At 44.9% G+C, this 57671-nt stretch carries 56 protein-coding genes (1 of these 56 only partly in view); 28 read left to right on the plus strand and 28 right to left on the minus strand.

Annotated features, from left to right (window positions below; all coding sequences use genetic code 11):
• On the plus strand, positions 1-913 hold the 3' portion of the coding sequence (locus K0625_RS12745) for a transposase (protein ID WP_220110043.1). It extends 65 nt beyond the left edge of the window; the window shows 913 of its 978 coding nt (coding positions 66-978); the start codon falls outside the window, past its left edge; its stop codon occupies positions 911-913.
• A 376-nt stretch (positions 914-1289) separates the two neighbouring features.
• Here the strand turns inward: K0625_RS12745 and K0625_RS12750 are convergent, their stop codons facing one another.
• The 5 genes from K0625_RS12750 to K0625_RS12770 all read right to left on the minus strand — a co-directional run bounded on the left by K0625_RS12750 (position 1290) and on the right by K0625_RS12770 (position 5960).
• On the minus strand, positions 1290-1637 hold the full coding sequence (locus tag K0625_RS12750; protein WP_220110044.1) for a hypothetical protein: 348 nt from the start codon (positions 1635-1637) through the stop codon (positions 1290-1292).
• A gap of 13 nt (positions 1638-1650) precedes the next feature.
• Positions 1651-2214: a lipid-binding SYLF domain-containing protein gene (locus K0625_RS12755; RefSeq protein WP_220110045.1), complete on the minus strand. Its 564-nt coding sequence runs from the start codon at positions 2212-2214 to the stop codon at positions 1651-1653.
• A gap of 111 nt (positions 2215-2325) precedes the next feature.
• A complete protein-coding gene (locus K0625_RS12760) occupies positions 2326-4374 on the minus strand; it encodes a S9 family peptidase (protein ID WP_438944502.1) in 2049 nt (682 codons plus the stop codon).
• Between the two features lie 139 nt (positions 4375-4513).
• Entirely contained in the window at positions 4514-5419 is a 906-nt protein-coding gene (locus K0625_RS12765) for a hypothetical protein (RefSeq protein ID WP_220110047.1), read from the minus strand.
• A gap of 157 nt (positions 5420-5576) precedes the next feature.
• Positions 5577-5960, minus strand: a complete 384-nt coding sequence (locus K0625_RS12770; RefSeq protein WP_220110048.1) for a nitrous oxide-stimulated promoter family protein — start codon at positions 5958-5960, stop codon at positions 5577-5579.
• Between the two features lie 474 nt (positions 5961-6434).
• Here K0625_RS12770 and K0625_RS12775 point away from each other — a divergent pair, with 474 nt between their 5' ends.
• The 6 genes from K0625_RS12775 to K0625_RS12800 all read left to right on the plus strand — a co-directional run bounded on the left by K0625_RS12775 (position 6435) and on the right by K0625_RS12800 (position 10634).
• On the plus strand, positions 6435-7274 hold the full coding sequence (locus K0625_RS12775; RefSeq protein ID WP_220110049.1) for a hypothetical protein: 840 nt from the start codon (positions 6435-6437) through the stop codon (positions 7272-7274).
• A 92-nt stretch (positions 7275-7366) separates the two neighbouring features.
• The gene (locus tag K0625_RS12780) at positions 7367-7666 is read left to right on the plus strand and encodes a hypothetical protein (protein ID WP_220110050.1); all 300 of its coding nucleotides are present in this window, start codon (positions 7367-7369) and stop codon (positions 7664-7666) included.
• Between the two features lie 58 nt (positions 7667-7724).
• Positions 7725-8018: a DUF3630 family protein gene (locus tag K0625_RS12785; protein WP_220110051.1), complete on the plus strand. Its 294-nt coding sequence runs from the start codon at positions 7725-7727 to the stop codon at positions 8016-8018.
• Positions 8015-9019, plus strand: coding sequence for a serine/threonine protein kinase (locus K0625_RS12790; RefSeq protein ID WP_220110052.1), 1005 nt, complete (start codon positions 8015-8017; stop codon positions 9017-9019). The genes K0625_RS12785 and K0625_RS12790 overlap by 4 nt, the downstream gene beginning before the upstream one ends.
• 148 nt (positions 9020-9167) lie before the next feature.
• A complete protein-coding gene (locus tag K0625_RS12795) occupies positions 9168-9779 on the plus strand; it encodes a thiol:disulfide interchange protein DsbA/DsbL (RefSeq protein WP_220110053.1) in 612 nt (203 codons plus the stop codon).
• A gap of 642 nt (positions 9780-10421) precedes the next feature.
• Entirely contained in the window at positions 10422-10634 is a 213-nt protein-coding gene (locus K0625_RS12800; RefSeq protein WP_012323049.1) for a DUF1107 domain-containing protein, read from the plus strand.
• A 30-nt stretch (positions 10635-10664) separates the two neighbouring features.
• On the opposite strand, the gene K0625_RS12805 is transcribed toward K0625_RS12800, so the two are convergent.
• Positions 10665-10868, minus strand: coding sequence for a cell division protein ZapB (locus K0625_RS12805; protein ID WP_012323050.1), 204 nt, complete (start codon positions 10866-10868; stop codon positions 10665-10667).
• A 276-nt stretch (positions 10869-11144) separates the two neighbouring features.
• Between K0625_RS12805 and K0625_RS12810 the strand changes: the two genes are divergently transcribed.
• Positions 11145-11933, plus strand: coding sequence for a DUF1223 domain-containing protein (locus K0625_RS12810; RefSeq protein WP_232847077.1), 789 nt, complete (start codon positions 11145-11147; stop codon positions 11931-11933).
• 45 nt (positions 11934-11978) lie between these two features.
• Here the strand turns inward: K0625_RS12810 and K0625_RS12815 are convergent, their stop codons facing one another.
• The gene (locus K0625_RS12815) at positions 11979-12554 is read right to left on the minus strand and encodes an outer membrane beta-barrel protein (protein ID WP_220110054.1); all 576 of its coding nucleotides are present in this window, start codon (positions 12552-12554) and stop codon (positions 11979-11981) included.
• Positions 12555-12824: 270 nt separating this feature from the next.
• Positions 12825-13451, minus strand: coding sequence for an outer membrane beta-barrel protein (locus K0625_RS12820; protein WP_220110055.1), 627 nt, complete (start codon positions 13449-13451; stop codon positions 12825-12827).
• A gap of 400 nt (positions 13452-13851) precedes the next feature.
• Here K0625_RS12820 and K0625_RS12825 point away from each other — a divergent pair, with 400 nt between their 5' ends.
• A complete protein-coding gene (locus tag K0625_RS12825) occupies positions 13852-14940 on the plus strand; it encodes a branched-chain amino acid aminotransferase (protein WP_220110056.1) in 1089 nt (362 codons plus the stop codon).
• 63 nt (positions 14941-15003) lie between these two features.
• On the opposite strand, the gene K0625_RS12830 is transcribed toward K0625_RS12825, so the two are convergent.
• From K0625_RS12830 to K0625_RS12845, 4 genes are all read right to left on the minus strand, one after another.
• Entirely contained in the window at positions 15004-15354 is a 351-nt protein-coding gene (locus tag K0625_RS12830) for a hypothetical protein (protein WP_220110057.1), read from the minus strand.
• A gap of 267 nt (positions 15355-15621) precedes the next feature.
• A complete protein-coding gene (gene yihG / locus K0625_RS12835; protein ID WP_220110058.1) occupies positions 15622-16545 on the minus strand; it encodes a 1-acylglycerol-3-phosphate O-acyltransferase, YihG family in 924 nt (307 codons plus the stop codon).
• Between the two features lie 7 nt (positions 16546-16552).
• The gene (gene yihG, locus K0625_RS12840) at positions 16553-17458 is read right to left on the minus strand and encodes a 1-acylglycerol-3-phosphate O-acyltransferase, YihG family (RefSeq protein ID WP_220110059.1); all 906 of its coding nucleotides are present in this window, start codon (positions 17456-17458) and stop codon (positions 16553-16555) included.
• A 117-nt stretch (positions 17459-17575) separates the two neighbouring features.
• On the minus strand, positions 17576-19099 hold the full coding sequence (locus K0625_RS12845) for a YifB family Mg chelatase-like AAA ATPase (protein ID WP_220110060.1): 1524 nt from the start codon (positions 19097-19099) through the stop codon (positions 17576-17578).
• A gap of 261 nt (positions 19100-19360) precedes the next feature.
• Here K0625_RS12845 and K0625_RS12850 point away from each other — a divergent pair, with 261 nt between their 5' ends.
• Together K0625_RS12850 and K0625_RS12855 are read left to right on the plus strand one after the other, a co-directional pair.
• The gene (locus tag K0625_RS12850) at positions 19361-20317 is read left to right on the plus strand and encodes a glucosaminidase domain-containing protein (RefSeq protein WP_220110061.1); all 957 of its coding nucleotides are present in this window, start codon (positions 19361-19363) and stop codon (positions 20315-20317) included.
• A gap of 205 nt (positions 20318-20522) precedes the next feature.
• Complete coding sequence (locus tag K0625_RS12855) at positions 20523-22952, plus strand: PKD domain-containing protein (RefSeq protein ID WP_220110062.1); 2430 nt, start codon at positions 20523-20525, stop codon at positions 22950-22952.
• A gap of 222 nt (positions 22953-23174) precedes the next feature.
• Here K0625_RS12855 and K0625_RS12860 read toward each other — a convergent pair whose 3' ends face one another.
• The gene (locus K0625_RS12860) at positions 23175-23834 is read right to left on the minus strand and encodes a glutathione S-transferase family protein (protein ID WP_220110063.1); all 660 of its coding nucleotides are present in this window, start codon (positions 23832-23834) and stop codon (positions 23175-23177) included.
• A gap of 112 nt (positions 23835-23946) precedes the next feature.
• Between K0625_RS12860 and K0625_RS12865 the strand changes: the two genes are divergently transcribed.
• Positions 23947-24792, plus strand: a complete 846-nt coding sequence (locus K0625_RS12865) for a LysR substrate-binding domain-containing protein (protein ID WP_220110064.1) — start codon at positions 23947-23949, stop codon at positions 24790-24792.
• Between the two features lie 50 nt (positions 24793-24842).
• Here the strand turns inward: K0625_RS12865 and K0625_RS12870 are convergent, their stop codons facing one another.
• The gene (locus tag K0625_RS12870) at positions 24843-26390 is read right to left on the minus strand and encodes a thioredoxin domain-containing protein (protein ID WP_220110065.1); all 1548 of its coding nucleotides are present in this window, start codon (positions 26388-26390) and stop codon (positions 24843-24845) included.
• Between the two features lie 86 nt (positions 26391-26476).
• Complete coding sequence (locus K0625_RS12875; RefSeq protein ID WP_220110066.1) at positions 26477-28138, minus strand: pre-peptidase C-terminal domain-containing protein; 1662 nt, start codon at positions 28136-28138, stop codon at positions 26477-26479.
• 255 nt (positions 28139-28393) lie between these two features.
• Between K0625_RS12875 and K0625_RS12880 the strand changes: the two genes are divergently transcribed.
• The gene (locus tag K0625_RS12880; protein ID WP_220110067.1) at positions 28394-29419 is read left to right on the plus strand and encodes an AraC family transcriptional regulator; all 1026 of its coding nucleotides are present in this window, start codon (positions 28394-28396) and stop codon (positions 29417-29419) included.
• A 10-nt stretch (positions 29420-29429) separates the two neighbouring features.
• Here the strand turns inward: K0625_RS12880 and cyoE are convergent, their stop codons facing one another.
• The 6 genes from cyoE to K0625_RS12910 form a co-directional block, all read right to left on the minus strand.
• A complete protein-coding gene (gene cyoE / locus K0625_RS12885; protein WP_220110068.1) occupies positions 29430-30362 on the minus strand; it encodes a heme o synthase in 933 nt (310 codons plus the stop codon).
• A 10-nt stretch (positions 30363-30372) separates the two neighbouring features.
• Positions 30373-30708, minus strand: coding sequence for a cytochrome o ubiquinol oxidase subunit IV (gene cyoD / locus K0625_RS12890; protein WP_220110069.1), 336 nt, complete (start codon positions 30706-30708; stop codon positions 30373-30375).
• Complete coding sequence (cyoC, locus tag K0625_RS12895) at positions 30708-31340, minus strand: cytochrome o ubiquinol oxidase subunit III (RefSeq protein ID WP_220110070.1); 633 nt, start codon at positions 31338-31340, stop codon at positions 30708-30710. Before cyoC ends, cyoD begins: the two co-directional genes overlap by 1 nt.
• Positions 31337-33322, minus strand: coding sequence for a cytochrome o ubiquinol oxidase subunit I (gene cyoB / locus K0625_RS12900; RefSeq protein WP_220110071.1), 1986 nt, complete (start codon positions 33320-33322; stop codon positions 31337-31339). Before cyoB ends, cyoC begins: the two co-directional genes overlap by 4 nt.
• A 2-nt stretch (positions 33323-33324) precedes the next feature.
• Positions 33325-34251, minus strand: a complete 927-nt coding sequence (gene cyoA, locus K0625_RS12905; RefSeq protein WP_220110072.1) for a ubiquinol oxidase subunit II — start codon at positions 34249-34251, stop codon at positions 33325-33327.
• A 178-nt stretch (positions 34252-34429) separates the two neighbouring features.
• Positions 34430-34819 carry a hypothetical protein gene (locus K0625_RS12910; protein ID WP_220110073.1) on the minus strand — a complete coding sequence of 130 codons (390 nt, stop codon included), beginning with the start codon at positions 34817-34819 and terminating at the stop codon, positions 34430-34432.
• Positions 34820-35275: 456 nt separating this feature from the next.
• Between K0625_RS12910 and K0625_RS12915 the strand changes: the two genes are divergently transcribed.
• The 5 genes from K0625_RS12915 (at position 35276) to cysE (ending at position 37410) form a co-directional block, all read left to right on the plus strand.
• Positions 35276-35602, plus strand: coding sequence for a carboxymuconolactone decarboxylase family protein (locus K0625_RS12915; RefSeq protein WP_220110074.1), 327 nt, complete (start codon positions 35276-35278; stop codon positions 35600-35602).
• Entirely contained in the window at positions 35565-35810 is a 246-nt protein-coding gene (locus K0625_RS12920) for a carboxymuconolactone decarboxylase family protein (RefSeq protein ID WP_220110075.1), read from the plus strand. The genes K0625_RS12915 and K0625_RS12920 overlap by 38 nt, the downstream gene beginning before the upstream one ends.
• Positions 35811-35916: 106 nt before the next feature.
• Positions 35917-36171: a DUF2024 family protein gene (locus tag K0625_RS12925; protein WP_220110076.1), complete on the plus strand. Its 255-nt coding sequence runs from the start codon at positions 35917-35919 to the stop codon at positions 36169-36171.
• Positions 36172-36195: 24 nt separating this feature from the next.
• Entirely contained in the window at positions 36196-36441 is a 246-nt protein-coding gene (locus K0625_RS12930) for a Rho-binding antiterminator (RefSeq protein WP_220110077.1), read from the plus strand.
• A gap of 168 nt (positions 36442-36609) precedes the next feature.
• Entirely contained in the window at positions 36610-37410 is an 801-nt protein-coding gene (gene cysE, locus K0625_RS12935) for a serine O-acetyltransferase (RefSeq protein WP_220110078.1), read from the plus strand.
• A gap of 3 nt (positions 37411-37413) precedes the next feature.
• On the opposite strand, the gene K0625_RS12940 is transcribed toward cysE, so the two are convergent.
• Together K0625_RS12940 and ilvY are read right to left on the minus strand one after the other, a co-directional pair.
• Positions 37414-38217 (minus strand): diguanylate cyclase, encoded by an 804-nt coding sequence (locus tag K0625_RS12940; RefSeq protein WP_220110079.1) that lies wholly within the window; start codon positions 38215-38217, stop codon positions 37414-37416.
• Between the two features lie 177 nt (positions 38218-38394).
• A complete protein-coding gene (gene ilvY, locus K0625_RS12945) occupies positions 38395-39267 on the minus strand; it encodes an HTH-type transcriptional activator IlvY (protein WP_220110080.1) in 873 nt (290 codons plus the stop codon).
• 178 nt (positions 39268-39445) lie between these two features.
• On the opposite strand from ilvY, the gene ilvC reads away from it, so the two are divergent.
• The 8 genes from ilvC (at position 39446) to K0625_RS12985 (ending at position 49728) form a co-directional block, all read left to right on the plus strand.
• Positions 39446-40927, plus strand: coding sequence for a ketol-acid reductoisomerase (gene ilvC, locus K0625_RS12950; protein ID WP_220110081.1), 1482 nt, complete (start codon positions 39446-39448; stop codon positions 40925-40927).
• Between the two features lie 279 nt (positions 40928-41206).
• Entirely contained in the window at positions 41207-41302 is a 96-nt protein-coding gene (locus K0625_RS12955; protein ID WP_041417466.1) for a hypothetical protein, read from the plus strand.
• Positions 41303-41472: 170 nt separating this feature from the next.
• Positions 41473-43128 carry an acetolactate synthase 2 catalytic subunit gene (gene ilvG, locus K0625_RS12960; RefSeq protein WP_220110118.1) on the plus strand — a complete coding sequence of 552 codons (1656 nt, stop codon included), beginning with the start codon at positions 41473-41475 and terminating at the stop codon, positions 43126-43128.
• Between the two features lie 57 nt (positions 43129-43185).
• Positions 43186-43440, plus strand: coding sequence for an acetolactate synthase 2 small subunit (gene ilvM, locus K0625_RS12965; protein ID WP_012323090.1), 255 nt, complete (start codon positions 43186-43188; stop codon positions 43438-43440).
• Between the two features lie 91 nt (positions 43441-43531).
• Positions 43532-44455: a branched-chain amino acid transaminase gene (locus K0625_RS12970; protein ID WP_220110082.1), complete on the plus strand. Its 924-nt coding sequence runs from the start codon at positions 43532-43534 to the stop codon at positions 44453-44455.
• Between the two features lie 444 nt (positions 44456-44899).
• Positions 44900-46750, plus strand: a complete 1851-nt coding sequence (gene ilvD, locus K0625_RS12975) for a dihydroxy-acid dehydratase (RefSeq protein ID WP_220110083.1) — start codon at positions 44900-44902, stop codon at positions 46748-46750.
• 1 nt (position 46751) lies between these two features.
• Positions 46752-48302 carry a threonine ammonia-lyase, biosynthetic gene (ilvA, locus tag K0625_RS12980; RefSeq protein ID WP_220110119.1) on the plus strand — a complete coding sequence of 517 codons (1551 nt, stop codon included), beginning with the start codon at positions 46752-46754 and terminating at the stop codon, positions 48300-48302.
• A gap of 283 nt (positions 48303-48585) precedes the next feature.
• Positions 48586-49728: a pyridoxal-phosphate-dependent aminotransferase family protein gene (locus K0625_RS12985; RefSeq protein ID WP_220110084.1), complete on the plus strand. Its 1143-nt coding sequence runs from the start codon at positions 48586-48588 to the stop codon at positions 49726-49728.
• A gap of 82 nt (positions 49729-49810) precedes the next feature.
• On the opposite strand, the gene K0625_RS12990 is transcribed toward K0625_RS12985, so the two are convergent.
• A complete protein-coding gene (locus tag K0625_RS12990) occupies positions 49811-50929 on the minus strand; it encodes an MBL fold metallo-hydrolase (protein WP_220110085.1) in 1119 nt (372 codons plus the stop codon).
• A gap of 131 nt (positions 50930-51060) precedes the next feature.
• Between K0625_RS12990 and K0625_RS12995 the strand changes: the two genes are divergently transcribed.
• Positions 51061-51666 carry a TetR/AcrR family transcriptional regulator gene (locus K0625_RS12995; RefSeq protein ID WP_220110086.1) on the plus strand — a complete coding sequence of 202 codons (606 nt, stop codon included), beginning with the start codon at positions 51061-51063 and terminating at the stop codon, positions 51664-51666.
• Between the two features lie 446 nt (positions 51667-52112).
• Here K0625_RS12995 and K0625_RS13000 read toward each other — a convergent pair whose 3' ends face one another.
• Positions 52113-54113 carry a TonB-dependent copper receptor gene (locus K0625_RS13000; protein ID WP_220110087.1) on the minus strand — a complete coding sequence of 667 codons (2001 nt, stop codon included), beginning with the start codon at positions 54111-54113 and terminating at the stop codon, positions 52113-52115.
• 333 nt (positions 54114-54446) lie between these two features.
• Between K0625_RS13000 and K0625_RS13005 the strand changes: the two genes are divergently transcribed.
• Positions 54447-55100: a 2OG-Fe(II) oxygenase gene (locus tag K0625_RS13005; protein WP_220110088.1), complete on the plus strand. Its 654-nt coding sequence runs from the start codon at positions 54447-54449 to the stop codon at positions 55098-55100.
• A 254-nt stretch (positions 55101-55354) separates the two neighbouring features.
• On the opposite strand, the gene K0625_RS13010 is transcribed toward K0625_RS13005, so the two are convergent.
• The 3 genes from K0625_RS13010 to K0625_RS13020 form a co-directional block, all read right to left on the minus strand.
• Positions 55355-55585 (minus strand): hypothetical protein, encoded by a 231-nt coding sequence (locus K0625_RS13010; protein WP_220110089.1) that lies wholly within the window; start codon positions 55583-55585, stop codon positions 55355-55357.
• A 148-nt stretch (positions 55586-55733) separates the two neighbouring features.
• A complete protein-coding gene (locus tag K0625_RS13015) occupies positions 55734-56024 on the minus strand; it encodes a type II toxin-antitoxin system RelE family toxin (RefSeq protein ID WP_220110090.1) in 291 nt (96 codons plus the stop codon).
• Positions 56014-56262 carry a type II toxin-antitoxin system Phd/YefM family antitoxin gene (locus K0625_RS13020; RefSeq protein WP_220110091.1) on the minus strand — a complete coding sequence of 83 codons (249 nt, stop codon included), beginning with the start codon at positions 56260-56262 and terminating at the stop codon, positions 56014-56016. The genes K0625_RS13015 and K0625_RS13020 overlap by 11 nt, the downstream gene beginning before the upstream one ends.
• Positions 56263-57671: the final 1409 nt, after the last annotated feature.

Consider the following 57671-nt stretch of genomic DNA (forward strand, 5'->3'; position numbering starts at 1 on the left):
AGTGACTAGACGTGCCATGCTGCTAGGGGATGATAAATTCACAGGTAAAAACTATGACCACAGGCGTGATTGGGTCGAATCCCAGTTACTGAAATTAGCGGGGGTGTTTGCAATTGATGTTGCTGCGTATGCCGTGATGAGCAATCATCTACATGTCGTGCTTTATATTGACATTGAAACAGTGAATAGATGGTCAGATAGAACGGTAGTTGAGCAGTGGCATAAGCTGTTTAATGGTACTGAAATTACACAAAATTTTGCTAAGGGTGAAGTGATAGAAGAGCACCAAGTGGCTAAATTAAAATACCTTGTTGCCACTTACCGCTCAAGATTGTGTGATATTAGTTGGTTTATGCGCTGCCTTAATGAGCCGATAGCAAGAAAAGCCAATATCGAAGATAACTGCACAGGCCATTTCTGGGAAGGTCGCTTTAAAAGCCAAGCCCTGCTTGATGAAGCCGCTGTATTAGCTTGCATGGCTTATGTCGAACTCAATCCGATTAGAGCCAAAATGGTTGATACACTTGAGAATTCAGACCACACCAGTATACAACTTAGAGTTAATGCTGCGTTGAAAGGTGAGCAACCCACTAAGTTACTCCCTTTTATTGGAGATGAGCGGCTCAATCAGACCAAGGGAATAAATTTCGCACTGAAGGATTATCTAGAGTTAGTTGATGAAACGGGTAGAGTTATCCGTGATGATAAGCGCGGCTCAATATCTAAAAGTTGCACAAAGATACTGACGAGATTAAATATTTCATCAGACAACTGGATAAAACTGACCTCAGAGTTTGGGGAACTGTTTCATGGCCCAGTAGGGGAAACACAATCGTTAACACGCTATTGTGAGCATCTTCAAAAACGTCGACGGCATTTCTCAAAAAGTTGTCTGCACTTTCAAGCTGATTAATCTATTTAAATAACCTCAGCAGCTAAAGAGTCCATGGCAAATAGCATGGATGAATTCTCCACATTTAAAATTCATCATTCCAGCACTAAAATCACTATTTTCAGTCATATACCAGCTTAAGAATCTACTTCATAGAGTTAGAGAAGCTTTTGTGTCGTAAGAATATTGAACATCGACAGTAGAGCCGTTATGTTGTTGATTAATAATGGCTGGCTAGATTTATCTTCCGCACACTCAGTGAGCCGCAAGCTATAGATAAAACTGAAATATTGGTATGCAGAATACTGGCAAGTATCAAATCAGCCCACTGAAACGAAGCTAGAAAGATACCTTCAACTTGTTATCCGACAAGTTATCTCACCTTGTTCGCGCCAAACTATTCACCTTTACCCCAATAGAGATAAAGATACTCGGTGGGCATTTTGAAGATGACGCCATCTGGACTGAGCCCTGATTTTCGGTACACCCAGTTGCCATTTTGGTCCTCAAATGTACCTATATAGGCCTCGTCAACTGGAGCTAAATTATAGCTGATCCCATCGTCCCGATTGATACTGATGTAGCCTTGTCGCTGCGAGAAGGTACAAGGGGTAGAAGTGAGCAGCTCCCCTTGGGGTTTATCATAAATATCACAGCGCGATTGCATTGTATCTGCTTGTGATGGCGTTGCTGTAACACTGAGTAATACCGCAAACCCTGAGAGATAGATATGACTTAGCTTCATTGAACTCCCTCTCTTATTTCTCTTCAAAGGTAAATGATTGTCCAGCTAGAGCAGCTTCAAACATTAAGCCACCTTTAGCCATGGTGTAGACTGCCATTCCATTGATGTATGCTGCCTTTGCCGCCTTTCCTCCGGCACCGCTCGAGTTACCAGTAGTGCCAGCTTGGGCGTTAGCGCCTATATTGATGGCGACAGCAGATGCTTGAGCACCAAACTCGAAACTGCCACTGGTAAACTCTTCATAGGCTTTGGCATTCTTAAAGAAGATGATTTCACTGTATGCTTGTCCGCCAATCTGAAAGCCTAGGGAGATCTGTGTCAGACTGGTGTCGCCTGTGTAGCTTTGATTACGAAATACCTGCCCTTTACCATAGGCTGCGCCTATTCCTAGGCCACCTTTGCCAACGGTTGGAAAAATGGCATAACCATAGGCGTTATCGAAAAACTTGTGTGTGTCGCTGGCCTGTTTGAATTTGGCTATCGTGTCTGAGTACTCATTATCGGCAAGGGCGGCCTGAGTAAACATAAGGCTGGCTGCCAGAGAGAGTGTTGAGATAAGACGTATAAGCTTTTTCATAATGGACTCCGGTTTTACACGTTAACTGTATATGAGCATACTTATCAAAAATGCAAAAAGCGCTTTTTACGGCGCTTTTTTACAAAGTTGTCAGCTTAGGTTCAGTTACCCTTAACCTGAGATTTTTTCACCTAGCACATAGTGGTTGAACCATTTTTGATCCCACTCCATCTTTGCTTTTCTGTGCTGATACTTACTTAAGCCATGCCCCTCGCCTGGATAAACCACTAGCTCTACAGGTACATTGAGATAGTGTTTTAGGGAGCGATATAGGCCTTGAGCATGGCCTAGTGGAACACGCTGATCGTTTTCACCGATATGGATTAAGGTTGGTGTTTTTATCTTATCTGCGTAGGTCAGAGAGGAGCCGTGATTGTAAGCTTCAGGTTTCTCCCAAGGCAGACCTTGCATAAAGTTCACCACGTGACCGGGAGTATCCTCAAGCATCCACTGCAGGCGTTGATCGAAAACGCCTGCGCCAGAGCTGGCAGCTTTAAATCGGTTATTGGTGCTGATTAGGGCATTGGTGAGATAGCCACCGTTACTCCAGCCCATAACGGCCATCTTGTCTCCATCGACGATCCCCTCTTTAATTAAGTGGTCGACACCCGCCATAATATCTTTGACTTCGATATCATGTTCACGACCAACAAGCTGGGTTAAGAACTGATCGCCGTAACCCGTTGAACCGCGATAGTTAGGGGATAGAAGTGCCCAGCCGTTTGCGGTGAAAGTTGAGCGTCCATAGGATCTATGCTGTAGCGCGTAGGGGGTCGCAGAAGTTGGGCCACCGTGGATCTGGACTATCAGTGGCAGCGGGCCATCCTCTCTCTTATAACCTGCTGGTAGGTCTAAAATACCTTCGATAATCGCGCCATCGGGAGCTGTCCATTTGACGATAGAGATCTGCGGTAATTTCCAATTATCCACTTGAGGATTGATGTTACTCAAGCGTTTTGCTTTGGCACGTTTGCGATTGGCATCGGCAATAAACATGTCGGAGAAGTGATCTAAACCGTTGTGACTAAATGCGACTGTTTTGCCGTTCTGGCTAAAGCTGTAACTGCCGATCACCATGTCGCCCTGGATAACGTTGCGAGTCCTGCCCTGTTCTCCATCATCAATCTCGGTACATAAGAGCTTTACGCGTCCATGATCGGCACCTCGGTAACAGATCTCATCACTGTTGGGGCGCCATTTGATATCGCTTGAGTTTAGGGTGACGTCACCTGAGCGTTTGAGCTCCAGTGAGGGGGCGTCCGTTTTATCGGTGTTGGCAATAAAGAGCTTACCAGGGTGACCATCAAAGTCGATTCTAAACGCAAGCTCAGTATTGTTTTCCTGCCATGATAAACCCAGTAACCAGCCGTATGGAGAAGGGGCTTCATCTCGCCATTGTGTGTCTACAAGTGTGGAATTCGTTGCCGTTTGAGTGTCGAATATTTCGATGTCCGACCAACCCTCTAGGCGAACTAGTTCGTTATCATCTGTGGTGATACGGGCAATTTTGCTTTCATCACTATTGACCTTAAACTCCCAAACCACCTTGTCATCATCGAGCAGTAACTTTTGCTTAAAGTGTTGTAAGTCTAGCTGGTAGAGTGGATTTGTTTTACGCTCGCCATGACCATATTTAGGTGCTGAATGTGACGAGCGCATTGAAGCCCACTCATCCTTATCTTTGACGGTTTTGCTGGTTAAAAAGTAGAGGCTATTCCCGTCGTGGCTTAGCTGAAAGCGGTTAACACCCTCGACCTCTTTGGTCATAGGTTGGCTATCACCTGTGTTGACTGAGAGTCGAAATACCTGGGCTTTTCCATTGTAGGGAGCTTTCGCTTTATCCTGTTTTATCTTTCCAAGGTAATAGATGTATTGTCCATCAGGACTCCACTGAGGGCTGGACTCGCTCTCATTGGTAAAGGTCATACGTTTGGATTGACGTGTTTTAGTATCGATTAACCAGAGATCGCGCTGACTTTTATCTAACTCTTTATCCCAGCGAGACTCAAGCCAAACCGCTTGCTTGCCGTTAGGACTGAGTTGAACATTGGACATGCCGCCAATATCGAAAAAGTCGTCTGTGGTGATGTCGTGTGTTCTTTGTGTTGCTGCGATTGATGCGCTTGATACAAATGTACTGGCTGTTATGACTGCCAGCATACTAAAACTGCTTAGCTTCCCCATGATGGTCCCCCTCCTACTATATTATTAGCAGACACAATAACTTAAAATTAAAAGGGCTTAAATGAGATGAGGGAAAAAGGGTGAGTAAATTTGTTCACCTTGTAGGAAAGTGAGGCTAATCAGGTTTGTGGCCCTCTTTTTTGTCATCTTTCATCAGCTGATTAAGGTAGTTGAGTTCCTCTGAATTTAATAGTTGGCTACTGGCTTTGATTGGAGTTGACACCCTGTTGTTAGCGTAGGTGAGCTTGCCTCTTAAGTAAGCGGCTTTGGTTATCTGTTTAAGGCCGTAAATCGCGAGAACATAGACAGTGAGCAGAAGCAGAAGTCGAGTCATGGCCTGAGTCATTTCGGAGATCTGATCGCCAAGATAGAAGGGAAGGATCACCAGCAGTGTCCTCACTAACCAGTTACATACCATGGCGAAGGTGAGTACCAGTAACCAGCGAAACTTTATATCTTGTAGGCTCTCTTGATGAGCTTTATGTGATCGCCCCTTGTACTTTTTTAGCATCTGAATAATTAGTACAAAATAGATAAAAGTTTGAATCGATAGGATACCGGGAAGCAGGGTTCCTAGTGCTCCTATATGGGTAAATGTCAGTCTACTTGATTCAGGTATGTTGCTTAGTTGAACCGTAAAGTGTTGGTTGATGATTGAGGTGATAAGTACGGCGATCGCAACAATGAGTGCCAGGTAAAAGTGTTTAGAGAGCTTTATATCACGCCTGATGTTATTCAAACTTCGATAGCAATATAGGTAGAGCAGCGGCATCAAGAGAAAGTAAACCGGAATAATAAGGGTAAAAACAAGGTGAATAGGAGCAGGTGAGTTGTCTCTATTAAGCATGCCGGTAAAAAAATACAGCCCCATTAAGCTAAAGATACTCCCCAATAACTTGTGATTACCGTTACCTTCACGGTAGATATAGCGCACATAGAGACCTAAACCTACGCAGTGAAGGCCACCGAGTAGGGAGAGCCACCAATATCCTTGTGAGAAAAAGCTATTGAATTCATTCATAACAATTCATTGTTATGGTAATGGCTAGTCAGAAGCAAGAGTAGTGAGTGAATTTTCATCAAATATTTGGAACTGCTATCGACAGAAAAGTTCCCAAGCGTAAGTTGAGCAGATATACAAAGCATCACTAAGGTTAATAGTGTTAAATGCTTGAGGTCTATTTTGCTTTTCTTAAATGCCGATTTGATGCGTGGACAGGTGGTTTACCTGGGGCTGCTTTGCGTTCGGCGAGTAGGTGGCGTATGGCCATAATTGGATGTGGAAGCAACATTCTTGGGCCTGCGAAGATCATGATCTCTCTGGCTTTGGCTTTCATATGTGGCTTATAGCAATGAACGGGACACTTATTGCAGGTAGGTTTGTCTTGTCCATAGGGGCAGCGATCGAGTCGGGTATGGGCATACTCTAAAAAAGTTTGGCAATCTTCGCACTGTTCAATAGAAGCGGCATGTTGATGTGCTTTGCAATAGATCTGTACCATAGCGCTCATGGTTTTATATTCGTAGAGTAGCTTGCCGTCTAGTAGCGCTTGTTCTGTCATCTGTGTCTCTACTTCATTGCTCAAGTTCTTAACACCATTTTAGACGAATGACTGGCAGAATCTATGAAGGTGCGCACAGAATGTAGCTTTAAAACTATGAGGTGATATCTCTCGTTTTGTTAATGTCGATTCCATTAACAAATTAATACCTTATTGATCCCCATCAAACGTCCTAGTTAGGTATAATACTCCGATATTTATCTCGGTTTCTGCGGTTTTCTTTATCGGTATTGTTATAAACCTCAGTAGAACTCTCTTGTTTTGTTGAAATTTTTAATCGGATACTCTCTTACTGAAACAGGACCTGATAATGATAAAACAGAGGTTTTTGGGATGTTGAAATAAAAAATCGGATAAACACTTGATTTATAGCAAGAGAATGAATTAATAATACTGGTTACTAGTTGTACATTTATGTACATAAATAACATAATCAGATTTTTAGAGTTAGCAGAAAATTATTGGTGGATGACAATGAAAGTTATATTAATTTTGTTACTCGTTTTTTTAGGCGTTTACCTTTATATGCGAGCAAAACGACTGGCAGAAAAAGAGCAGGAAGTGGCTAAGCCAGTTGAGAAAGAGATCCACGAATCGACTGCTGTTGAGAAGAAAGCAACAGAGGAGGTTAGCGTTGTAGATGTTGTCGATACCTCTGTGGCTGATAAGGTTGAGACAGTCGAGGAAGTTAAGGCGGATGTGAGCGACGAGCAGAAGCTAGAAACTGCTAATACAGAGGCGTCTCAAGATGAGGTGGCTATTGCTGTGGCTTTGCCGGATGTTGACCCTGCAGAGCCAGAGCCAGAGCCAGAGCCAGAGCCAGAGCCAGAGCCAGAGCCAGAGCCAGAGCCAGAGCCAGAGCCAGAGCCAGAGCCAGAGCCAGAGCCAGAGCCAGAGCCAGAGCCAGAGCCAGAGCCAGTTAGCGCAGCAACCGACGAGTCGTGGGCGAATGCTAAGTTAGCGGGCTCTTTGAAAGAGTACCGTAGCTCGTCGGATAGTGCTATTCAGCATTCAGCGCTACTTGCAGCCATTGCTGAGTGTTATAAACAGCGTAAACAAGCCGAATATGCAAGTTATGGTGCTGGATTAACGCCAGAATATGTTGAAGTATTTGCATCGCTTAAGTCTCCGTCCAATGAGAAGGGGGTTGGCTTTATGCACCTTTCTACCTTGCTTAACGACACGGGAATGTTCGATAAAGCCATTGAGGTGTGTCAAAAAGCGATAACTTATGGTTTGAGTGATGGCACTGTGACAGGGTTTGAGGGGCGTATCAGCCGTATCGAGAAAGCCAAAGCGAAAGCAAACAAGTAACTCATTTACCCAAGTGGGTATTAGTATAAAATAGGGCGAGCTTAGGTTCGTCCTTTTTATTGGTTACCGTTTTACGGCATGTTGGAGTCTTTATGCGTTTAGTGTTACTGGGTTTCTTGCTCTCTTTATTGACCGCCTGTACTCAAAATCCTGAGTGGACCCTATTTTATTATCCCGATGAGCCGCAGATCCCGGCAGATGCTGAGTTAAGCGAGCATATCTCAGGCTATTATGGCACCTCAGAGCAATGCTTACTCAAAGGCGCTGGTATGGTGAAATTGAGTAACTCAGGTATAGGTAGTTACCAATGTGGCCACTTGTGCGTCGCAAAAGAGCAAAATGGCTTAAGTTGTCAAACCTACCTAGATTCATTAATTCCTACGTCAGACTGAAAAGTTTAATTTCCATAACTCATTCAAATTTATATCTGTATTTTAAGAGATCTCATTAATGAAGTTACAGTCTATCTCGCTTGATCCTACGTCGAAGAGCTTATCTATTGTGGCTAATATCGACTTTGAAGCTTTTGAGCTTTTCGCTGAGCCACTGTCGAGGGCGATAGATGCCAGAGTGATAGAGCGTCAATGGGGGGCTGATAGGCATCAATGGTTACTGGATTTTGAAGGAACTCAGATACAACTCAACTATGAGTTTTACGGAGATATCTGCTGGTTGTCAGTGGAGCGAGATGATGAATTTGAAGTGCTAGAGTTTCTCGCTAGCCTGCTGGAGAGACAAAGATGAATCAAGAACAGCAAGGGGCGGGGTTTCATTACCAAGCATTAACGCCTGATCTTATTTTAGATGCGATTGAGAGCTTAGAGATCTACCCTGAAACAGGTCTATTGCCCCTAAATAGCTATGAGAACCGGGTGTATCAGTTTCGTTGTGATAATGGTGTTCGTTATGTGGTGAAGTTTTATCGCCCGGAGCGCTGGAGCAATGAACAGATACAGGAGGAGCATGACTTTTCTCAGGCGCTATTTGATGAGGAGGTACCAGTTGCTACACCTGTCATTATCGGTGGCCGTTCATTACATGAGTATCAAGGCTTTAGATTTGCTCTCTTCCCCTCTATTGGTGGTCGATCCTTTGAGGTGGACAACTTAGAGCAGCTTGAAGCGACAGGTCGCTTTATTGGGCGTATTCATCAATTTTCACGGCAGGGGAGTTTCCAACATCGAGACTTAGTTAATCCTCAGGTGCTGGGTGATGAGTCTCTGCTTTGGTTAAAAGAGTCGGGTCATGTTCCTAGTTCCTTAGTTTTGCCCTATTTCACCATTGTCGAACAGGTGTTGGACAGGTCGAAAGAGATCTGGAGTCAGCAAAACCCTAAGCAGATACGCCTTCATGGTGACTTGCATCCGGGAAATATCCTCTGGACACCTGACGGCCCAGGTTTTGTCGATCTTGATGATGCACGTACAGGGCCTGCAATTCAGGATCTGTGGATGATGATCACAGGTGATAAACCACAGAAACTGCTTCAGTTAGAGATATTACTCGAGGCTTATGAGGAGTTTTGTGAGTTTGACCCTAAAGAGCTAAAGCTGATTGAACCCTTAAGAGCGATGCGAATGTTGCATTATAACGCTTGGCTCAGCCGTCGCTGGGAAGATCCGGCTTTTCCAATGAACTTCCCTTGGTATGGTGAGGAGAAGTATTGGGAGCAGCAGATCCTCTCATTTAAGGAGCAACTTGCTGTACTGGACGAGCCTGCATTGAGCTTAATTCCGGGGTATTAACCGAGAGCTGATATTGAGTGAGATAGGTATAACTCTCATTTTGTAACAGAAAAATGAACTAATGCGCTTGAGGTAGACTCGAAAGAACATTATCTTATTCGCAAATTATTAAAAACCATTTAGCGTTTTGCGCAAAAAAGGAATCATCATGAAAAAAGCATTACTGATTGCTCTGGCCCTGTTAACGGCTCCAATGGCAGCATTGGCTGTCGATTACAAAGAGGGTGTGCATTACACTGTGATCAACCAAGGCCCAGCCACTGCTAAACCGGAAATTACTGAGTTTTTCTCATTTTATTGTGGCCACTGTTATAACTTCTCTAAAGTTCAAGTACCGCAAATAAAGGCTAACTTGCCTGAAGGTGTCGTGTTTAAGCAGAACCATGTTGAGTTTATTGGCAGAGAGATGGGTACTGAGATGTCACGTGCATTTGCTGTTGCTCATCAGCTGAAGGTTGAAGATAAGATTGAGAAAGCCATTTTTGCAGCTATTCATGATAAGAAGCAGCACTTCACCAACCGTGATGATGTACGTAAGCTGTTTATCGCTAATGGTGTAGAGGGTAAAGATTTCGATGCTGCAGCCGACTCGTTTATGGTGAGTGCTCAGATGTCACAGATGAAGCGCGCTACTGAAAACGCTCAGATCTCAGGTGTTCCCTCTTTAGTGGTTAATGGTAAATACCGTGTTGAAACCGGTGCTATCAAATCTTATGACGAGCTACTGGATATCGCTTACTACCTAACTTCGATGAAGTAAGCTTTAGCGTTAAACATAAAGGAGCCTAACGGCTCCTTTTTTGTGTCTGGAACACTTATGCCAAAGCCCAGGGATGGAGCGCTTTGGTGTTTGTACATGGCAGGAGATGTTCCTACATCTCAGTGCATTCCTATCACTGACCCATAGGGATATGGGAAATGTCTTTAAAGCGAATGGAGCGCTTAAGACCGTGATAGTCAGGGGACTTATCCCTTGGGCTGGGTACCAGAAATAGTTCCTACGACTTCCACTGCGTCATAGAGATGAACGAATAAAGGCTGGACTAAGGGATTAACATGAGGGGGGGGATGGAATTTGGAGGAAGGCTTTATTGAAAATAAAAGCAAAAAAAACCGTATTCCCTGGTCGCAAGAAATACGGCTATTGAGCCATGAGGCTCAGTTTTACCCTGAGTAACAAGACTAACTTAACAGGCTGTCAATTTGTTGGCAAGTGTCAATGTTATTTGTTTGATTAGCTATAAGTCTGATAGACAAAATTTTTTTGAACTTTTATACGATTGGTTTCAAATATTTACAATTATAAACATTTTTTAATGCAACTCTCATGGTAAAACACCTGTCAAATACTGAAGTATTATCCATAATTAATTAAGAATAAAAGCGGTAATAGGAGGCCTATGTGAGAGTTTTTCCTGTCTATGCACCAAAGCTTATCGTTAAGCATGCACGTATATTTTTGTCTGGGGTGATCTGGGTGAAAGATCTAGGTCGATTAGAGTTCGACAAGGGGAGGTTTTTACTTCCTAGAAAAAGCTTACCTGAGGTGAAGCAAGCTGTGATTGAGCTCAATGATCTCATTGAGGCTCAAAGTAGCGAAGCGAAGATAGCTTAGATCTTCGCATTCGTACAATACTGAACTTATTTAGTTCACTTCTTCGTTGAGCAAGCCAACGAGTCCGGTTACTTTCTCGTTCCAAGAGTTGAGATCTTGACTCAGTTGTTGGTTTTGCTCTGCCAGACCGATACTCTTCTGTTTCTCTTCCTCAAGCTCCATTTTTAGTAGCTCAATTGTTTCAAGTGCTGTCTGGATTTTTGTCTCCAGTTTGGACAGTAATTCAAGGCTCATGGGAGTCCTAATAGTTTCTGGATGGTAACTCTGATTCTATCAGTGCAAGTACAGTAGTGAACAGTTAATTATGCTGAGTAGGCAAAAAAAAATCGATAATTTAGCTGAGATTTCATTATTTTTGTAATTGTTATTAAGTCGTTAGTATTCCTCTCTTTATCTCCCTATTATTCCCATCATTTTTACTGTTTTGTTCCGTTAGTTTTCGCTTCTATTTTCCCCGACTTGAATACTTGGGGCTCTTTTGTAGGTCTCTTGCTTAAAGAGGAGAGGTCTATGATGCGTTTTTCAGTTTTGTTACTCATAATTTTTAGTTGGGGCTCCTATGGAGAGCAGAGCTTGGTTGATTTTAAAAAGCAGAGCAAAACGACTCAGCCATATATTATTGAGCTCTATACTTCTCAAGGTTGCAGTAGTTGCCCACCTGCAGAAAGCTGGCTTTCAGGGTTTATTGAGCGTGACACCCTGTGGCAAGAGTACTTTCCTTTGGCTTTTCATGTTACCTATTGGGATTATATCGGTTGGAAAGATCCCTTTGGTCAACGTGGGTTTAGCCAGCGCCAATACGATCATCTCAATGCTAAAAATACTGGGCAGGTTTATACCCCACAATTTGTTATTAACGGTGAAGAGTGGCGTGGCTGGTTTGCTCGAGATCTACTGCTTGGTTTTAATCGACAGGAGCAGGAGGTCGGGGTGTTGAATGTGACAGTTAGCGAACAAACACTTAAGGCAAGCTTTCTGGCGGCTAAGAGAGTAAAAAGTGACTCTCTGAAGTTACATATAGCGCTGGTTGGTGTAGGGCTGAACACGTACGTAAGAAAGGGGGAGAATCGTAACGTTCGTTTGCTGCATAATTTTACCGTGTTAGAACATCAGGTTTTTGAACCTAGCGGCCTTACAACTCGTGGAAATGAACTGTTTTTTTCCGGTGACGTTGCAAATTTTAATATGCAAAAAGGCAGTCCAGAGAGTTTGGCGCTGGTAGCTTGGGTAGAGCAAGAGGGAAAAGCGATTCAAGCCGTGGGAGATTGGTTATCGACGGAAGTCGTACTTAACCCATAAAAAAAGCCCCTGACGGGGCTTTGTTGTCAATAACCAGCAATCAGCTTAGAAGCGGTAATCAACACCCAAGTATACCTGCTGGGTATCGTTGAGAGAGAACTTAGCTGAGTAATCTGTATCAGACGCTGAGACATCGTAGTCTTGCTTTAAGTAGCGGTAGCCGATCTCAGTACTAAGTTTGTCATTGATCTTATACATAAGACCCGTTTGACCACCCCAAACAAAAGTATTTTTTGAACTCAACTCATCAAAATCAGGGCTAGTGTGGTTCATACCTGCTGTTGCACCAACAAACCAATTAAGCTTGTTACCTGCATCTAAAGGAATAAGGTAATCATATGATGCTAGGAAACTCTGCTGCTTTGCAAAATCGTCTGAGTTATATGAGTAAGTACCATAGACTCGATTGTTGTCATTTAGGTAAGTACCAACACGTAGCTGGTAACTCATATCTTTCTCTTTTGCCTTGTCTGACTCTGTTTTACCAGCTTCAGTCTCTTTTATTTTATAGGTGTCTTGCTGATAACCAACTGCGCCACCGACGAACCAGTCTGCTGCCATACTTGGTGCTGAAATTACTGTTGCCAAAACGGCTGCGACTGCTAAAGATTGCTTTTTCATAATATTTCTCACTTTTGAATCGTGTCAGGAGTTGTTTCGTTGAGGGCATAGTAGGTGGGGCTAGCTGAATGATAACTGAATGGCATAACCGTACGGAATTCCACACTAATTAATTATAAATGGCGTGTTACTGCTGTTTTGATTTTGTTGATCATGTTTGTTTTGTGATTCATTCTTGTTGCTTTTAGGGGGGTAGCTAGGTTGGCAGCTTCTCTCTTTTGCTCATAAACGCAAAAAGCCCCTGACGGGGCTTTGTTGATAACAATCAGTTTAGAAACGGTAGTCTAGGCCAAGGTAAACTTGCTGACTGTCATTAAGAGAGTTGTTAACTGTAACGTTTGTCGATGCTCCCACGCCATTAGAGATGCTGAACTGGTTTGTTTCATTCACATCTTGTCTTAGGTAGCGATAACCAATCTCTGTGCTTAGGTTGTCATTGATCTTGTACATTAGACCTGTCTGACCACCCCAAACGAAGTTGTTGCTTGAACCGATATGATCTGTGCTAGGGCTTGTGTGATTTACGCCTGCAGTAGCACCAATAAACCAGTTTAGTTTGTTGGATGCACCTAAGCCCACTAAATAATCATATGACATCAATACGCTTTGTTGCTTAGTGTAATCATCTGAGTTGTAAGAGTAAGTACCGTATACACGGTTGTTATCATTCAAGTAAGCACCGGCTCGTACTTCATATATTGCATTTGTGTCATTATTTTTCCAGTAGTCGGTTTGAGCATTAAATCCTGGGTCGACACTGTCTCCTGCTGTAGATGATGATTTGTAAACGTTTTTCTGTGAACCGACCGCTCCACCGACAAACCAATCTGCTGCCATTGTAGGGGCTGACATGGCGGTTGCTAAAAGGGCTGCTAATGCTAAAGATTGCTTTTTCATAATATGCTCTCACTCTTTGAATAGTAATTGAATCTGTTTCGTTGAGGTCATAGTAGGGGGGATTTGCTGAATGATAACTGAACAGAGGATTGCTATAAGTTATTGTATCATTTAGTAAATACTTCCTGATTCAGTTGTTTTGTTTTTTGGTTGATTACCGATCCTTATTGTTATTTTTTTGTTTGTTTTTGGTGGGTCGGCTCTATTTTATGCTCTTATGATGGTTTTAGAGGAGGAGTGAGAAGGAGGTTTTGCTCAATAAGAGTTAATAGCTAAGCAGATAGAAGTGTTAACCGAGTTTACAGTTTCATTTTTGAAGATATCGTGGCTAGTCCCCGTTTTACTTGACTTTATTATGACCACTGATAGGCTGCTCAGTCAGTAATTAAGGTGGTATGCAATGCAAATAAATTATAATTTAAAACCTGCGTTAGAGCGCCGTACTGAGCAGTTCGAGCCCGAAACTAATGTTGGCTTCGGCAACCTCAGAACCGATCATATGTTTTTAATGGATTATCGCGACGGGGAGTGGTGTGATCCAAGGGTTGTTCCCTATGGGCCTTTTGAAGTTGCACCTGGTGCAATCGCCCTACATTATGGCCAGTCAGTGTTTGAAGGTGCTAAAGCTTTTCAACATGATGATGGTGAGATCTATACCTTCCGTTTAGATAAGAATGCCGAGCGACTTAATCGCTCTGCCGATATCTTATGTATTCCGAGTTTACCTGAGTCAATGCAGCTTGCTGGTATCAACGCCCTAATTGATGTTGATAGACTCTGGTTCCCGATGCAAGAGGGAGCATGCCTCTATATCAGACCTTTTATCTTTGCGACCGAAGATAGGTTGTCAGTTAGCCCAAGCCAAGCTTATACCTTCTGTGTGATGTTGAGTCCGAGTGGCCCCTATTATGCTGATGGTTTCGATAAAGCGATTCGTTTACTTATTAGTGAGCGTTTCCATCGTGCGGTTTCTGGTGGAACGGGGGCATCTAAAGCGGCGGGTAACTATGCTGCATCACTGAAGGCGGGTAAAGCCGCTGCTGAATATGGTGCGGCTCAGGTGCTATATCTAGATGCTACCAACAAGCAGATAGAGGAGGTGGGCGCGATGAATCACTTCCATATTCTGAAAGATGGTACAGTGATTATTCCAAGTTTTACTGACACAATTCTTAAATCTATTACTTCACAATCCATATTGGATCTTGGAGATATTTTAGGTTGTGAAGTGCGCCAAGAGACAGTGATGTTAGATAAATTCATTAGCGATATTGAGTCTGGTGAAATTATTGAAGCGGGTGGCTTTGGTACCGCTGCCGTTGTTTCACCTGTGGGTTCCTATATCTTTGAAGATAATAGGGTGGTGACTGTGGGCGATGGTCAAGTTGGTGAGCATACTCGACGTTTATATCAGGTGTTGACTGATATTCAGAAAGGGAAAGTTCAAGGCCCTGATGGCTGGATGCAGCACGTAGTTCGCACAGTTTAACTATCTATCTTTTAGATATAAAAAAGGCGCCTATGGCGCCTTTTTACTGGCTACTACTTAAGGTTAGCCTTGCCCTATGAACATAGAAGCTGTAACAGCTTGCTTTTCATAGTTAGCGCTCGTTGCATTGAACTCTTGCTTAGAAAACTCAGCAATTTGGCTTTCACTTGGATTAAACCCTGTCTGGTTTCCACTCAATTTGAGTGCTTTTATTTTACCTTCTGAATTAATTGTGAACTGTGCAGTGAAAGAGTGTTGCACCTCATCGTCAGAAAATATTGACCAATCTAATACGCCATCTTTAACTACCCAATACAGACCTAGCTCAGCCACATCAATATTTGATTGAGTGTCTCTTTGTGTTTGTACTAGATTCGCGCAACCGCAAAGGATGAGTGATAAGCCACTAATCATTATAGTTTTGCGTATGGATCTACCCTTAAACGAATTTTTTATCATAATTATTATTTTTATATTTTTAACGAGCTAAATACTAATAACATATTGTTAACATGTCTAGTGTTTAATCAAGTGAAGTGTTCGCGTGTTGGATGAAAAGCTGAGGGAGATTGATGATTTATTGTTATAAATAGGGAGCTTACTGCTTTTTTATAAGGTATTGAAATCAGATTTTGTTTCAATACCTTAGCTAAAGAGGAGGATAAGAGGTGTAAAAGTTGACTACTCTGGTTTGTCCTCTTTGGCTACACCGTGCTCTAGCATCACTTGGTGTATCTGCTCATCTTTCTCTTCCCATAATTGGTTTAACCAACGCTGGAATTCGACGCGATAAGGGGCTTCAGAAAAGTAACGTTTATTGTCAACTTGCGGAACAGGCAATACCTCAATCTTGACGATGATCTTCTTTATTTTGCCATGCATTACTTCAGAGAGTGGATCTGACTGAGCTTCTGGATAGACTAAGGTGCAGTTGAGCAGATGAGTAAACTGCTCTCCCATAGCTGAGAGAGTAAATGCGATACCCCCCGCCTTAGGCCTTAATAGATAACGGTAGGGAGAGTCCTGACGAACTCGCTTCTCCTCGGTAAAACGACTGCCCTCAACATAGTTAATGATAGAGGTGGGCATGGTTTTAAACTTTTCGCAGGCACGGCGGGTAGAGATAAGATCTTTCCCTTTTAGTTTGGGATTCTTTTTTAGTTTCGCTGGGCTGGTGCGGCTCATAAAGGGCATATCCAGTGCCCAACATCCTAAACCTAAGAATGGAACAAACATCAGTTCACGTTTAAGGAAAAACTTGAGCATAGGGATATTGTTACGCAGTACATAGGTTTGTACAGCGATGTCGAAGCCACTAAGGTGGTTACTGATAAGCAGGTACCAGCTATTTTTATCTAAATTTTCTAATCCCTGAATATCCCACTCTATATCGGCAAGGAGATAGAGGATGCCGCCATTACATGTCGCCCAAGCCCACATGCATCGGTTCATTATCTTAGTGAGTAGGTTTCGACCAGTAGTAAAAGGCACAAACAGTTTGATGATGCCACCTATGCTAATCAATCCAGCCCATACCGTGGTATTAATGACTAAAAGCAGTGAGCTCATCAGGTATAGTAGTGAAGCGGGTAAAAAATTTAGCATTGTACAGTTACACCTTCTGTTTCACTTGGTTGTCTTGCGCTAATAGATCCAGCATCTGGTCCTTCTCTTGCCAAATTTGGTTCAGTTGCTCTTGGAATGCGATCTTAAAATCTCGGTCCTTCATATAATCGCCGCGCATCTCATCTGGGATCTCGGTGACTGTGATATGCACGCGAACCTCTTTCACTTGGCCGCTAATATACTCCCAGTAACTTGGCACCTTCTCTGGGTAATAGATAGAGACATTTACTAGTTTATTAATATGCTCCCCCATTGCTGACAACGCAAAGGCAAGGCCACCGGCTTTGGGTTTTAGCAGGTGCTTAAATTGAGAGTTTTGCTGTTGATGTTTCTCCGCTTTAAACCGAGTTCCCTCAACAAAATTCATCACGCTTACAGGTTTGCTTTTAAATTTGGCGCACGCTCTACGCGTGATCTCAATATCTTTACCCTTAAGTTTAGGGTTCCTCCTGAGTTGAGCCGTGCTATAACGGCGCATAAATGGGAAGTCTAATGCCCACCAAGCTAGCCCTAAAAAGGGCACAAAGATAAGCTCCTTTTTAAGAAAGAACTTTAAAAAAGGAATTTTACGGTTAAGCACTCGCTGTAAGATTAAAATATCGACCCAAGATTGGTGGTTGGCAATGACCATATACCACTCTTTTGGAGTTAACTCTGCATTACTGTGTAGGTCAATTTTTACCGGGTGAAAAATACGTTCAATGACACCATTGATCGAGATCCAAGCGGTTGCACAGTTATCAAGCAGAGAGGATATTGCAGTTCTAAGTGCCGGAATGGGAATTAATTTAATCGGGCTTAAGAGGACGATGGGGAGTACCCAAAACAGCGTATTGACGACCCAACAGACAAAAGCCAAAGAGCCCCTGATTAAAGACAAAATTCCACCCACTTAACATCCCCCGATACAAATTGGAGACTTATACTACTCTCAGTAGGGCTTTTGCTCAATGTTGATGTGTCGGATTGGTGAAATTTTCATATTTTTAAAGGGATAAAATATCTTATATTAATAGCTAGTTTTAAGACTATTTAACAATCTATCCATAGCCCGATAACCCAATGCCTGGGCGATATGATTTCGCTCTACGTTCTCACTTTGTTGCAGATCTGCAATGGTGCGAGATACCCGCTGAAGTCGATGAAAGCTGCGTATCGATAGGTTTAATTTATTCACACTTTGCTCTAAAAAAAGTAGATCTGCTTGCTTAAATCTTCCCAGATCTTTGAGCTGTTTACCGCTTAATTCACTATTGAGCACCCCTGCTCGGTTGAGTTGTCGCTCTCTAGCAAGTTTTACTCTTTGTGCAATGGTTGAACTGGTCTCTGCATTCTTGTTCTCTTGGGTGAGGGCGCCAGCAGGAAGTCTGGGAACCTCAATGGTGAGATCAAACCTATCGAGGAAGGGGCCAGATAAGCGAGATAAATATCTCTGGATCTGATCTGGTGTCGCTCTGGCATTATCCAAGTCGCCACAAGGGCTGGGATTCATGGCGGCGATTAGTTGGAAGCGGCTGGAAAAGGTAAGTTTAGCGGCTGCACGGGAGATCACTACCTCACCAGTCTCCATAGGTTCTCGCAAACAATCGAGCACCTTGCGCGGGAACTCAACCACTTCGTCTAGGAAGAGCACCCCTCGGTGGGCTAATGAGATCTCACCAGGTCTAGGAACGCTGCCTCCACCCACAAGTGAGATGGCAGAGCTGGTATGGTGTGGGTTTCGAAAGGGGCGGGTGTAAAACGCATTAGGGTGGATCTGATGTCCGGCAACAGAGTGCAGTGTTGCGACCTCCAAGGCTTCATCATAGCCAAGAGGGGGCAACAGCTGCATCATTCGGCTGGCGAGCATACTCTTCCCAGTACCTGGTGGGCCAAGTAACAGAATGTTATGGTTGCCAGCTGCGGCTATCTCTAATCCATGCTTTGCATGGTATTGACCAATCACCTCGCTAAAACAGCTCTGATTCTCCTCCTTCTCATGTTCAATCCATTCAAGTCCTGATTCAATACCTGGGAGTCGAGACTGACCATGAAGATACTCACTTAACCCTTGCAGATGAGAGGCAAAATAAACCCTGTTATAACCAACAAGCTCCGCATCGGCGCGGTTTTCTAGTGGCAGCACTAAATTGATCGCTTGCTGACGGGCCTCGACAATAACAGGCAGTAAGCCCTGGCTTTGTCTTATATGACCAGAGAGGGCAAGCTCTCCGACGAACTCATGATCCTTAAGTGCTTTTTCTGGGATCTGCTTCGAGGCGACCAAGATCCCGATGGCAATTGGAAGGTCATAGCGGCCTCCCTGCTTAGGAAGATCGGCAGGGGCAAGATTGACTGTGATCCTGCGCATGGGAAACTCAAAGCCTGCATTAATAATGGCGCTGCGCACCCGCTCTTTGGCCTCTTTGACTGAGGTTTCAGGCAAACCAACGAGATTGAATGCAGGAAGACCGTTACTCAGGTGAACCTCAACGGTGACGGAGGGAGCGTCCACGCCTTTGCTGGCACGGGTGGCGACACAAGCGATGGCCATAAACAAATCCTTTTGTTTAATAGATCTGCTGCGCATCTCTATTTATATCGCAATGCGATGTTATTAAAGTTATTTTTCTTAAGGTTTCAAATTTAAAGTGTAGCAGGGGAAAAGTTCTCTGGCTTAATACTGGTGGATATTTCTCTGTCTAAATCTTTGTACTTGGTCAGTATTGTATTTTAGGTAAAATGGTTGGAGAGAAGGCTTGAGACAAACGAATGTTTGGCTTATTAGTTTTAAGTAATTGTGGAGTGAATAATTATGACACCTTTCCGTCCCCTCAGCGCTTTGCTGTTCATTGGTATTTTTTTTGTGGCGAATGCTGTTGCTGGTACTTCAGACCTTGAGCCATCTCCTCTGATGCCAGAGCGAATTGAGCATCCTTATGCCGATGTTAAGAAGGAGAGTACTCTGTCGGGAGCGGCCCAGCTGAGCAAGTTTTTTGCGCAATCAGGGTATAACCTTAAGACAGTTAAACAAGACAATCGGGTGCCTGAGCTATATGTGATAAACCTTCCTGATGATCTTAATCAGCAGCCTGTTGAGAGTAAAATTAACGATTTTGTGCGCTTGTTGTTGCCTAATGTCTTAGCGGTTAATCAGCAGATCTTGAAAGTCAGGCAAAGCCTTATATCGATGGCCAAAAGGCCTACAGAGAGTTTGACCGCGAAGGAGACTGTGTGGCTACAGGGCTTGGCGAATGACTACGGCCTTAAAGAGCATGATGTGAAAAGTGACAAGAGTAAGGCGGTAGATATTGAACTGCTTCTGCAACATATCGATGTGATCCCCACAGGCATGGTGTTGGCTCAAGGGATAGATGAAAGCGGTTGGGGAACCAGTCACTTTGCAATACTGGGGAACGCGCTTTATGGGGAACATCTACCTCAAAGTGGTGGTAAATATCTGACCACACCAGGGGGGCACGTCAAAGTTGCTGCTTTCGATAGCTTGTACCAGGGAACCGCTGCTTATATCTATAACCTTAACTCTAGCCGTGCCTACCATGAGTTGTGGCAGTTACGTCAGCAGCTGCGTGTGCAGGGAAAGCCCGTTACTGGATATGAGTTAGTTGGGGCGTTAGTGGATTACTCGGTACGTGGTCAAGCCTATGTGGATAACCTGCGCAGTCTTATCGAGCATCATCATCTGGACAGTTATGATAACGCCAAATTTAACTCGGCAGAGGTCAGTCAGTTAATTAGATTTAAACACTAATTTACTCATAATTTGGTTGTTACGTGTTTTTTACGATGTTGTAACGTTTTTGGATTTAAATTGGATACATGAATGTGTAGTATGAGCTGTTCATAAATAAAGCGTAGGTTTGTAAATCTAATAGGAGACTAATGGAAGCTTCTCTTTTTAGATTGGTTCTCTGACCTGCAATTTTTAAAAACAATGGATTATAGGATAAATAACCATGTTGAAGAAAAGTCTAGTGTCGTTATTTGTTACCAGTGCTTTAGTGAGTGGATGTGGTAGCTCTGACGATAATGAGCCTCAAGTTGAAGTAAAAAATACTGCCCCCACACTAAGTACCAATTTTACACCTGTAATAGAGAAGTCTGAGTCGACGCTATCAGTATCTGCGAGCGATAGTGATGGCAGTATTGCGAGTTATTTATGGGAACAAACTTCTGGTCCTGAATTAGAGTTAACTGGCATAGATTCGGAGCAAATTAGTTTTACCGCTCCTATGGTATCTGTAGATACAACAATTAGTTTTAAAGTGACGGTGACGGATAATGAAGGTGCTACCACTTCGGTAACTGAGGGCACCAATATTGAGCGAATTGAAAGCATCTATAAACTTGCTGGCAAGGTTGTTGGTGAGCAATATATAGGTGCTAAAGTCACTGCGGCTGTCGGTGAGGAGTCTGTAGAAGGTCTAGTAGACGATGCTGGCAGCTTTACTCTCGATCTCGCAGTTGATGATGATGTTGCGTTAAATTCAAGTGTTAAGTTATCAGCAAATGGTGAAACATTATTAGGACTTAGCTCTTTGCTGCCTTCATTAGAACAATTAGGTGGCTTGATTGTTGATGCGCAAGCAAGTCAAAAACGTCAAAGCGTTGCTTCCCAAGCTGCACAAACACTTGAAAATACTCCTACCATCTCAGTATCTGCAGTATCAACGGCATTATATAGTCTTCTCGTTGCTGCTAATGGTGGTGAAGAGCCAAGCAATATAGAGGTGTTTGAGTTGGTTGAAAGTCAGGTTGACCCTGATGCCTTGATTGAAGCGGCTGCAGTAGTGCAGATTCTTATTAATAGTGATGACGCAATACTCGAAGACGGAGCCGATCTAGTCGCGGTTCTTGCCGACCCTGTACAGTACAATGCGCTGGTTGAAGCGATTGAAGAGACGACGCCAGGTGCTATTGAGGAAGCAGTTGATGCAGTTGTTGCGGATCCTGCGTTAACGCCACCGGTTGAAGCGGCTGATATCCCATCTTTATATTATCGAACCTCTCCAGTAGCGCCGACTTTTATTGCTCGTGGCGGTAATCGCTATGAGTTTGCTGAGGATAATACAGGTGAGGTTGCGACAAGCTATGGGGTCTCATCGTTTACATGGTCGTTAAATGAAGGTGACATTATGCTGACTTATCTTGAAGACCAAGGCAGTGTTAGTTATCCAAGTGTCGACTCAATTGCAGGACTTACTCAAGAACAGATAGACAAAATACACGACGTGGGTATTTTTCAGGTTGAAGTGACAGATGAGAGACTTACTGAGCGTATGACCCGTTTGACAACAGGGTCAGCTTTAGATACGTATCGTATAGAAGTGGTAACTCGAGTAACTATGTCTCCCATCGAGCTCGATACTGAAGTGATTACTATTCCTGCTTGGGGAGATACCTACTCTTCAGATACTTTAATGCGTAAGTCGGCTACGGGGGGCGTTGAGTTTGTCGATGCTGATATTGCCGGTTTATGGGGTTTTGAGGTTTATAATAACGAAGGAGTAAACTCTCTCGGTTCTGCGGCTACTAACCATTTTGAAGTGTTGGAGTTTCTGACCGATGGCAGTGGCACGAGTAAAGATAGCGGAGTGGAGTTTGATTGGTCTGTATCCAATGGAGTTTTGACCATAGTCTTTGCTGACTTTAGCCAAACATACTCAGTTATTGACAGTAACGAAGGTGACTTGGCGATATACTCTGAAGCTTCAGATAATGATGGCAAGCTGTTAGCGTCACTATTTGGCTATGGAACTCAGTTAGATGCAGACATAAGTTTTACTGCTGAAACGGCAGTAACAGGGGCAGAGCAATATTGGCAATCAATGATAAATCAGTGGACAGCCAGCTCTTGGGATGGTGACAAACTGAATTTTTGCTATGACACGGATAACCTTGATTGTACTAGTTGGGGCAGTGTATTTTTTGGCTTCCAAATTTTAGACGACAGTTCAGGCACTCGTTTTTATGACGTAGAAGGTACGCCGCCTAATCTTACAAACTATTTTGGTAATGAACTTAGTTGGGCTGTTGAGGCTAATGGAAAGCTTAAACACACCTATGTTGATTGGAAGTGTTGGGATAAAGATGAGTCTTGTCGTAATCGTCAGTGGCGCTTATTGAAAACAGTTGATGGTCGTTTAGGTCAGCGTATTTATGTGCAAGAATTTGACCAGCTTAAAATTAATTCAACTGATGATTGGGAGTATTTTATTGCACCACGTTGGAATATGTATGAGTTAATTGACTTAGAATATTTTAATGATGTTAATACTGCTCAGTCGAATACGGCAACTAAGAGACAGTCGAGTAGCAAACAAGCTATAGCTAGTGTTGAAAGAACCATTCTTGAGCCAACTAAGGCTGCACAACTCCATCATTAAATTTTTAAAGGTGGAAATATTGCGTAAGTAATATGTTACAAAGCCAAGCCCTTTACTTAATTGTAAGGGGCTTTTTTATGGCTGATAGATATATCCGTTTAGGATAGACACATAGTGCTGTGTTTTATCCTAATTGGTGGCCTATGAAATAACTTTGGATTGAATTAGTGAGCCATCAAATCAGGAAACGCCGTTAAACCCCAGATTCAACGTTGTGGGCGCTTAAAGCTCAACCCCTGCTTCATCCTCATCAACTATCTCTGTTTCTTCAAGTGCCGCAGCTACCCACTTTTGCATCTCAGGGCTCTGTGTTAGGTGTTTCATATACCGGCGTGAGCCGTCAGATACAGCGACCCCATAGGTGTGAAAACGCATTACAACGGGAGCAAACATCATATCTGTGATGGACCAAGTGCCAAATAGCCAGCATCCTGTATTGTCTGTGTCGAACTCATTCATCTGCTGTGACCAGATGGCATCGATACGCTGAATATCTTTTTTAGTGGCTTCGCTGAGTTGGATACAGCGGGTGGCGCGAATATTCATCGGTAGTTCATTGCGCAGAGCATTAAAGCCAGAGTGCATCTCGCAGGCGAGGGAGCGGGCTTTGGCTTTTTGGGTTAGATTTTCAGGCCAAGCGGAACCAGACATATAAGCATCATTGATGTATTCACAGATAGCTAACGAATCCCACACTCTGATGTCGTTATCGATTAAAGCGGGGACTTTCAAGTTGGGCGAGATCTCCTTTAACTGCTGATAGAAGCTATCAGTAAAGAGCTTTAGTTTGAACTCACTAAATTCTACCCCTGATTTTTCTAGCATTAACCAAGCTCTCAGTGACCAGCTAGAGTAGTTCTTGTTGCCGATGTAAAGTTCCATATAATCTCCTTTTGATCCGTTACTGTTTTTACTATATGGGCTTGTGTTGGTGCTGACTAACGAATAGATTTGATGTTATCTATCAGTAATTCGAATGGGTAAGGCTGAGAATATGGATATTGATGCTTTAAGGAGTTTTATCGCTTTTGTGGAAACCGGCAGCTTTACTCGCGCAGCGAAACAAACACATAAAACACAATCTGCAGTCAGTATGCAGATGAAGCGCTTGGAAGGGGAGTTGGGTAAAGGTCTGTTTGAGAAGGAGGGGCGAAACTTAGTGCTCTCTGTTCAAGGGCGGCGCCTAGCACTTTATGCAAAGTCTCTATTGCAGCTTCATGATGAAACGGTAGCGGCATTAAAATCATCAGATGTGAGGCCTCGGTTACACCTTGGTTGCCCAGATGACTATGCTGACTCTATTTTGCCGTCCATCGTTAAGTTGTTACATAGCTATCTGCCAAAGTTAGATCTGCAGATCACTTGTGCTTCCAGCTACCTTATCAGGATGATGTTAGACAGTGGGGAGCTTGATGCCGCCATAGTGACTCGCTTGCCTGATTCTGAAGAGGGCTATCTGCTGACAACCGATGTGGGTGTGTGGATAGGCAGTGAAGAGGTGGATATTACTGCCCAAAATCCATTGCCTATTGTGCTGTTTCAAAAGGATTGTAAGTTTCACTTAGCTGCGATAGATGGTTTGATGAAACTGGGTCGAGAGTACAGTTTAATGGCCTCAAGTAGCAGTGCTACAGCTATTAAAGGTATGGTTAAACAAGGGCTCGGGCTTGGCGCTATGGCAAAATTGAGTGCGGGCCAGGATTGTTGTGTTATCGAGTCTGAGAATTTACCGCCATTGCCAAGCATAGGTATTGCGCTGGTTATCTCATCCCGTGCTCACTCTCCTTTGTCGGCTGAATTGGCGCAGCAGCTAGTAAAAGGATTTGCTGAAATGACATAAGCTGGATATATGGGTATAAAAGGGCTCTCGATAGCGGAGCCCAAATGCCGTTATTGTTTCGTTTTGTAATCAAAGCGTAGGGGAAGACCCTCCCTCATCACTAACAGGGTGATCTCATTTTGACCGAGTGCGTCCCATAGGGGATTTGCGCCTTCATGTACCCATTGGTTGTTGGCTTGAAGCACCACATCTCCAGATTGAAGCCCTAAGGTTTTATAAAACTCATTTCTGTCGATATCTGTTAGCTTTAGCAGGTGGACCCCTTCGATCTGATGTTCTGTGGCTTGAAAGTGTTGAGCCAGTTTCTGCTTGTTTTGCAGGTGTTTTGAAAGCCAGTCTCTAGATAGTTGCATCTTGGCCGTAGTGGGCAGTCGCTCAAACCTTTGTGCTTGAGCACTGCTAGGCTCTCTACTGACAGAGCTGTCTCGTGATGAGTTGTTGGCAGGAGTAATACTGACCGTGGTGCGCTCATTTTGACCTTGGCTTAGTCGTAGAAACTCTTTTTGGCCATTGTTGTTGAGTAGTACTCGTTGTGGCTCAATGGCAGTTAAGGTCACATCTGGATTTACACCACCTTTGCTTACAAGGTTTAGGCTATCGCCATGCTTATACTCGGTCAGTATTTGGTTATTAAGATCTTGAAGCTCAGCTCTTGAATCTTGTGTAGGATCTTTGACTGAAGTCGAGACTAAACGAAGGGGAAGAGTCGTGGGAATTGGCAGGCCTAAACGGATCAGCTCCTGATTGATGTAGTAACCATAGCCATCAGCAGTATTTGCGCCTTTAGTGTACAAGCCATTGACGAACAGAACCGGCACATTGCCAAGGCCTAGACGCTGGGCTAACTCTTGGTCTGAGTCTAACTTGTCCTGATATTGGTTATGATCGATACATTGGCTAAAGCTTTTGCTATCGACACCAAGTTGATTGGCGATGATAAGGTAGCGCTCTCGGTTGAGCTGATTGATGTTGCTATATAGCGCCTCTTGATATGCCCATTGGTTGCCTGATTCTGCTGCGCAGAGGTTGGCATTCGCTGCCGCTTTGCCGTAGCGATGAAAGGTTTGTGGTAGATCGTAAAAGACTAAGTTAATGAGTTGGCCATAGCGAGCCTCTAGCACTCTGAGTTCGGGTTGTAGTCGAGCGCAGTGTGAGGACTGAAAACTGCAAAACAGTGAGAGTTTTACTGCTGCATCCGGGTCCCCTTTTATCGGCTTATTAGTATCTGGTAGAAAAAACCTTGGTGCGGCAGGAGGGGTTAATAGGATCTCTACGTGGGGCGCCGATGATTTAGTGAGTTGCTGCTCTACTTTTGAGGCAACTGCAGTTTCCAGCGCGGCTTTTCTTAACTGGTATTTATGCCATTCAAGATCGAACAGTTTTAATTTTATACTGCTATCTATCTGCGTCATTAAAATGGGGGCATTGTCTATGGTTGCGACAATTCGCTGGTGATCTTTCCCTGAGGCGATATCAAGCTGTTTGCTGACTTGGTGTTCACTTTGCTGAGTTAACGTAAGCTGAGATTGCTCAGAATCGCTGCAAGCGACCAGTAGTAGGGCAAGAATCAGGCTGAGATAGAGGGTAGATCTTTGCATAGCGTTGAACCTAGACTAAATATGAAAAAACCATGGGAACAAGATTGAACCCATGGTGTACTGACACTACTTAATACTAAAAGTGATTACTCAGGCTTATCAGTATTTGAGTTCCACATCAGCTCTGAGATAAGTGTTTGTGTTGCCACATTGGGGTGGAAGCAATCGCCACCATTGATGTGAGATGCACCGAACTGGAAAGTACCGCCAGAGGGGGTGGACTCATCAACATATTCAGCGACAACCTCAATACCGTTAGGGTTTTGACCATTATTGTTGCTATTATATGCAGTGGCTTCTTCGGCAAGTATCGCGTTATAACGTTTTTGTGCTGCAGCGACGCCAGCTATCCTTGATGCCAATGATTCACCGTTTAACGTACCAGATTGGGTCACAATTGAGCATACATCATAGCTGCTCCAGATAGATTCACAGTTGATATACTCATCGCCTGCTTGCTTATCTAATCCCGCTTGGCGTATATCTTGAACGCGAGGGACACTACCGAGCAGAATACTTGAACCTTCAGGCATGCCAGATACGAGTGTATTTAATCCAGTACGTATCGCTTGACGCCACTCATCATCGCTGTAGATAGGGTCACTACAGTTTGATGGGTCAACACAATCACGACTACAGAGGTCGTTACCACCAAAAAGCAGTTCAACGTGATCAGGTGTTGGTGTTTGAGCAACAATGGTGTTGGCCTGAGCGGCGAAGCTTGGCTCTGATCCATCTTCACGAATACCAGTTAACTCGGCTCCCGTTGCAGCGCTGTTGTTGCTGTTGATTGAGCTGTCGAGCACCTTGTAACGGTCATGAACGCTGGTGACCGAGGAGCTTGAACCATCAAACCAAGAGTGTTCAGGTTGATCGCCACCCGCTAGACATAGCAGTGACCACCACGAACTATTGTAGGTACAGTCTGCACCAAAGGCGCGGGTAATGCTATCACCGACGACGGCGATATTAGCAACACCTGCTACTGGACCTGGCGGAGGAGGTGTTCCACCTTCATTGTAATTTCCAACCAATGAAACACCGCTAAAGCTTGAGTAACCATTCATCATCACATGGTAAGTACCAGCCTGTATGTTGCTGATGGTACAAGTTTCGTTATTACCGCTTTTATAGGGGCGACAATCGTAGGTTCCGGTTGTCGCTTCTGCGCCAAATCTGACATAGAGATCCGCATCTCCAGTGCCGCCAGACATCACGATACTAAGATCTTGTGCTCCAGCAGGAACTTCAAAGGTGAACAGAAGCTGTTCCCCACTAGCGCCTGTTAAATTGTTTAGCGCCACTGAGTTTTCTAATACGCCAGTGTTTGAGCCAGGTGGTGGTGTGGTGCCTGCTTCATCATAACTAGCTGTCAGGGTGAGGGCTGAATAAGCGGAGTAGGCTTTTAGCATCACATGATATTCGCCATTTTGAACATTAGCGATATCACAGGACTCACTGTTGCCACTGTTGTATGGTCGGCAGTCGTAGCTTGAGCTAGTCGGTGCACTACCAAACTTCACATAGAGGTCGGCATCACCACTACCTCCAGCGGTATTAAAGTTTAAATTGGTCGCGCCTTCAGGGACAGTTAAGGTGAAGAAGGTTTCGCTTCCCGATGTTCCGCTTAAGCCACTTGCTGGTGTCGCATTTTCTAATACCGTTGCAGCTAATGCGTTGCCAGATAGCATTAACATATTGAGCGCTAATATATTCTTGAGTTTGTGGTTCTTTATTAATCGTTTCATAGAGCCTCGTCCATTATTCCCCAGAGTGATAAGTTTTGTTTTTATTATTAATGTTAATTTTTTTAACGATATTTAACCTAGCAAGAATAATGGGTGAGCAATACGCAACCTGAGATAAATGGCTCAAAGGGCGACAAAAATATCTCTTGAGTTTACTTTCTTTGTGAGTATTGCATTGGATAGAAAGTTCTGTGATATTGGCTCATAACAAAATATTAACAGCAGCAGTAATGGAAGATTGGATAGAGGTGTTTAGTGAAAAACCTAATCGTTTCTCATAACTACTTTACCCTGATATCTGGTTATTTAAATAGAGTAAAACAGCAGTATTCAGGGACAGATAGAGCGTCAAATCAAAAGGAGAGTGATCCGTTAGAGGAGAGATCTGTATATCTTATTGAGGATATAGAGAAGCTTATTGTGCAGATACTGTCGGTATCCGATGACCTCTCCTTTGGTTTGGCATTAGGGGAGAATATCCACCCTTCAGATTATGGTTTAGTTGGGTATGCTTTAATGAACTGCCCTGATTTGAATACCGCATTAAGTTTATCCTCAAAGTATAAACCTGTAATGAATCAAGCTTTTGAATCTTGTTTTATTCAAGGAGAGCGAGAGTCAAGTTATCAGGTTAGGCCTAAATTTGATGAGGCCTATCTAACTTCACTCGTCGAGCTGGATTTTGCTTCCGGTATTCAGCTTGCTAAACTGCTGGTGGATAAACAGGATCTACCCAAACTTAAGTTGCAACAAGTTAACTTTCAACATGGACCTTTGAGCAGCCCCTCCGATTATCAAAGAGTGTTCAATTGTCCGGTTCATTTTCACCAAGAGAGAAGTGAGATCATTATTGCCAATAGTGTGCTGGCACTGCCTGTACGCTCTGCTAATCCTGCAATATTGGATATGTTACTTAGAAAAATAGATAAAGCGGTTAAGTCCTACTCCTTGGGTCAGTCATTTAGCAGTAAAGTGATCAGCTATGTCTCTAAGCATCAGCAAGATATCCCCAGTGCTAAACAAGCGGCCAGTGATTTTAATATCAGTTTGAGTACACTAAAAAAACACTTGATGTCAGAGGGGCGAAATTACTCAGAGATTTGTGATTCGATTAGAAAAAACATGGCTATTAAAATGGTGACGGATCCTAAAACCCAGATAAAAGCTATCTATTCATCCCTAAACTTCTCTAGCTCCAGTGCGTTTAACCGTGCCTTCAAGCGTTGGACATCTATGACGCCGACTGAGTATCGGCACAAGATGAGTTTATCGTCAAAATAGTTAAAATCCGCTAATTTGCCAAAGTGAGTAACGGTGTCTGTACCACAAGCTGAAAATCCATTGCCATAGCGATACTTAAAGCTGTAATGGTTACGATAGAGCCACCAAACACTTGCCTTGCCCATTGATTAAGGTTGATATCACGTCGATAACCTTTTAGTGCTATTCCAAGCCACCACAAGCTGGTGGCACAGGTCACCGCCATAAAGGCAATACCTGTGTAACCAGCTAAGGGAAGCAAGGCGCTAACCAAAGCAAAAACAGCAATATAAAGAATAATATGCAGCTTTGCCTTAGTCATCCCTTCGGCAACCGGCAATACAGGAATATTCGCTGCGGCATAATCTTTATATCGAAAAATGGCAATAGCATAGGAGTGCGGCATCTGCCATAAACTAAACATCAAGAGTAAAATCCCTGCGCCAATATCTATCTCCCCCGTGACAGCACAATAGCCAACAACAGGTGGAACGGCCCCTGAAAAACTGCCGACTAAAGTGCCATAAACAGAGTGACGCTTCATGTACAGGCTATAGATCCCCACATAAACCAGATAACCAAGCCCAGCAAATATCAGAGCAATCTTATTGGTAAATATGGCCAACAAACTAAAGCCTGCCACGCCTAGCGCGACACTGAATAGCAGCACAGAGTAGATAGATATCTCCCCAGTGACCGTTACCCGCTTACGGGTGCGCTGCATCTTGGCATCAATATCTCTATCAATACAGTTATTAAGGCCGCAACCCGATGCGACAACTAAGGACAAACCGACTATCGTCATCGACATCAAGGTCAAATCTACATTACCTTTGGCGGCAAGAAGAAACCCACCAGCGACAGAGATCAAATTTCCCATGATGATGCCAGGCTTAACCGCCTGAACATATCCTTTTAAACGTGACAGCCATTGCTTAAACATAAACTGACCTTGAATACCCATAACCGTCTCTCTACATCATCAAATCGTTGGCAGCGTAAATAATCCACACTGACAAGCCCACCACCATGACAATAATCAATGCGGTGAATAGAAATGAAAATGTATTGAGTTTCCCCTCTTCAGAGAAATCCAGATGCAGGAAGTACTTTAGGTGCACCACAATCTGAACTATCGCCGTCACTAGCACTAAAGCTAAGGTGATAGGTGTATCAAAGTGATGTGTGATCACAGCCCAAAATGGAATGGCGGTTAGCACCACCGACATAATAAATCCCACAAGATAGGACTTAACGCTAGCCATTAGATCTGCTGAACTATGGCTATCAAGCGTATCGACTTGACTCATCACATGGCCCCCAATAAATAAACCACAGTGAATACACAGATCCACACAATATCCAAAAAGTGCCAAAATAGGCTTAAACAGCTTAAGCGAGTAATACTGCGCTTATTCAGCCCCGTTTTGACAACCTCAAGCATCATAATCGCCATCCAGATAAGTCCAGCGGTGACATGCAAACCATGCATACCGACTAAAGCAAAAAAAGATGACAAAAATGCACTGCGCTGGGGCCCGTTGCCCTGTTCAATAAGATGGTGGAACTCATAGATCTCCATACCAATAAACGCACAGCCGAGGGCAAAGGTGATCAATAACCAGATCAAGGTCGCTGCTCTCTTCTGGTGCTTAGCGCAGATCAAGGCAAAACCGAAGGTTATACTGCTGACCAACAGAGCGGCAGTTTCGATTAACACAAAGTTCAATTCAAAAATATCTTTACCAGAAACACCGCCATCTGTATTCATATACAGCACGGCATAAGTGGCAAATACCGACGCAAACAAGATGCAATCGGTCATCAAATATAGCCAAAAGCCCAGTAAGGTATTGTCACTGGTATCATGGTGTTCATCACGATTTGCCAGAGGCTCACCCGTATGAGCTAGGTCTAAATCGGCTCGGATAGCAATACTCATATTAGCCCCCTCGCAACTTTATCTAAGTGCGTATTTTCAATTTTGGCCACTTCATCAGGTTGAACATAGTAATCATGGTCATTACTGTAGGCTCGGAAAAGAAACACCACAAAGGCGCCTAGCATGCCAACAATTGCCAACCAAAGAATATGCCAGATAGCGGCAAAACCAGCCGCAGTAATACCTATCGCCATCAATATTCCGCTGGCAGTATTTTTAGGCATATGAATTGGCTCGTAATTATCATGACGCTGATAAGCCTCACCTTTCTCTTTCATGTCAGTAAAACAATCGATATCTGACACATGAGGATCTTTGGCAAAGTTGTAGAACTGAGGTGGTGAAGAGGTTGACCACTCTAATGTGTGACCATTCCAAGGATCGCCCGTGGTATCTAAGTTCTGCTCACGGTCACGGAAGCTCACATAGAGTTGTACAAACTGCAGTATGATCCCTGCAAAAATAATAAAAGCACCAACCGCGGCAAAATAGATCCAGAAGTTCCAATCTGGATTATCGGTGTGGCTGATACGCCGAGTCATGCCAAGGAAGCCAAGAACATACAAAGGCATAAAGGCGACGTAGAACCCCACCTGCCAGCACCAAAACGCCGCTTTACCTAGACGCTCATTAAGCTTGAAACCCATCGCTTTAGGGAACCAGTAAGCGAAGCCGGCTAAGTAACCAAATACGGCACCGCCGATAATGGTGTTATGAAAATGTGCGATAAGAAATAAGCTGTTATGCAGTACATAATCGGCGCCAGGTACCGCGAGTAACACTCCCGTCATTCCCCCTATGGTGAAGGTCGTCATAAAACCTAAGGTCCATAACACAGGCACAGTTAAGCGCAGACGGCCACGATAGATGGTAAATAGCCAATTAAATAGCTTAACCCCTGTCGGGACCGCAATAACCATGGTCATCACACCAAAGAAGGCATTGACGTTTGCACTCGACCCCATGGTGAAGAAGTGATGTAACCAAACAATAAAGCCTAAGATAGAGATGGCACCACTCGCCCAAACCATAGATTTATAGCCAAACAAACGCTTAGAGGTGAACGTTGAAATCACTTCGGAGAAAATACCAAAGGCAGGCAAGATCAAGATGTAAACTTCCGGATGACCCCAAGCCCAAAACAGGTTGATGTACATCATGGCGTTACCGCCACCCGCATTAGTAAAGAAATGGAAGCCCAGATAACGATCTAAGGTTAGCATTGCCAATACAGCGGTTAAGATAGGAAAAGAGGCCACGATCAAAATATTGGCCCAGGTGCAGGTCCAGGTAAAAATAGGCATCTGCATCAACTTCATGCCCGGTGCACGCATCTTAAGTACGGTCGCAATAAAGTTAACCCCAGTTAAGGTCGTCCCTATACCGGAGATCTGCAATGCCCAAATATAGTAATCGACCCCCACTCCCGGACTAAATGACAATTCAGACAGCGGCGGATAGGCTACCCAACCCGTCTTTGCAAACTCGCCTAACCCCAGTGAGATATTAATCAGCACAGCACCAGAAGCGGTAAGCCAAAAACTTAAGTTGTTCAGAAAGGGAAAAGCTACATCTCTAGCACCTATCTGCAGCGGAACGACTAAGTTCATCAGACCTATCATAAATGGCATCGCCATAAAGATAATCATGATCACTCCATGTGCGGTGAAGATTTGATCATAATGTTCAGGAGGCAGATAACCCGCAGCACCATTGATCGCCAGAGCTTGCTGTGTTCGCATCATTATGGCATCGGAGAAGCCACGAATGAGCATCACCAAAGCCAGCACAATATACATGATACCTAAGCGTTTATGATCGACTGAGGTGAACCAGTCATTCCACAATACGCCCCATTTTTTATATTTGGTTATCAATGCCGCAATGATAACGCCTATCACAGCAACGACCGCTAAGGTCACCATAATGATAGGTTCATGGTAGGGAATTGATTCTAATGTTAATTTTCCGAGAAAAGACATGGTTATTCCCCCTTCTCATTGTTAAGAGATGCATCTATTGAAGGGTGTGACATCTCCATATGTTGTGCTTCATCCATTGGCATTGCCTTACTCATATGCATATATTGCATCACAACATGGTCAAACATGCCGTTACTGACTGAGCCATAATATTCAACAGGATTATTCTCACTAGGCTTGGCTAACTCAGCATAGCTTTGAGGGTCGAGCTTATTACCTTGGCGCTTAAGCTTAGCAACCCAAGCATCGAAGCTTGTCGCATCCGGTGTTGCTATCGCTTTAAACTTCATCCCCGCAAAGCCCGCTCCACTGTAGTTTGCTGAGATACCATCGAAGCTTCCTGGCTCATTGGCAATCAGGTGCAATTGAGTTGCCATCCCCGCCATAGAGTAGATTTGACTACCGAGCTGAGGGATAAAGAAAGAGTTCATCGCTGTGTCTGAGGTGATCTTGAAGTTCACCGGAACATTAACAGGAAATGCCAGCTCATTGACTGAGGCGACGCCAAGCTCAGGATAGATAAATAACCACTTCCAGTTCAGAGAGACCACTTCAACGGTTATCGGCTTAGCCTCATGTTCCAACGGCTTATAGGGGTCAAGATCGTGTGTCGACCCCCAAGTGATCACACCTAAAATAATCACAATCACAATTGGCATTAACCATACAACAATCTCTATGCTCTTTGAGTGTGCCCACTTAGGTGCATAAATTTCTTGCTCACGACCATCCCGATATTTCCACGCAAAAAATAACGTCATAAAAATAACTGGAATAACCACAATTAACATCAACAAGGTGGCCACAACAATGAGGTATCGCTCATCTATGCCTATCTGCCCCTTGGGATCCAGTACGCCGCCTTCACAACCGGACATCAACAAGATTGATGTAAGCATTGCGGCTTTACTTAAATTTCTAATTAACAAAGGAAGATTCCTCTAACCTTAAATCTCTACAGCCCTGCTTAAAATGAGGAGAGCCGCACTGTCATAGCGTTCAGATACAGATCAGATAAATATCAATCTGCGACCAGATAGCCTCAGCCAAATCGTTCGACGATCTGTCATGTAAGCGAACCGCTAAATGTTAAAACCAGAAAAAAGATTAAAGAGGAGGGGCGCGACAGCCGTGAGCCGTTTGCTCACATGAGGTAAATACAGGAGATGAAAAGCGAGGAAAGTCACTCACTAAGCTCAAGCCATTAATGAGTTTAAAAATAAAACTAATTAATCGCCAAAACTGATCAATAATCTGTGGGTTAACTAAGAATAAGCCAAATAAGCTCACTCCCAAACACTCAACAATCAGTCCATCACTTAGTGCAATGATCTCACTGATATCAAGATAGCCACCAAAAGTAACACTAGCGGCATCAGACAAACAGAGAAGAAATATTCCTCCTACAAGCACAGAGAAATTAGCCTTACCTGCATTGGAAAGCTTTACAACTGAATGTAATTTTTCAAAAAGGCGTTGATAAGGAGTCAATTTCAATACGTGTGCCCGACTGTGTCTAGAAGGTCTATATGATCGAATGAAAAACATTCACAGTGTGATATCACGCGGAGGATAACAATAAGCGAGTGATGAATGAAAGCCGATCAGGCCACTAAAATGGCTTTTATATTAAATAAACCTTAATTAAAACATAATTTAAACCATGAGTTTACGTTTTTTACTTTGTTGGATCTTTTTTGTGTCTCAAAAAATGCATTAGCGTGAGCTTGGTGTTGTTTTGGCTTGTTAGGTGATGACTCTTGTCACGATACCATGTTGGGTAAAAGCGAACTCAATAGGGTGATAGATTAATTTGAGCTGCTATTAAACCAATCTTAAATTATTATAGTTTCGACTCGAAACATATTTGACATTCAAATTATTTGTCTATAGATTATTTGTATCGATTCGAAACTAATTTCGAATTATCTTTAAACAAGTAATGAGGTTGACATGGCAAATTTACATCCAGTGGAGATCGCGAGTTCATCTGACGCGCAGCAGTTGTTATTTAAAAAGGTCGAAGGCGCATTTGGTACCGTACCTAATATGTTTAAAACCATAGGTCATTCATCGGCCGCACTTGAGAGCATGTGGACCTCTTTTGGTGCGCTGGGGAAGGGCAGTATCTCACCCGCTTTAGGGGAGCAGATAGCCGTATTAGTCGCGGACATCAACCGCTGTGAATACTGCCTCAGTGCACACAGTGTTAGGCAAAAATGCGGGAGTCACAAAAGAGGAGATGGAGTTAGCTCAACGTGGAGTGTCGAACGATCTTAAGGTACAAGCCGCACTCGACTTTGCGAAAAAGCTAGTTACTCAACATGGTCAAGTGAGCCGTGATGATATCGGTTTAGTGAAAAAAGCAGGATTTTCAGATGCTGAACTAGCCGAGATTTTAGCCCATGTTGCGTTGAACATCTTTACCAACTACACCAATGTTGCGTTCGATGTAGAAGTGGACTTTCCCAAGGTTAGTTTAAGTTGATATTGATGATAGTTAACTTGGTATTAATACCAACCAATATAAAGTAGTGCTATCACTCTGTTTAGCAGACAGGGTGATAGGCTGAAAGTGAAAGTAGGGAGCGGTTATGCAAGTCCATGTTTTTGATACACACGTAACGACTTTGGCGAAACAATATGTTCACTTCGATGTTTTGGTGGATGATAAAAACAGGGAAAAGGTGAAAGAGTATGCCAAGGTTTACCTTGATTCATTGGGCATTAATGTTGAGAGTATTAGTCAGTCTCGATGTGATTTCTGTCATTCTGAGATGGCAAACCCTGAAGTGATAGCGTCGATAGAGCAGCATGGGTTTTGTATTATTCCTTTGAAAATCGCTTAAGGAAACTTAAGCAAGGGGGCTTAAATGATTAAGTGCGATATCTACGATTACATTGAAGTTGCTTGTCTATACAAAATAGAGGTGCTGTTAACGCTGCACTCAGGTGAAGAGATTAAAGGTGTGGCAGACACGACGAGCATTAATGGTGATAAGCAGGAGTTTTTGGTGATTAAGCAGGGCACTGAGGCTCTGAATATAGAGTTGGTTAGCATTAAAAATATGAAAGCGTTAACACCTAACCCTCATTTTTCTAGCTTAGATATCTATTGATTTAATAGCCAGAGTCGTAGTTAGCTAATAATTATTCAATGTTTTAACGATAAAGCTAAAATTTGTTATGCCATATAGCCAATTGCTCTTATAAGCGGATGCTTTATCTGTGAATTAGGTTAAGATCTGCAGTCTTCCATCTATGCCGTCACAAAAGAGCTAAATACTATGCGCTATGAAGTTTGGGAACAGTTGAGAGTTGAAGCTAAAACTTTGGTCCAAAAGGAACCATTATTGGCCAGTCATGTATATTCATCTGTATTAAACCATGAGTGTTTAGGCTCAGCGTTAAGTTTTATTGTGGCGAACAAACTCTCTGATGGCGTGGTTTCTCCATTTACTTTTCGTGAGCTGTTTGACAAGGCATTTATTCATTGCGAGCAGATGCTAACTAATGTCGCAACAGATATTAAAGCGGTGAAAGAGCGAGATCCTGCGGTCGAGAGCTATCTAACCGTTTTGTTAAACCTTAAAGGGTTTCAGGCTATTCAAGTTCACCGTTTGGCCAGTTGTTTATGGCATCAAGGTCGAACTGAGCTGGCACAGTTTATTCAAAGCCGAAATTCAGAGGTGTTTGGTGTTGATATTCATCCCGCTTGCAAGATGGGAACAGGTATCATGTTTGACCATGCGACTGGGATTGTTATCGGTGAAACGGCTGTGATTGAAAATAATGTTTCACTGCTTCAGGGCGTAACGTTAGGTGGTACTGGTAACCAACAGGGAGATCGTCATCCGAAAATCCGTGCAGGTGTTTTAATTGGCGCAGGCGCTAAGGTTTTGGGCAATATCGAAGTCGGTGAGGGAGCGAAAGTCGGCGCGGGTTCAGTTGTGTTGGCTGACGTGGATGCCCACACGACTGTGGTTGGTGTTCCAGCTAAAGTTGTTGGTAAACCGGTATCGGCGTGTCCAGCTGAAACAATGGATCAGACCTTCTATGAGTCTGATGAGTGCCAGGGTCAGCCATAGCTTTTAATCTAAATGGCTTGAGTAGACGCGGTAGTTGCCGTCTGTGGCCTTGGCTTTATACATGGCGATATCGGCGTGCTTCATTATCTCTTTTTTGTTGGTACCATGTTTAGGGTACTCGGCAATGCCTATGCTTATGCCTATCACTAAGGCGTGATTTTCACATTGAATATCTTTGTTCAATGTCTCCTGTATCGCCTGACTTACCTCTATCGCTCCCTGCAATGTGATCCCTGGAAGTACCACTGCAAATTCATCTCCCCCAAGACGCGCCGCCACACCGCGTTTAGGGAGTATTCGTTGAATACGCTTAGCGACAACTTGAAGCACGTGATCCCCCTCAGCATGTCCTAAGGTGTCATTGACCATCTTAAAATCATTAAGATCCATCATTAAGCAGCTAAAAATATGATGTTCGTTGGAGATTAAACTATCTAACTCTTCATAAAATTGATGTCGGTTAGCTAGGTTAGTCAGTAGATCGTGGTGAGCTTGATAATGCTTTTCATGAATGGTCTGTTGCAGTTTAAAAATGGTCTCTTTACTCATTCTTGATATAACAAATACAAAGCCGCCTCCGCCACAGAATATGGTGGCGACGATAAGCTCAAGAGTGCCAATATCTCTGTCTATTAGCATCCAGATATAGCCTAGATAGCCGAAAATAAACATAAAGATCATGGTGAGCAACAAGACCCAGCCTTTATGTTGATGGTCGGGAATATTGCATATTTGATGAGTTGGCATTACGGCTGAGATCAGTCCCAGTAAACCAGTTATTACAAGTGCGATAGCGATATTGCTCATAAGCATTTTATATTGTTATATGTCTGAAATAACGGAGGTAGAACTTGGTTAGCGTAATAAGTATAGATGAAGATCTTATATCCGAAAGCTTGTTACTTGAGATAAATCGTAACGGATATGAATAACTAAAAATCAGCTATACAGAGTAGCAAGATACTATTTTAGACCTACTTTCCTCTATAAAACTTTCAAAAAAGCGGAGATGATAGGATCCTTCTGGCTCTTGGTTTTGCAGCAGCAACCGAGCTCGAACGGAGGGATCTCTATGGGTGAGGGGATGATTTGTATACGGTCTCGAACTGGGCTGTTATTGATCACGACATCTGGCGTGATACTGACGCCACATCCTAGCGCGACCATGGAGGCGATCGCCTCCTGACCCGAAACTTGAGCATAGATGTTTGGGCTAAGGCCTAGTTGTTTAAACCAGTTATCGACTCTGCGTCTACCCGGTCCATGTTCCGGCACAATAAAGGGCAGGCGATCCCAAGGAATATAAGATTCGCTAAGTAACTCCTGAACCTGACACCGATAGGTGGGGGCGATAATGACTAGAGGAACGTCGTCTATCTTGACGAAGTGCAGGCTATCGGGAAAGGGGTCTGGCAGGGCCGCAATCGCAACATCGGCGCGATTATTTTTCACTTCATTCACGGCATTCGCCGCATCACCTGTGGTGAGGGCTATCTCCACTAAGGGATGTTCTCGTCTAAAGCTGTCCAGTAGACCCGGTAGGTGACTATAGGCAGCAGTCACCGAGCAATAGAGGTTAAGCCTGCCCCTAAGCAGATCTTGCTTAGGGTCTATTTTTGTTTTGAGTTTGCTCCAGTGATCGAGTGTCTGCTCGGCAAAGTGTCGGTACTCAACGCCTGCACTGGTAAGGGCAACACTGCGGTTATCCCGCTGAAATAGCTTGGCACCCACCTCATCTTCTAGCCTCTGCATGGCGCGGCTGAGTGTCGAAGGGCTGACGTGCATCGCCTGAGCTGTGCGTGAGAAGTGCAGGCTTTCAGAAAGGTGCAGATAGAGTTTGATGGTTTTTATATCCACAGCGCAGGGCTACCTTACTCAATGAAACGAATCATCCATATTGCAATAATTGCAATACAGCGTTCCAAATATATCATTTTAAGCAATTAAAAGCATGCGCTATAGTGAATTCAATCACTGCTCAAGCAAGTGGGTTTGAGCAACTCCCCTAAATTCGAATCGAAAGGTGGTACATCAGATGGCTAACTATTTTAACTCTCTGAATTTGCGTCAACAACTGGAACAACTGGCTCAGTGCCGCTTTATGGATCGCAGTGAATTTAGTGAAGGTTGTGACTTCATTAAGGGTTGGAACATTGTCATCTTAGGTTGTGGTGCACAGGGCTTGAATCAAGGTCTTAATATGCGTGATTCGGGTCTGAACATCGCCTATGCACTGCGCGCTGAAGCGATTGAAGAGAAGCGTGCTTCATACCAAAAAGCGACAGGTAATGGTTTCCGTGTTGGTACGATTGAAGAGTTGATCCCTGAAGCCGACCTTGTACTTAACCTAACACCCGATAAGCAACACACAGATGCCGTAACTCGCGTGATGCCTCTGATGAAGCAAGGCTCGACGCTTTCATACTCTCATGGTTTTAATATCGTAGAGGAGGGGATGCAGGTTCGTGAAGATATTACAGTGATCATGGTTGCACCTAAGTGTCCAGGTACTGAGGTTCGCGAAGAGTATAAGCGTGGATTTGGTGTACCAACCTTGATTGCCGTTCACCCAGAGAATGATCCTAAAGGGCAAGGTTTCGATATCGCTAAGGCCTACGCAAGCGCCACTGGTGGTGACCGTGCAGGTGTGCTTCACTCATCATTTATTGCCGAAGTGAAGTCAGACTTAATGGGTGAGCAAACCATTCTTTGTGGCATGCTACAAACCGGTGCCATCCTTGGTTATGAGAAGATGGTTGCCGACGGTGTAGAGCCTGGTTATGCGGCTAAATTGATTCAACAAGGTTGGGAGACCACCACAGAAGCGCTAAAACATGGTGGTATTACCAACATGATGGATCGCCTCTCTAATCCAGCAAAAATTAAAGCGTTCGAGATGGCCGAAGAGCTTAAAGGTATTCTTGCTCCACTATTTGAAAAGCACATGGATGACATCATAGGTGGTGAGTTCTCTAAAACCATGATGGTTGATTGGGCAAATGATGATGCTAACTTGCTTAAGTGGCGCAAAGAGACGGGTGAAACAGCCTTTGAAAATGCGCCTCAAAGCGATGAGAGCATCGATGAGCAGACCTATTTTGATAAAGGTATCTTCCTTGTCGCTATGATTAAAGCCGGTGTTGAGCTTGCGTTCGATACTATGGTTTCGGCGGGTATTATCGAAGAGTCAGCTTACTATGAGTCACTACACGAAACTCCGCTTATCGCGAACACGATTGCACGTAAGCGCCTTTATGAGATGAATGTTGTTATCTCTGACACGGCTGAATATGGCTGTTACCTGTTTAACCATGCTGCCGTGCCTATGCTGCGTGAGTATGTGCAAAACATGTCTCCTGAGCTCCTTGGACGCGGACTAAGTGATAGCAGCAATGGTGTCGATAATCAGCGTTTAATTGAGGTTAACGCTGCGATTCGTGGAACTGGCGTTGAGAAAATCGGTGCCGAGCTTCGCGGTTACATGACAGCGATGCAGCGTATCGTCGAAGAGAAGTAATCTATTTCGAAAAGATACAGGCCCAATATTTAATTGGGCCTGATAATAAAAATACACAAAGATAAATAAAGTTAGTCATTGAAGTAAAAGATAATTTTATAAAGAGGTCAGGGTATTACTTTTGGTTGAAAATGCTAAAAATTGTTATCCATCTGGGCATTTATTCACTCAGGGTAAAAAGGTTTTTGTTGTGTTTTTTATTGGCTTTGTGTTATTGATTAATAACTCTTCGTTAGAAGATATCGAATTTAAGCAAACTAATTAGGAAACTGCTCAACTATGTTTAACCAAGCCGCCCTACTCATTATTGAGATTATTACCGTCGTGATTATTAAATCACAGCGGGGGCAAGGCATGGCATATCGACAAACCTAATTTAGGAAAAGATTGCAACCAACCCCCCGCTCCGAAAGGACCGGGGGGTTTTTCGTTTAAGGCTTACAGAAAATAAAGCTTTACCCTACAAATATAGAACTTAGTGAGATGGGTTCAGAAAATAGTGAGAGATGCAGATGGAACAAGGGCAGAATAAACAGGGTCAAATGATGCGCGGCGCCGATGCCGTGATCAAAGTATTAACCGCTCATGGTGTGACAAATATTTTTGGTTACCCAGGCGGGGCAATTATGCCGATCTATGATGCACTCTATGGTGCCCCCGTTGAACATCTGCTCAGTCGCCATGAGCAAGGCGCGGCTTTTGCTGCGCTGGGATACGCCAGAGCCAGCGGAAAAACCGGAGTTTGCTTTGCCACCTCAGGTCCTGGAGCCACCAATTTAGTTACCTCTCTCGCCGATGCATTACTCGATTCCGTCCCCGTTGTTGCTATCACAGGCCAAGTCTCTACTGCGGTTATCGGCACAGACGCTTTTCAAGAGATCGATGTTTTAGGTATGTCACTGTCTTGTACTAAGCACAGCTTTATGGTCACCGAGATGGACGAGCTAGTGCCAACGCTTTACAAGGCGTTTGAGATAGCAGCTTCTGGTCGCCCTGGCCCTGTATTAGTTGATATCCCTAAAGATATCCAGATAGGTATGCTGGAATATAAGACACCGCTTCAAGATCGTGTTGAGGAGCCCGAACTCGATACCGTTAAGCTAGATGATGCAGCCACGCTGCTGACTCAGGCTAAAAAGCCGATGCTCTATGTCGGTGGTGGTGTCGGTATGGCAAGTGCCGTAGAACCATTGCGGAAATTCATAAAAGTCACTGGTGTCCCCTCCGTTGCAACATTAAAGGGATTAGGCTCCATTGCTCATGACACTCCTGGCTATCTGGGGATGTTGGGGATGCACGGTTCAAAGGCGGCGAATATCGCTGTGCAGGAGTGCGATCTATTAATCGTGGTTGGTGCAAGGTTTGATGACCGAGTAACTGGGCGATTAGCTACCTTTGCAGAGCATGCCAAGGTGATCCATCTCGATATCGATGCCGCAGAGCTAGGAAAACTTAGATTACCTGAGGTAGCCATTGATGGCGATCTGCGTCAGATCCTGCCTGCTCTTGCCACTCCCCTCGATATAACGCCGTGGCAAGAGGAGATCGCCAGTTTAAAAGTGGAACATCAATGGAACTATGACAGGCCCGGTGAGCTTATCTTCGCCCCTGCCATGTTGAATCGTTTGGCTGATAAACTTCCCGATGACAGTGTTGTTTGTTGTGATGTGGGTCAGCACCAGATGTGGGTGGCGCAGCATATGTGGTTTCGTAAACCAGAAGATCACCTGTCGAGCGCCGGTTTAGGCACCATGGGTTTTGGTTTGCCAGCCGCTATTGGTGCTAAAGTTTCTCGCCCCGATGCTACTGTTGTCGCAGTGTCTGGCGATGGCTCCTTTATGATGAATGTACAGGAGCTGACCACCATCAAGCGTCGTAAGCTGGCGGTTAAAATCTTACTTATCGACAATCAAAAGCTCGGCATGGTCAAACAGTGGCAGCAGCTATTTTTTGAGGAGAGATACAGCGAGACAGACCTTTCTGACAATCCAGACTTTGTCACTATGTCATCGGCGTTTGATATTCCGGGGCGAACCATCACCACAAGTGATGAGGTGGAAGCGGCACTGGAACATTTAGTCAATTGCGATGGACCCTATCTGCTACATGTACGGATTGATGATGCGCATAACGTCTGGCCTCTCGTACCGCCAGGGGCGTGTAACAGAGATATGATGGAAGAGATGGACAAGTCGACTTAATAAGATGTTAGGCCGAGATATGACCCTATTTAAGAGCTGCATGATGGAGATACTGAGATGAAACATACCGTAAATTTAACCTTAGAACAGCGTCCAGAGGTGTTGGAGCGGGTGTTGAGAGTTGTCCGCCATCGTGGCTTTAAAGTCACCAAGATGAATATGAGTCTTGAGAGCGAAAAAGTGGCAGATTTAGATATGACAGTTGAGAGTGAGCGTGCCATTGAGCTGCTTACCAAGCAGTTGGATAAGCTTGTCGATGTACTTAGCTGTAATGCAAGCGAACACCGAGTGCCTGAGAGGCTCGTTAGTTAGCCGCCAAAAGTCAATAAGATCAAATTAACATAGAAATTAAATAAAGAGTGTCATCCCCCAGCAGTAACAGATAAGAGATTGAGGAAAAGATATGACCGCGAAGAGAGCTGAGTATATATGGTTTAATGGTGAGATCATGCCTTGGGGAGATGCCAAGGTGCATGTGATGTCCCACGGTTTACACTATGGTTCCTCTGTTTTCGAAGGGATCCGTGTCTACGATACTCATCTTGGCCCTGCAGGTTTTCGTCTTACCCCTCACGTTGAGCGCTTATATGACTCAGCTAAAATCTATCGCATGCCTATCCCCTACAGCTTCGATGAACTGATGCAGTCATGCACAGACATAGTAAAGAAGAACGATTTAAAAAGTGCTTATATCCGTCCGTTGGCGTTTTATGGTGATGTGGGAATGGGGATCACACCGCCGAAAGATGCGGTATGCGATGTGATGGTGGCGGCTTTCCCATGGGGAGCCTACCTAGGGGAAGACAGCATGGAAGCCGGTGTCGATGTCGCCGTCACTTCGTGGAACCGTTTAGCGCCCAATACCATTCCAACTGGCGCCAAAGCGGGTGGTAACTACCTCTCCTCAATTCAGATCTCCACCGAAGCTAAGCGTAATGGTTTCGATGAGGGGATAGCACTCGATGTAAATGGCCTCGTTAGTGAAGGTGCTGGTGCCAACTTATTTGTTGTAAAGAAAGGGAAAATTTACACACCGCCTGCCACAGCTGCTATTTTAATGGGCCTGACTCGCGACTCAATCATGGTGCTTGCCCGTGACTTAGGTTATGAAGTGGTGGAAGAGGCGATGTCGCGGGAGTTTCTCTATCTTGCCGATGAGATATTTATGACCGGCACCGCCGCTGAAATCGTCCCTGTACGCAGTGTCGACCGCATCGAAGTCGGTGAAGGTAAGCGAGGCGCCATTACCAAGCAGATCCAGCAGAGCTTCTTTGGCCTATTTGATGGCACCACCGAAGATAAATGGGGCTGGTTGGAAGTGCTTTAAAAGAAGGTCCTAGAAGCTAGGAATTGAGTAAAGACGAACACTTTGCTGACGGCTAGCGGAACGTTCGCAAGCTCACTGACGGAAAGATCGGAGAAGCAGGCCCGAGGTTCTAGGAAAAGCTAAGAAAGGTCCTAGGAAAGCGAAAGCTGAGACAAAGATTTCGTTAAGTGTTAGTGAAACACCCGCATCCCTAGACGTAAATATGAAAAATTGTTGATTAAAATTATTGTTTGGTAGGTCGGGCTTTAGCCCGTCAATCAAGGGTCTGTTATAAGGCTTGTCGGCATAAATACCGACCTACATACGCCAGAAAAATTAAGACGAAACATAGAAGCTGAGATCGATATCTTAGTACATAGAATTAAAATTGAAGGTCACAGCTAGGTAGTTTGATGCTAGAACCTAGAACCTAGAACCTAGAACCTGATTAAAAGGAAAATCGCAATGCCAAAACTACGTTCAGCTACCAGTACTCAAGGTCGTAACATGGCTGGAGCCCGCGCTTTATGGCGTGCAACTGGGGTTAAAGACAGTGATTTCGGTAAGCCGATTATTGCGATTTCAAACTCTTTCACTCAATTTGTGCCGGGCCATGTTCACCTAAAAGATATGGGCTCATTGGTGGCTGGTGCTATCGAAGAGGCGGGCGGTATTGCAAAAGAGTTCAACACGATTGCCGTCGATGATGGTATTGCCATGGGCCACGGCGGCATGCTCTATAGTTTGCCCTCTCGTGAGCTGATCGCCGACAGTGTTGAGTATATGGTCAATGCTCACTGCGCCGATGCGTTAGTGTGTATCTCTAACTGCGACAAAATAACCCCTGGCATGATGATGGCCGCGCTGCGCCTCAATATTCCAGTTATTTTTGTCTCTGGTGGCCCGATGGAAGCGGGTAAAACCAAGCTATCAGGGGATATCATCAAGCTAGATTTAGTTGATGCCATGGTGGCTGGGGCTGATGAACGCGTATCCGATGAGGATAGCGAGAAGATCGAGCGCAGTGCTTGCCCTACCTGTGGTTCATGTTCTGGCATGTTTACCGCCAACTCAATGAACTGTTTAACAGAAGCCTTAGGTCTGTCACTGCCGGGCAATGGCTCAATGCTTGCGACCCACGCCGATCGCCGTGAACTATTTTTAGAAGCGGGTCGCCGCATTATGGATCTGGCAACCCGTTACTATCAGCATGACGATGAGTCGGCGCTGCCTCGCAATATCGCTAACTTTAATGCCTTTGAAAATGCCATGACCTTAGATATCGCCATGGGTGGGTCAAGCAACACGGTACTGCACCTACTTGCTGGTGCTCAAGAAGCTAAAGTCGATTTCACTATGGATGATATTGACAGACTCTCTCGCAAGGTGCCTCATCTATGTAAAGTGGCGCCGTCGACGCCTAAGTATCATATGGAAGATGTCCACCGTGCTGGTGGTGTGATGGGGATTTTAGGTGAGTTAGACAGAGCAGGGTTAATTCACAACGATGCTTACCACGTTGCGGGCAATAGCCTCAAAGAGGTGTTAGCTAAGTGGGATATCGCCCAGAGCCAAGATGAAGCCGTGCGTAAGTTCTTCTCCGCAGGCCCTGCCGGTATTCCTACCACCAAAGCCTTTAGCCAAGATTGCCGCTGGGACAGCGTCGATGATGACCGTGAAGCTGGCTGTATTCGTAAGCGTGGGTTCGCTTTTAGCCAAGAGGGTGGCCTTGCGGTGCTTTCCGGCAATATCGCTCTCGATGGTTGTATCGTTAAGACCGCAGGTGTCGAGGAGGATAACCACACCTTTATCGGCTCGGCGCGAGTGTATGAGAGCCAAGATGATGCTGTTGCTGGGATCCTTGGCGGTGAAGTCGTCGCTGGCGATGTAGTGGTTATTCGCTACGAAGGGCCAAAAGGCGGTCCAGGTATGCAGGAGATGTTGTACCCCACCAGCTACCTTAAGTCTCGCGGTTTAGGTAAAGCTTGCGCGCTTATCACTGATGGTCGTTTCTCCGGTGGTACCTCAGGCCTCTCTATCGGCCATGTGTCGCCAGAAGCGGCAGCAGGTGGCACTATCGGGTTAGTTGAGACAGGCGATAGAATTGAGATAGATATTCCAGCTCGTTCAATCAAGTTAGCCATTAGTGATGTTGAGCTGGCTGCGCGCCGCACTGCCATGGAGTCTCGTGGTAAGCAAGCATGGAAGCCAGTTGATCGTGTTAGAGAGGTCTCATTGGCTCTTAAAGCCTATGCGCTACTGGCAACCAGTGCCGACAAAGGCGCGGTGCGAGATGTCAGTAAGCTGGAGGATTGATATGTTGGCATTAGCCTCAAAATCTAAGCTGGATTTAGCTCATTACTATCTGCAGAAGACCTTGCTCTCCTCTGTGTATGACGTTGCTAAAGTGACCCCGCTGTCGAGCCTGAATAAACTCTCGGCGCGTCTAGGTTGTCAGGTATTTCTTAAGCGTGAAGATATGCAACCTGTGCATTCATTCAAGCTGCGCGGCGCCTACAACAAGATGTCAGAGCTGACAGCACAGGAGTGCGAGTGCGGTGTGGTCTGCGCTTCGGCAGGGAACCATGCTCAAGGGGTCGCTATGTCAGCTGCCGCTCGTGGCATTAGTGCTGTGATTGTGATGCCGGAAACGACGCCAGATATCAAGGTCGATGCCGTGCGCCGCCTCGGTGGTGAAGTGGTACTGCATGGGCAAGCGTTTGATCAAGCGAACGCCTATGCACAGAATTTGGCTAAAACTGAGGGGCGCGTGTATGTGGCGCCCTTTGATGATGAGGCTGTCATTGCAGGGCAAGGCACCGTTGCGCAAGAGATGCTGCAACAGCAGCGCGACCTTGAGGTGGTGTTTGTTCCTGTGGGCGGCGGTGGCTTGATTGCGGGTATTGCAGCCTATTACAAAGCCGTGATGCCACAGGTGAAGATTATCGGTGTTGAGCCGGAAGATTCAGCCTGCTTAAAAGCCGCCCTTGAGGCCGACGAGCGAGTGGTACTGCCACAAGTGGGTCTGTTTGCTGACGGTGTGGCGGTGAAGCAGATTGGCGCAGAGCCCTTTAGGTTAGCCCGTGAGTATGTCGACAGTGTCGTGACAGTCACCTCAGATGAGATCTGTGCATCGGTGAAAGATATTTTTGAGGATACTCGCGCTATTGCTGAACCAGCGGGTGCTCTGGCGTTAGCTGGCCTGAAAAAATATATGGGCAGTGAAGGCAAAGGTGAGAAGGTGGCGGCGATTTTAAGTGGCGCCAATGTTAACTTCCATAGCCTACGTTATGTATCTGAGCGCTGCGAATTGGGCGAGAAGAAGGAGGCGATTCTAGCGGTTAAAGTTCCTGAGCGTCCCGGTATCTTTCTGCGTTTTTGTGAGTTACTCGAAAAGCGGGTCATGACAGAGTTTAACTACCGTTTTAGTAGCCGAGACAAAGCGGTGGTTTTTGCCGGGATCCGTCTCTCCCAAGGGCAAGAGGAGCTCGATGAGATCGTCGCTCGACTTGAGAGCGATGGCTTTGAGGTGCAAGACCTCTCCCATGATGAAACAGCCAAACTGCATGTGCGCTACATGGTGGGTGGACATCCACCAGAAGCGTTAGAGGAGCGTCTGTTTAGCTTCGAGTTTCCTGAGCATCCCGGCGCCCTGTTTAAGTTTTTGACTACCCTGCAGAGCAAGTGGAATATTAGTTTGTTCCACTATCGAAATCATGGCGCAGCCTATGGTCGAGTGCTCGCGGGCTTTGAAGTACCAGAGTCTGACAGTTTAGGGTTTCAACAGTTTCTAACTGAGCTTGGGTTTGTTTATCAGGAGGAGACCCAGAGTCCCGCCTATAAACTCTTCCTCGATAACAGGGATTAGAAAAGTTAGTAGTAAGGGACGCAATCGCGTCCTTTTTTATGTTATCTTAAATTTCAAACGCTAGTTTGAAAGATCCACTGTCGAAGGCTTAGTTAGTCTTAAGTCCAGTTGTGGTCAATATTGAGAATTAATAAGATGTCTAAAGGCACTGCGATAAAAACCATAATGAGTCGCTAGCAGTAGCAATTTAATACGTAGGGAATGGTATCGAGTCTTTAGTCTCGTTTACTTATCAAATAGTTAACCCTTTTTCTGTAAGAGAAGGCTTTATTGAGGAAGTAAGATGTTAGTAGCACCGAAAATCGACGCATTTAATCCCCCACGTAGAACCTTGATGGGCCCTGGTCCTTCAGATGTGTACCCAGAGGTGCTTGCTGCTCAAGCGCGGCCTACCATAGGTCATCTGGATCCACTGTTTGTGGCCATGATGGATGAGCTTAAATCCCTAATTCAATATGCCTTTCAGACTAAAAATGAGATGACCTTAGCCGTCTCTGCCCCAGGCTCTGCGGGTATGGAAACTTGCTTTGTTAACTTAGTTGAAGCGGGCGAAAAAGTGATTGTCTGCCGTAATGGTGTATTTGGCGAGCGTATGCGTCAGAACGTTGAACGCGTTGGTGCGACAGCTGTGATGGTCGATAATGAGTGGGGCGAGCCAGTATCGGTTAGCGATGTTGAGGCTGCACTCAAGGCTAACCCAGATGCTAGGTTCCTCGCCTTTGTCCATGCAGAGACCTCAACGGGAGCGCTTTCAGATGCAAAACGTTTATGTGCGCTTGCCAAACAGCATGATTGCCTGTCGATTGTTGATGCTGTGACCTCAGTCGGTGGCGTCGAGTTGCGCGTCGATGAGTGGGGAATAGATGCCATCTACGCGGGTAGTCAGAAGTGTCTATCTTGTGTGCCTGGCTTATCGCCTGTGTCGTTTTCACCTGCGGCGGTAGAGAAGATTAAAGCGCGTAAAACTCCAGTTCAGAGCTGGTTTCTAGACCAAACCTTAGTGATGGGGTATTGGAGTGGCAATGCGGCTGCTGGTGGTAAGCGTAGCTACCATCATACGGCTCCCGTTAACGCACTTTATGCACTTCACGAATCTTTGCGTCTGCTGGCCAATGAAGGGTTAGAATCGGCATGGCAACGTCACGCCGATATGCATCAAGTACTGCGCCAAGGTCTAGAGGGGCTAGGGCTCAAGTTTGTGGTTGATGAGGCTTCACGCCTGCCACAGCTTAATGCGGTATATATTCCTGAAGGCGTCGATGACGCCGCAGTACGTAACCAACTGCTGCAAAACTATAACCTTGAGATAGGTGCAGGTCTTGGTGCCCTAGCAGGCAAAGCATGGCGTATCGGTCTAATGGGCTTCGGTGCTCGCCGCGAAAACGTGGCTCTGTGTCTTAAAGCACTGGAAGATGTGTTGAACTAATTTTATTGATAAATGAAAGCCCCATTGGTGCAGTCCAATGGGGCTTTTTTTATACTTAATTAATACCAATCAGTAATTAGGCCTACAATGCCAGTGCCATCTCCCTTTGGGTCTCTGTTCTCCACCAATACTCTGTAGCGCTTAGCTGGTTGCTGTTTTTTAGTGTTAAGCCTTGCCCCATCATAGGTGTTGCCAGCTTTACATCCGCGTCATTAGCGAGCTTAACGATGCGCTCTAATGGTTCATACCAAGAGTGAAAGGCGAGGTCGAATGTGCCATTATGAATTGGCATCATGGTCTCCCCTCTTAGGTCGATATGGGCTTGAAGGCTCTGCTCCGGCGTCATATGTATGGTTGGCCAATCGGTATCGTAGGCGCCAGTTTCAACCATGGTCAAAGTGAAGGGGCCAAAACGATCGCCAATCTCCTTAAAGCCTGCAAAGTAGCCTGAGTCGCCACTAAAATAGATCTTGTTCTGCTGCGACTCAATCACGTATGAGGCCCACAGCGTCTCATTTTTATCGAATATGCCACGACCGGAAAAGTGTTGAGTCGGTGTCGCTGTGATCTTAGTGCTACCCAGATTAAAGGACTCCCACCAATCCAGAGACTGAACCTTGTTTGCCGCTACGCCCCATCTCAATAGGTGTTTATCGACTCCCAAAGGCACGATAAATTGGGTCGATGTAGAGGCTAAGTGCTTTATGGTCGCCTTATCTAAATGATCATAGTGATCGTGGCTGATCAGTACGCCATCTATCTCAGGCAGATCTTCAAGTGAGATAGGCGTTGGGTGAAAACGCTTAGGGCCAATAAAGCTAAAGGGAGAGGCGCGATCACTAAATACCGGATCGATAAGCCATCTCTTTCCATCAAGCTGCATAAAAATACTCGAGTGACCCAGACGGATCACCCTATCTTCGTCGCTGGGTAGCTCCATTAACAGTTTACTGGTGAGCTCCACAATTGGTTGCATTTGCTCAGGCTTGGCATCGATTCGCTTCTCTGTGGCGTAACGCATTAACAGCGGCAAAATTGCAGTCTCTTCAGTGAAGTCAGCTGCGGTGTTGATGTAACCCCCCTTGCCACTGTGGTGTGCACCTTTTGCGTTAGTAATACTTGGCTCAATTGAAGATGTGGTCATGGTTAGCATGGCGCCTCCGAAAATTAACGTTAGGGTGATAGCAATGAGTGATTTCATTATCTGTCCATCTATTTAGTTAAATAAAGTAAACTATACGGTGTAGTTTACTTAAATTGATGCAAAAGTAAACTGGTCAGTGTAAAATAATGGTGTGCTATTGTTGTTATGAAAAGTAAGAGACTGAAATAATGGATAAAAAAATATCACGTTCTGAGCTGAAACGTAGTGCAATCATCTGTGCTGCCATGTCTGAGTTTCAGACTAAAGGGTTTAAAGCGACCAGTATGGATGATGTGGCCAAGCGTGCTGAGGTGTCTAAGCGTACGGTTTATAATCACTTTTCAAGCAAAGAAGCACTGTTTAGTGCAATCATTTTGGAGATGATGGCACTCTTGTGTGCATTTGAGCATTTTGCCTTCTCAGATGATGTTGCTCTTGAGGTTCAGCTAGAAAAGCTGGTGGACATAGAGATTGAGCAGTTAAAGTCTCAGGCATTTATGGATATGGCCAGAGTGATTATCGCCGAAGCCGTACACTCCCCAGAGCTGATCCAAGGTGCAATGGATGAATTTAATAAACAGGAAACACCGCTGAACACTTGGTTTCAAGCCGCTTTAGAAGCTGGAGCGCTTAAGGGTCAAAGCCATGAGATCATAGTGACGCAATTTGTTGGGGTGATTAAGGCCTTCTGTTTTTGGCCTCAGTTGCTGCAAGGGGCTGCATTTCCCTCAGATGAGGAGGTGGTAGCGATAAAGAAAACAGTGGTTGAGATGGTATTGAAGCAATACAGCTAGTGTATTGCTTCAACGAGTTCAGTGAGTTGATTTAAGTAGGCGTTAAAAAGTGTAGTCTAACTTTACCCAAGCGGTTCGAGCTGGTTCATGTGGTTTTGATTACATAGACTCGCTGCCATGTTTAGCAGTGAGTTGATTTAAGTAGGCGTTAAAAAGTGTAGTCTAACTTTACCCAAGCGGTTCGAGCTGGCTCATGTGGCTTTGATTACATAGACTCGTTGCCTGTATCTGGCAGTCTGTTAGCTTAAAAAGTGTAATCAAGTTTCACCCAAGCGGTTCGAGCTGGCTCATGTGGTTTTGATTACATAGACTCGCTGCCATGTTTAGCAGTGAGTTGATTTAAGTAGGCGTTAAAAAGTGTAGTCTAACTTTACCCAAGCGGTTCGACCTGGCTCATGTGGCTTTGATTACATAGACTCGTTGCCTGTATCTGGCAGTATGTTAGCTTAAAAAGTGTAATCAAGTTTCACCCAAGCAGTGCGGCCTGGCTCATGAACCTGAAACATAGGCTCGCTGCCCGGTACATCATTGCCTGCACCAGAGCGACTAATATGCTCGGCGTAGGTGATATCGAAAAGGTTCTCAATACCTAGGCTAACCAAGATGGCATCGCCATGTTTCCAGGTGCCATTAACCGCCAAGGTGCCAAAGCCACTGCTCTCTCCTAAGTCTTGCCCTGAGATATTACCCTGTCCGATACTCACTCTGTCTTGAGCGGCGACCACGCGCCACAGTAATCCTGCGGTCCAGTTGCCATCTTGGTAATCCAGCGAGAGTCGCCCCTCTAATGGTGGGATCTGCCCCAGTGGAACATCTTGGCTATCATTCTGGCCTCGGCTATAGCTTAGAGTCGTTTGCGCTGAGAGGTTATCGCTGAAGGGGTAACTGATGCCGAACTCACCACCCCAAACCGTGGCGTCGATATTGTATGCGGACGCGCTCTTAGTATTGGCATCGATAAGAATATAGTCATCTATTTGGCCGTAAAAGAGCGAGCTTGAAAGCTCAATATCAGCTTGGTATATCCAGCCGATATCCATCTGAGTCGTTTTCTCTGGCTCTAGATTAAAGGCTTTTTCTGTCTTATTTGCAGCATAGTTTTCTGAGCTGGATTTCATTATCTCCCAATAATCTGGGATCCTCTGTGCATGGCCAGCTCCTAGGTAATACTGGCTATTGCCGCTTAGGAGTTCGTAACGTAAAAATCCGCTGTAGAGTTCGTCGGTGCGCTTGCCTTGTTGGGCAACAAAAAGCTCGGTTTGCCAATGATCGAATCTAAGGCCCGATAACAAGGTTCCTGCTCCCATATCAAGACTTGCCTCGATAAACAGGCCACTATTCTCATAGCGCATATTATCGTTAAAAGGTTTTGAGAGTAGGTCATCGAGCCCAAAGTCAACATCAGCAGTGATGGCGCGCCCCTCGTGAGCGCTAGACATATAGTCAACCCCAGCAGTTGCCTGCCAGTTGTCACCTAAGGTGAGATCTAGCCACAGATGACCACCATAAGTGCTTCGGCGAACATTGCTGCCAGCGTTCACCCCTTGGTCAAACTGATCCATAATATGATCGTTCTCATTGGTGTACGCCTGAAACTCGAGACCGTTAATCAACTCATGGTCAAATTCGAATTGAGCCAGAAGGGTGAGGTTCTCATTGCTGATCTCGCGGGCTTTGTTGGCTCTGTCGGCATACTCGGCTTCACCGCTAGACTGGCCGTAAGCCAGTTCGATAACGCTGCTATCTGTTGGCGTCCACCCTAGTGCTAGGTTGTAGTTATTTCTGTCGTAGCTGGATTGAACGCTGTTGCCACTGCCATCTTGGTAATGGTCGCTGCTCGACTGGTTTATATCGAGATCTAAGTAGTGCTTCTCATCGCCGGCTTTTAGCTCAACTAAGTAGTCCCTTCTGTCGGCGCTTCCCCCTGTGATACTGGCACGCCCCTCCATATCTTGTTCGCTAAAACTGTGGCGATCTTTTTCAAACAGAACGGTTCCTGTTGAGCCAACTGGGCCATATTTCACCGTCTGCGGCCCTTTGATCACGGTAATATTGTCATAGGCCTCTGGATAGATGTACGCGGTAGGGGGATCCATGCGTCCGCCGCAGGTGCCGTAAACATGTTGGCCATCATCGACGATACTAAGTCGCGAACCGCCCAATCCCCTCAGAGAGGGGTCGCCACCTGCGCCGCCTTTGCGACCTATGCTAAAACCGGGAATGGTTTTAAGAAAGCCAGCGCCATCATAGGCGGGCAGAGGCAATCTTGGTTTCTTAGGGTCGGTAAACACCTTCGCGGGCTCACGCATCAGCTCACCAGTGACGACAATATGCTCATCGCAGCTATCTTGCTCACAGCCTTGAGTGTCAGCAAAGGTGCTAAAGGGGGATAAGATGCAGCTACTTGCGGTGAAGATCGAAGTTAATATCTGTTTGTGCCGGTTCATTGCCAGACTCGGTTCTTAAAATGTGCGCTCTTTTTCGCAGATTTATCGCTTATTAACAAAGGGTAAGCGCATGAGTGCGACAATGTGTCACAGCCAATAATGATGGCGGTCACAGTTTTAAGGGCGGATAGTTAGCTGCCGATTTTTAACTGTATTCGATGCCGAGTTTACTGGCCTATATCAGGGAGGTCTATTTGGGAAAATATAGGGTTAATTATGATTAATCTTTAATCTAAAAAGCTTGCTTAAAAATCACAATATCACTAATCTCCACGCCCCTTTGGAATTCGTAAGAAAACACCCGGTTTTCTTCTCCTTCATATTGAGTAAAACATGGCGCTACATACAGGGCTAGAGATAGATCCGAACGTGGATCAATACACTTCATTATTTGAATCAATCGTACAAGATGTTGCTGATAATGGTTACAGCATTAAAACCAACGCCTTACCGGTTGAACTGGCTCAAAAACTGAGTGCACGAGCGCAAGCCATATCAGACACCCACTTTAAAGCCGCTGGCATAGGTCGAAGCAATGAGCTGATGTTAGATACTCAGATCCGCAGCGACGAGATCTGTTGGATTGTTGGCGACAGTGAGCTCGGTGCCAGCTGGTTAAACTGGGTTGAGGGACTGAAACAGTACGTCAACCGCACGCTATTTTTGGGACTTGATGAGTTTGAAAGTCACTTTGCTCACTATAGCGAAGGGGATTTTTATCAAAAGCATAAAGACGCTTTTCGTGGTGAATCAAACCGAATTCTAACCTTAGTGGCATACCTCAATGAGGATTGGAGTGAAGAGTGTGGCGGCGAGCTTCTGGTCTATCCCGATGACTCAGATGAGGTGATAGCCAAAGTAGCTCCTCATTTCGGCACTATTGTGGTCTTTATGAGTGAAGAGTTCCCCCATGAAGTACTGCCAGCTAAGTGCGATCGCTACTCTATCGCCACTTGGTTTAGACGTAAGTCAGATAAGTTGAGTTAGGCTAAGAAGGGCGGCACTTTGTGCCTGCGAGAGCGCTGTGCTTCGAGGTCGTTCGCAGGCTCACTACTAGGACGCTACGCTGCGATAAGTTCAAGAGATAGATGCTGTTGATCTTCTCAGTGACCTCTGTGGTGGATCGCTTTTATTTTGGTGTTTTGAAGAAGGGCGGCACTTTGTGCCTGCGAGTATGATGCGCTTCTAGTTTCGAGTTAAAAGATGTTAAAGAAAGAGCTGTCTCACCACAGAGCGCTGCGCTACACGGAGTTCACGGAGGAAAAACTGGAGGTTGGAGCAAAGTGCCTAGGACGGCACTGCGTGCCTGCGAGGTCGTTCGCAAGCTCACTACTAGGACGCTGCGCTGCGATAAGTTCAAGAGATAGATGCTGTTGATCTTCTCTGTGACCTCCGTGTTCTCTGTGGTGGGTCGCTTTTATCTTGGTGTTTTGAAGAAGGACGGCACTGCGTGCCTGCGAGGTCGTTCGCAAGCTCACTACTAAGACGCTGCGCTGCGATAAGTTCAAGAGATAGATGCTGTTGATCTTCTCTGTGACCTCCGTGTTCTCTGTGGTAAATCGCTTTTATCTGGGTGTTTTGAAGAAGGGCGGCACTTTGTGTCTGCGAGAACGTTCGCAATTAGTCGTTTAGTCTTGTCATCGCTTTTTTATACACATCACTGCGCTCGCGTTTGCCAACGGCAAGGACAGTTACAATGACCACGTCATCTTGCACTTGGTACACTAAGCGGTAGCCAGATTGGCGTAATTTGATCTTGTACATGTTATCTGTGCCAGATAACTTGGCCGCAGGAACGTGTGGATTCGTTAAGCGCTCAATGAGCTTCTTCTTAAATTGTTTTTGTAATGTCGAACCGAGCTTTTTCCACTCTTTAAGAGCGCTTACTTTAAATTCGAGATTATAGGTCATCGATACTGACCGAAACGCTGGCTTCAGACTCTCGCTCTTTCGCTATAATTTGCAGCTCAAGATCTTCAAGTTTATCCATCATCATTTCGTATGCTTCAGCAGGCACGCAGTAAAATGCGGGCTCATTTCGGTTTAATACTGCTACTGGCTCACCATAGCCACTTAATGCGACTTTCATAGGGTTCGTTTTCAACTCTGTAATGCTTGCAGCAACATCAGACAATATTCTAGAGGTCATTTAATCGGTCCATTAATAGGTCTTCTATCTGGTCATTTTAGTAGCAGTCAAATGGTATAGCAAGGCATTTAGCGGAGACCTGCTAGGGCGACTCACTTGAGTACGGAACGCTTCGCTTACGGAATAGCCTATGGCTACAGGAACGCATTGCTTACAGTTGAAGCAACACTGAGCATTTGCCATTGCCGTCATCCCGGGCTTGTTCCGGGATCCATTCTTTTGAACTTAAGCGATGAAAGGCGGGCTGCTATAAATTCAAGAGATAAAGGCTTTAGTTGTTGCCGTTGCACTTCTCCGTGGCCTACGTGGTGAATAGCATTTATCTTGGTGTTTTAAAGAAGGGCGGCACTTTGTGCCTGCGAGGTCGTTCGCAGGCTCACAGCGCTGGTTTTCTGCTTGATGGTTGTCCCATCATTTGGTCCGTTATATTTTGCTTTCTTGATATCGGGTGAGGTGTTGAAGGCCATACCTTCATTGTGATCTATAACCTGCGGTGAGCGAATGTGTAGATACTTCTGCGAGACGCTGTGAAGCCATCCCTGGCCGCTTTACGGTTTCATCCCTGAAACCGAAACTCGCAGCTGCATCTACACTGGTTGTTGAACAGAAAAGGTATCTCTTCGATTTGGCTTTCTTATTGTTTTTTCTGCTTTTGATTTTCTCAGTGGCCTACGTGTTCTCAGTGGTGAATCGCTTTTATCTTGGTGTTGTTATGAGAGTCGGGCTTCGCCCTGCGAGGTCGTTCGCAGGCTCACTGCTAGGACGCTACGCTTCGAGAGCAGTCTCACCACGGAGCGCTGCGCTACACAGAGTCCGCGGAGGAAAGGCTGGAGGTAGAAGCAAAGAGGCTTTTGTTTGTGCTCCTCTCTGTGGCCTACGTGTTCTCAGTGGTAAATCGCTTTTATCTTGCTGTTTTGAAGAAGGACGCTGTGCTGCTAGTTTCGAGTTAAAAGTCTTTAGAGCAAGAACAAAGGTTAGAGCGCCTTATCACACAGATCACGAGGAAAGGCTGGAGGGGGAAAAGCTGTATTTCGTTTGCTAATCGCTGTTAATGACTCTGTTTAAATTCTTCTAAGGCTCTTCACTCTGCTAACTCCGCTTGAGCTGAAATCTGGAGCTAGGTTAGTGATTGCTTAAGTAACTGTAATACATTAAGTAATTTGAAATTAATCAGTAAAAATGCTGATGGACATATTGTATACATAGCGATATATTGCCTTGCAACATAACAAGGACGAACCCCAAAGCTCTCATAGCGAATGGCGGATACCTGAAACAGGGATGTGTATCAGTTTATCTGTCAAGTCGTCACGACTTGATACCTGTCAGGGCCTAGGATGGCACTGCGTGCCTGCGAGGTCGTTCGCAAGCTCACTCCGAGGACGCTGCGCTTCTAGTTCCGAGTTAAA

The organism is Shewanella nanhaiensis (assembly GCF_019457885.1).
GTDB classification, from domain to species: domain Bacteria; phylum Pseudomonadota; class Gammaproteobacteria; order Enterobacterales; family Shewanellaceae; genus Shewanella; species Shewanella nanhaiensis.

Excerpts from the sequence above, each read along its gene's own strand:
- K0625_RS12865 (WP_220110064.1), top strand. The coding sequence starts at position 23,947 with ATGGATATTGATGCTTTAAGGAGTTTTATCGCTTTTGTGGAAACCGGC.
- K0625_RS12860 (WP_220110063.1), bottom strand. The coding sequence starts at position 23,834 with ATGGAACTTTACATCGGCAACAAGAACTACTCTAGCTGGTCACTGAGA.
- K0625_RS13015 (WP_220110090.1), bottom strand. The coding sequence starts at position 56,024 with ATGACCTATAATCTCGAATTTAAAGTAAGCGCTCTTAAAGAGTGGAAA.
- ilvD (WP_220110083.1), top strand. The coding sequence starts at position 44,900 with ATGCCAAAACTACGTTCAGCTACCAGTACTCAAGGTCGTAACATGGCT.
- K0625_RS12775 (WP_220110049.1), top strand. The coding sequence starts at position 6,435 with ATGAAAGTTATATTAATTTTGTTACTCGTTTTTTTAGGCGTTTACCTT.
- K0625_RS12845 (WP_220110060.1), bottom strand. The coding sequence starts at position 19,099 with ATGGCCATCGCTTGTGTCGCCACCCGTGCCAGCAAAGGCGTGGACGCT.
- K0625_RS12815 (WP_220110054.1), bottom strand. The coding sequence starts at position 12,554 with ATGAAAAAGCAATCTTTAGCAGTCGCAGCCGTTTTGGCAACAGTAATT.
- K0625_RS12765 (WP_220110047.1), bottom strand. The coding sequence starts at position 5,419 with ATGAATGAATTCAATAGCTTTTTCTCACAAGGATATTGGTGGCTCTCC.
- K0625_RS12825 (WP_220110056.1), top strand. The coding sequence starts at position 13,852 with ATGCAAATAAATTATAATTTAAAACCTGCGTTAGAGCGCCGTACTGAG.
- K0625_RS12875 (WP_220110066.1), bottom strand. The coding sequence starts at position 28,138 with ATGAAACGATTAATAAAGAACCACAAACTCAAGAATATATTAGCGCTC.
- K0625_RS12955 (WP_041417466.1), top strand. The coding sequence starts at position 41,207 with ATGTTTAACCAAGCCGCCCTACTCATTATTGAGATTATTACCGTCGTG.
- K0625_RS13000 (WP_220110087.1), bottom strand. The coding sequence starts at position 54,113 with ATGAACCGGCACAAACAGATATTAACTTCGATCTTCACCGCAAGTAGC.
- ilvG (WP_220110118.1), top strand. The coding sequence starts at position 41,473 with ATGCGCGGCGCCGATGCCGTGATCAAAGTATTAACCGCTCATGGTGTG.
- K0625_RS12755 (WP_220110045.1), bottom strand. The coding sequence starts at position 2,214 with ATGAAAAAGCTTATACGTCTTATCTCAACACTCTCTCTGGCAGCCAGC.
- K0625_RS13020 (WP_220110091.1), bottom strand. The coding sequence starts at position 56,262 with ATGACCTCTAGAATATTGTCTGATGTTGCTGCAAGCATTACAGAGTTG.
- K0625_RS12790 (WP_220110052.1), top strand. The coding sequence starts at position 8,015 with ATGAATCAAGAACAGCAAGGGGCGGGGTTTCATTACCAAGCATTAACG.
- K0625_RS12830 (WP_220110057.1), bottom strand. The coding sequence starts at position 15,354 with ATGATTAGTGGCTTATCACTCATCCTTTGCGGTTGCGCGAATCTAGTA.
- K0625_RS12925 (WP_220110076.1), top strand. The coding sequence starts at position 35,917 with ATGCAAGTCCATGTTTTTGATACACACGTAACGACTTTGGCGAAACAA.
- K0625_RS12870 (WP_220110065.1), bottom strand. The coding sequence starts at position 26,390 with ATGCAAAGATCTACCCTCTATCTCAGCCTGATTCTTGCCCTACTACTG.
- yihG (WP_220110058.1), bottom strand. The coding sequence starts at position 16,545 with ATGCTAAATTTTTTACCCGCTTCACTACTATACCTGATGAGCTCACTG.
- cyoE (WP_220110068.1), bottom strand. The coding sequence starts at position 30,362 with ATGGGTATTCAAGGTCAGTTTATGTTTAAGCAATGGCTGTCACGTTTA.
- cyoC (WP_220110070.1), bottom strand. The coding sequence starts at position 31,340 with ATGAGTATTGCTATCCGAGCCGATTTAGACCTAGCTCATACGGGTGAG.
- cyoD (WP_220110069.1), bottom strand. The coding sequence starts at position 30,708 with ATGAGTCAAGTCGATACGCTTGATAGCCATAGTTCAGCAGATCTAATG.
- K0625_RS12940 (WP_220110079.1), bottom strand. The coding sequence starts at position 38,217 with ATGAGCAATATCGCTATCGCACTTGTAATAACTGGTTTACTGGGACTG.
- K0625_RS12930 (WP_220110077.1), top strand. The coding sequence starts at position 36,196 with ATGATTAAGTGCGATATCTACGATTACATTGAAGTTGCTTGTCTATAC.
- K0625_RS12795 (WP_220110053.1), top strand. The coding sequence starts at position 9,168 with ATGAAAAAAGCATTACTGATTGCTCTGGCCCTGTTAACGGCTCCAATG.
- K0625_RS12915 (WP_220110074.1), top strand. The coding sequence starts at position 35,276 with ATGGCAAATTTACATCCAGTGGAGATCGCGAGTTCATCTGACGCGCAG.
- K0625_RS13005 (WP_220110088.1), top strand. The coding sequence starts at position 54,447 with ATGGCGCTACATACAGGGCTAGAGATAGATCCGAACGTGGATCAATAC.
- K0625_RS12820 (WP_220110055.1), bottom strand. The coding sequence starts at position 13,451 with ATGAAAAAGCAATCTTTAGCATTAGCAGCCCTTTTAGCAACCGCCATG.
- K0625_RS12750 (WP_220110044.1), bottom strand. The coding sequence starts at position 1,637 with ATGAAGCTAAGTCATATCTATCTCTCAGGGTTTGCGGTATTACTCAGT.
- ilvC (WP_220110081.1), top strand. The coding sequence starts at position 39,446 with ATGGCTAACTATTTTAACTCTCTGAATTTGCGTCAACAACTGGAACAA.
- ilvM (WP_012323090.1), top strand. The coding sequence starts at position 43,186 with ATGAAACATACCGTAAATTTAACCTTAGAACAGCGTCCAGAGGTGTTG.
- K0625_RS12810 (WP_232847077.1), top strand. The coding sequence starts at position 11,145 with ATGATGCGTTTTTCAGTTTTGTTACTCATAATTTTTAGTTGGGGCTCC.
- K0625_RS12850 (WP_220110061.1), top strand. The coding sequence starts at position 19,361 with ATGACACCTTTCCGTCCCCTCAGCGCTTTGCTGTTCATTGGTATTTTT.
- K0625_RS12785 (WP_220110051.1), top strand. The coding sequence starts at position 7,725 with ATGAAGTTACAGTCTATCTCGCTTGATCCTACGTCGAAGAGCTTATCT.
- K0625_RS12995 (WP_220110086.1), top strand. The coding sequence starts at position 51,061 with ATGGATAAAAAAATATCACGTTCTGAGCTGAAACGTAGTGCAATCATC.
- K0625_RS12855 (WP_220110062.1), top strand. The coding sequence starts at position 20,523 with ATGTTGAAGAAAAGTCTAGTGTCGTTATTTGTTACCAGTGCTTTAGTG.
- cysE (WP_220110078.1), top strand. The coding sequence starts at position 36,610 with ATGCGCTATGAAGTTTGGGAACAGTTGAGAGTTGAAGCTAAAACTTTG.
- K0625_RS12805 (WP_012323050.1), bottom strand. The coding sequence starts at position 10,868 with ATGAGCCTTGAATTACTGTCCAAACTGGAGACAAAAATCCAGACAGCA.
- K0625_RS12990 (WP_220110085.1), bottom strand. The coding sequence starts at position 50,929 with ATGAAATCACTCATTGCTATCACCCTAACGTTAATTTTCGGAGGCGCC.
- K0625_RS12760 (WP_438944502.1), bottom strand. The coding sequence starts at position 4,374 with ATGCTGGCAGTCATAACAGCCAGTACATTTGTATCAAGCGCATCAATC.
- ilvA (WP_220110119.1), top strand. The coding sequence starts at position 46,752 with ATGTTGGCATTAGCCTCAAAATCTAAGCTGGATTTAGCTCATTACTAT.
- K0625_RS12920 (WP_220110075.1), top strand. The coding sequence starts at position 35,565 with ATGGAGTTAGCTCAACGTGGAGTGTCGAACGATCTTAAGGTACAAGCC.
- K0625_RS12970 (WP_220110082.1), top strand. The coding sequence starts at position 43,532 with ATGACCGCGAAGAGAGCTGAGTATATATGGTTTAATGGTGAGATCATG.
- K0625_RS12770 (WP_220110048.1), bottom strand. The coding sequence starts at position 5,960 with ATGACAGAACAAGCGCTACTAGACGGCAAGCTACTCTACGAATATAAA.
- cyoB (WP_220110071.1), bottom strand. The coding sequence starts at position 33,322 with ATGTCTTTTCTCGGAAAATTAACATTAGAATCAATTCCCTACCATGAA.
- K0625_RS12985 (WP_220110084.1), top strand. The coding sequence starts at position 48,586 with ATGTTAGTAGCACCGAAAATCGACGCATTTAATCCCCCACGTAGAACC.
- K0625_RS12780 (WP_220110050.1), top strand. The coding sequence starts at position 7,367 with ATGCGTTTAGTGTTACTGGGTTTCTTGCTCTCTTTATTGACCGCCTGT.